The following is a 56,590-nucleotide window of genomic DNA, read 5'->3' as shown; positions in this document are numbered from 1 at the left end:
TTTGACAGCATGACGCCATGGCCGGAATAGCCGCCGATCGTCGTGATGCCGGGCATGACCTCGCGCACATAGGGCTTGCGCGGCATGGTGATGCCGACCGAGCCGCCCCAGGCATGGGTGATCTCGATGCCCTTCAGTTCCGGATAGACTTCCTCGATCTGCCGGCGGATCGGCGGGGTGATGTCATCAGGATTGTCGGATGTGTAGGCTTCGCGCCCGCCGAAGAGCAGCCGCCCGTCGCGGGTCTTGCGGAAGTAGCGCACGACGAAGCGTGTGTCGGCGATCGCCTCGCCGCCGGGAATGACCGACGGAAACTTGTCGAGCGGCGGTGTTGCGCCGATGAAGGAGCGGATCGGCATGACGTGCGCCGCCGTCTTCGGCTCCAGATTGCCGATATAGGCGTTGCAGGCGATCAGCGCCTTGTCCGCGCGGATGGTGCCTCTCGCAGTGGTGATGACGGCCTTGCCGCCCGCCCGCTCGATCTTGAGGGCAGGGGTCTTTTCATGCAGGCTGGCACCCGCCGCTTGTGCTGCCCGGGCGATGCCGACCAAAAGCTTCATCGGATGAATATGACCGGTGCCGGTGTCGCGCAGGCCGAAGAAGAAGCGCTTGGAGCCGACGCGTTCTTCCGTCTCCGCCCGATCCATGTAGCTCATATGCTTGTAGCCGAATCGGGTTGCGGCGATCTCGATGTGATCGCGAAACTCCTTCTCGTAGCTCGCCTTGTGGCTCACATTGAGCTGGCCCGGCATATATTCGATGTCGAGGTTCTGGGCGCTCGCAAAATCGTGGATATGCTGCTTGGCGTTTTCAGCAAGGTCGAACAGCGCCTTGGCGCGCTCGAAGCCGAGTTCCGCCTCAAGGCTTTCCGCCTCGGCGCGCTGGCCGGTGCCGAGCTGGCCGCCGTTGCGGCCGGAGGCGCCGTCGCCGAAGCGGTGTGCTTCGATAAGCACGACGCGAACGCCTTTTTGAGCAAGATTGTAGGCGGCCTGAAGGCCGGTGAAGCCGCCGCCGACAATGGCGACGTCGGCATCGACGGAGCCGTCGAGGGGGGCATATTCGGGGCGGTCTCCAACGGTCGCCTCATACCAGGAGATGCCGGGAGAAATCGGGCTTTGCCAGGGCATTGCACACACTCATAGGTCAAGAGGGTGCGGCGGCGCTCCGGGGCGCCGGCCGCTCTGGTTTGACCCGAAGGGGTCTGATCTGTTAAGGCGGCCCGGACCGCCGGGCCACTCAGACGTTGAGCAGCAGGAACTCGCGTTCCCAGGGGCTGATCACCTGCATGAAGGTCTCGAACTCGCCGCGCTTGACGCCGGCATAGAGCCCGATGAACTCCGCGCTCAACACCTCGGCAAGGGCGGGATCCGATTCAAGCAGCGATACTGCTTCGAGAAGCCCGCGCGGCAGGTCGATCGACCCTTCGTTGGCGGTGTCTTCCGTCGGCGCACTCGGCTCGACCTGGTTCCTTATGCCGAGCAGGCCGCAGCCGAGCGAGGCCGCGAGCGCCAGATACGGATTGGCGTCCGAGCCGGGCAGGCGGTTTTCGATACGCCGCGCATTGGCGTCCGACACCGGTACGCGGAAGGCCGTCGTGCGGTTGTCGTAGCCCCAGGCATTGTTCACCGGCGCCGACATTTCTGGCATCAGGCGGCGATAGGAATTCACATAGGGCGCCATCATAACCAGCGTCTTCGGCACATAGGTCTGCATGCCGCCGATGAAGTGGAAGAACTCCTTCGACGCCGATCCATCGGGATTGGAGAAGACGTTCCTGCCGGTGTCGATCTCCACGACTGACTGGTGGATATGCATGGCCGATCCCGCCTGGCCCTGCATGGGCTTTGCCATGAAGGTGGCATAGATGCCGTGTTTCAGCGCTGCCTCGCGGATCGTGCGCTTGAACATGAACACCTGGTCGGCAAGCTCGACCGGATCGCCATGGCGCAGGTTGATTTCGAGCTGCGCCGGACCATCCTCGTGGATCAGGGTGTCGATCTCGAGACCCTGCTTTTCGGAGAAGTGGTAGATATCGTCGATCAGTTCGTCGAACTCGTTGATGCCGGCGATGGAGTAGCCCTGGCCACCCTGGATGGAGCGACCGGAACGGCCCTTCGGCGGATGCAGCGGATAGTCCGGATCTTCGTTCATCGCAACGAGATAGAATTCGATTTCCGGTGCGACGACCGGTTTCCAGCCGCGCTCGTTATACATCCTGACGACGTTCTTGAGAACGTTGCGCGGCGTATAGGGCACGTTCTCGCCGGTCGAGCCGACGATGTCGCAGATGACCTGCGCGGTCGGGTCGGTTTCCCAAGGCACGACGGAGAGTGTGGAGAGGTCCGGAACCAGCTTCAGGTCGCTGTCGCGCGGCTCATAGCGGAAGTTGCCGGTTTCCTCCGGGTATTCACCGGAAATCGTGTGGCGGTAGAGGGCGGAGGGCAACGCCAGCGAGGTGTTCGAGGTGAACTTCGACGACGGCATCATCTTTCCGCGCGGCACGCCTGCGAGGTCCGGCGTGATGCATTCGATATCCTCGATACCGCGGGCCCGAAGCCAGTCTGCGGCGTCCTTCCAGGTCTTTACCCCACGTGGCACGCTGATGGAGGGAGGTACTTTTCCAGAGCGTACGGCTTTCTCGATTGTAGGGGTAACGACTTTCTTTTTGGACGGCATGACACACCGGGGTTGTTGACGATGGCGCCATCATAGCCGGAGTTAAACCCTTTACTAGCTCCCCCCCGGGGGTAGAAATGCCGAATTCTTCGGGAAAATCTGTTTTTCTTGCCCGATTGACTTTCCGCCCCGATGGCCGAAAGGAGAACGCGAACAAGGATCGAAGACGTGGCAGAGCGGCGGGACGTCGTTATCATCGGGGCAGGCGCAGCGGGCATGATGTGCGCCATCGAGGCGGGCAAGCGTGGACGCCGTGTGCTCCTGCTTGACCATGCGCGAGCGCCCGGCGAAAAAATCCGCATCTCCGGCGGCGGCCGCTGCAACTTCACCAATATCCATGCCGGGCCGAAGAACTTCCTCTCCGCCAATCCGCATTTCGCAAAGTCGGCGCTTGCGCGCTACACGCCGCGCGATTTTCTCGACCTTGTCGAACGCCATCGTATTGCCTGGCACGAGAAGACGCTCGGCCAGCTGTTTTGCGACAACTCGGCGAAAGACATCATCGCCATGCTGCTCGCGGAAATGAAGGCGGTCAGTGCCGAGCTTCGCCTGTCCACGGCGATCAGTGCCGTCGAACATGATGGTCATTCCTTCCGCGTCGTGACGGAGAACGGTGTGGTGGAAGCGGCGTCGCTGGTGATTGCCACCGGCGGCAAGTCGATCCCGAAGATGGGCGCGACCGGCTTCGCCTACCGCATCGCTGAACAGTTCGGCTTGCCGCTCGTCGAAACCCGCGCCGGCCTCGTACCGTTGACGCTCGACCCGACGACGCTTGCTGCGCATGACGGCCTCCCGGGCGTTGCCGTGGATGTCATCGCCCGGCACGGCAAGACCGAGTTCCGCGAAGCCGCGCTCTTCACGCACCGAGGCCTGAGCGGTCCCGCCATCCTGCAAATCTCCTCCTACTGGCGCGAGGGAGAAGAGATCGCCTTGCATATCTGCCCCGACGTGGATTTTGCCTCGGTGATTGCCACCGCCCGGCGCCAGAACGGTCGTCAGGCGGTGCAGACCGTGCTTGCGGAGCACATGCCGAAAAAGCTCGCCCAGCTTCTCGTCACCGATCTCGGCATCGATGGCTCGTTGGCGGAACAGTCGGGCCGCAACATAGAGGCGCTTGTCCAGAAGCTGCGCGACTGGCGCATGCGCCCACCGGGCTCCGAGGGCTACCGCACGGCGGAAGTCACGCTCGGCGGCGTCGATACCGCGGCGCTCGATTCCCGCAATATGGCGGTGAAGGCGGTGCCGGGTCTTTATTTCATCGGCGAGGCGGTGGACGTGACCGGCTGGCTCGGCGGCTATAACTTCCAGTGGGCCTGGGCCTCCGGCCATGCGGCAGGCCAGGACGCCTGATCGCGAAGTCTGCGCGCCGCTCTTTACCGTCCGTTAAGACCTCGGGGCGGATGCTCTCGAAATGTCGGCATGCCCCCATTCTGCCGCGTGGCAAGCGTGTGGGGACAACATGATGTGGGCCGGCTGGCCGGATCATCCGGGTTGTCTGTATCTCGTAACGGAGTATCGCCGCATGCCTGCAAAAGACCGCCCGGCCCGCGCCATCGCCATCGCTGCTGCCGAAGAAAGCCGTCGTCGCCTCATCGCTATCGGCATTAATTGCGCGCTCGCCGCCCTGCTCGTCGCCGGCCTTGCCATTGTCGCCCTTTGAGGCTTTTTGAACCGTCATAAATCGGTTTAAAAAGTGATGGAATTTTAAAGATTGCCACCGATGATCGCCGGATAGGGTTCCGGAAGTCGCGTCCTGTGACGGATGCATGCGGCTGGCAATGACTGCTCCCCCGGATGCGCGGCATTGCTGCCGCATGAAGGTCGGTAATCCGGCGTCCGAATCCTGGGGAGGCTCTTAAAAAAGGGCAGGGGTGGAGCACGCCGACAACGGATGTTCCGCTATGTTCATTGACAAGATTCTTGCCCGCTTCAAGATCCAGACGAAGGTTCTGGTCTTCATTTTACCCTTCGTGCTCTCGATCTGCGCCGTGGGCTTTACCGGGCTGTACGCCTCCGGCCTGTTGCAGGGCCGCATGGAGATTTCCAACAGCGTTCTCCAGTCGCTGAGCGGCTTCAAGGATGTCTATGCCGGCATGAACCGCTTCCTCCAGAACACCAGCGAGGAAAGCCGCAACGCCGTGCAGGAACGCCTGACGGCACAGGGTGCCGTCCTTCAGGACACGATGGATGGCCTGGCTCCAGACGCCGACAAGTCCAAGCTCCTGGATGCGCAGGCCCAGACCAAGGACATCGAGACGCGCATGGAGGGGCTCTGGTCGCTCTACGTGAACGAGCTTGCTTTGCACGACACGATGTCCAAAAACCTCAACACGCTGTCCAGCGAGCAGATGAAGATCCTCGACGAGGCGACAAAGCTCCAGCGCGAGGTGCGGCAGAACGAGAATGCGGCCAAGAGCATGCTGCGCGAGGCCGAGCGCCTGACCGCGGCCAGCAAGTTTTTTGGCGACCTGCTCTCCGAATTCAGCCGCGGTGCGACGCCTGACGATCAGCTGAAGCTCGTCAAGGAACGCTATCCGTTCATTTCCAAGACCGAACGCTCGATCGCGATGATCCTGCCGAAGAACCAGAAGGTCGTCTCGATCACCATTCGCAACACGATCGACGAACTCGGCGGTTTCCTCTCCTCGACGGATTCGGCGAGCGTCACGGTGCCGGAGATCGGGCGCCGGGTAAACCGCTTCCGCCAGGTCACCATCCAGCTGCAGGGCGCTGCATCCGAAAAGATGCGCGAGGCGACCCGAATCTTCAGCGAACTCGACGCGCCGATCATCAAGTCCGAGGCAGTGCTCGGCTCGACGCGCAAGCTGGTGTCGTCGATCGACGATATCGAAGTCGCCGCCGCGCGCTTCCTCGGCCAGACGTCGCAGGAAAACCGTGTCAAATTGCTCGGCAACATGTCCATCCTGCGCATCGACATGAACAGCCTGCGCGGCAGTGCAAGTGGCCTGCCTTTCTTCGACAAGGTGGATGAAACGCTTAAGCCGGTTCTCGAGCGGATCGAGGCGGACAGCGCCGCGCTCGTCAAGATCAGCACCGAACGCGCCGCTGATTTCGAGGCCGCTGGCCAGTCGATCGATACGATCTGGAACCTCTTGAGCCAGTTCGCCGAAGAACAGAAGGTCAGCGCCGGAACGGAACGCGAAAAGGCCAACCAGGTCTCGGTGCTCGCGACCGTCGGCGGTGCCGCCATCGCCATCCTCGCCGGCATCGCGCTGGTGCTGACGCTGAAGGGCCCGATCGGCCAGATCACCGGCGCCATGCGCCGCCTGGCGGATGGTTTCCTCGACACTGGCATTTCCGGTGAAGGCCGTCGCGACGAGATTGGCGACATGGCCCGTGCACTCGGCGTCTTCAAGGAAAATGCCCTGTCGAAGATCCGCGTGGAAGCCGAAAGCGAACAGCAGCGCGCCGCGGCGGAAGCCGACCGCGCCCGCAACGATGCGGAAAAGCAGGCCTTCGACCGGCAGATCGACTTTGCCGTCAACGCGCTCGCCGCCGGCCTCGGCCGTCTGGCGCAGGGCGACCTGTCGCGCCAGATCGACACGCCCTTCACCGGCCGCCTCGAACAGCTTCGCCAGGACTTCAATGTCTCGCTCGAACGTCTTCAGGACACGCTTGGCCAGATCCGCAGCAACGCGCTGTCGATCCAGCGCAGTGGCGCGGAAATGCTGGATTCCGGCGATGCTTTGGCCAAGCGCACGGAATCCCAGGCCTCGTCGCTGGAGGAAACCGCTGCCGCCGTCGAGCAGATCACCGCGACCGTCCGCTCCTCCGCCGAGCGGGCACATGAAGCGAACCTCGTCGTCGGTGCCACGAAGCGCAGCGCCGATAGTTCTGCCGCGGTCGTCAGCAACGCAATAGCCGCGATGGGCCGCATCGAGGGCGCTTCGCGCCAGATCGAGCAGATCATCGAGGTTATCGATGACATCGCCTTCCAGACCAACCTGTTGGCGCTGAACGCCGGCATCGAGGCCGCCCGCGCCGGCGACGCCGGCAAGGGCTTTGCCGTCGTGGCGCAGGAAGTTCGCGAACTTGCCCAGCGTTCGGCCAGTGCCGCCCGCGAAATCAAGGGCCTCATCGAGAAGTCGACGAGCGAGGTCAGTGCCGGTTCGCATCTCGTGCAGGAGACCGGTTCGGTGCTCGCCTCGATCAGCCAGCAGATCGTCACCGTCAGCCAGCATGTCGACATGATGGCGACGGCGAGCCGCGACCAGGCGGCAGCACTCGCCGAGGTCAACGGCTCCGTCAACCAGATGGACCAGATGACCCAGCAGAACGCCTCGATGGTCGACCTGACGACGGCCGCCAGCCGCAAGCTTGCGGGCGATGCCGACACGCTGATGATGCTGGTCGAGCAGTTCCGCCTGGAGACGGACGAGCCGGCGATCTATCGCGCAGCCTGATAGACGGTATCGCATTTCGGGCGCGGCAGCTCTGGCAGCCGCGGCCGAAATGCGTAATCTGACCTGCCGCGACTTTGATGTTGCGACAGGTCAAGACAGCCGGGAGGAGTGCAGGTGCTAAAGCGTGGTACATATGTCGCCTTTCCAGAGGCTCATCCGACCGCGATCGAAACGATCGAGAGGATCGAGATTCCGCTGGGGCAGCCGGTAGAGGTAACGGGCCGGATCAAGGCCGCGGACACCGTGAACTACCTCTTCCAGGCGCAATCCTATGATATATTGGCCGTTTCGCTCTCGGCCAGCAGCAAATGCTGCGCCTTTAATGTCTATAGCCCGAATGAGAGCGATCCCATCTATGATGGCTGGGCGGACGGGCCGGATTGGGGTGATACCCTTCATCGCGACGGCGAATTTCGCATTGAGCTCTATATGGGATTCAAGGCTGAGCGCGGAGAAGAAGCAACTTTCACCTTGCGGATCGAACGGCCGATTGATTGAGCGGATGCCGGGTTTGGTCATGCAAAACCGCGCTATGCCGGCCCGGTGGTTGAAATGACGCACAACACGATATTGGCCACGCTGCGACACTGTGCGAGCCGGCACAGCCGCGTCGATCACGAAGCCGACGATCTGGTGCAGGACGTGCTGTTACAGGCGGTCGCAGGCGGGCGGAGGATCACGGATCCGGGTTTCGTGGCCTGGGCGAAGGGTGCCATCTGTAACCATGCGCGTTTCGTCGCGCGAACTGCGGCACGGCGACGGGCGCGTGAAACCGCCTGGGACACCCCGAACGTGGTGCCGAATGCGCCGCCCCGATTCTCTCAGGCATTCACGTCGTCGCTTCCGCCTGCGCAGCGTGTCGTGGCGCTTCTGGTCAACCTTGGTCTCGACCGGGCGGAAATCACGCACCTGCTCGGCCTAAGCGATGTGGCGTTCCGCCAGCGTCTCAGCGGGTTGCGCAAGGCCTTCGATGTCTTTGGTGGGGAGGGCGCTCTTTTTGAGGAGTTTCTGCCGGCGGCGGGAGATGGTCCCGCGCGCCGTTCCCTGAGATCGGTGCTTCATTCCCACGCGTCGCGTGCCTTTGCCATTCGCGACCCGGACGGCATTCCGATTTTCTTTTCAAGGCGCGATCACGTTTTGCCCGGCGACGGCAACTAGCCTGTGCAACAGAAGGAGAATTCCATGAACCTGAACTTCAACGGCGTAACGATCATCTTCAACGTCGCCGATATCGAGCGCACACGCGCATTCTACCGCGACCATCTCGGCATCCAGTTCGAACGCTACGATGAGGAGGACGGCAGCGCCTATCTCATGACCAAGATCGGCCAGGAGGTCGACCTGATGGTCTTCAAGGGCGACCCGAAACCCGGCAACACGCCCAACGTGGTCTTTGGCCTGGCCGATGGCGGCATCGACACGCTGATCGAGCGGCTGGCTTCCGCCGGCGTCGAAATCGTCACGCCAGTCTCGGAGGCGCCGGGCGGCTGGTTCGCCGACTTTCGCGATCCCGACGGCCAGATCGTCTCATTCTACCAGGCCGGGGAAATGCCGAGAGCGCTGAAATAGGCTGCCGGCGATCCTGAATGCTTACCAAGGGCCCGGTCACTCCGGGCCCTTGGCTGTTTTCGATATGCGAAAAGCCCGCAGGAGCCGGAAGAAACGTGTCCGCAGCGACGGCGTTTCGCGCAGATGATCGAATTCGTGTTTGTTACGGCCGTCCTTTTGAGAAAGCTCGAAAAGGATAGCAAGGCCGTACATGTCCTGCATCTCTGTCTCCTTTGATCAGGCAACAGCAAACCGTGGCGCCGGGAGGGCGCGTCATGGCTGCGGTCTGGTTGGACGGCATCGTTTGCGCCGTGGTTGACGCCGTGAAGTTACCCTTCAAATTCGCATTCACGAACAGCAAAAACCGGGCTATGTTTTTCATTGATGAAAGACATGTCCTGGGATTCCTATCGCATCTTCCTGGAGGTTGCCCGCCACGGCGGGCTGACCGGTGCCGCGCAGGTTTCGGGCCTCAGCCCCGCGACGGTGGGCCGGCGTGTGCTGCAATTGGAAGAGGCGATGGGGCGGCCGCTCCTTTTGCGCAGCCAGACCGGCTACCGGCTGACAGGCGAAGGGCAGACGTTGTTCGAGCAATTGCAAGCCATGGAGTCCATCGCCCGTGGCGTGGAGAGCTGGCGGCAGGAGGGGCAGGGCGCGAGCACCGTGCGGCTGATGGCCGGCACCTGGGTGACCTGGCTTATCTGCGAGAACATCTCGGCGATCTGCACCGAGCGCGATCCCTTCCGTCTCGACCTGTCGGTTTCCGAGCGCCGTGCCACGCTCGCGCACCGCGAGGTGGATGTCGGCATCCGGGCCGTCGAACCGACGGAGCCGACGCTGATCAGCCGGCCTGCCGGCGATGTCGCCTATGCGGCTTACCAGCGGAAGAATTCAGGCGAAACCCTTGCCGGCCGCTGGCTTGCTGTGTCGGAAGACGATGCGGTCTCCGCCTATCTGCGCTGGCCGCATGAACGCATGGGCGGCGCGATCGCCGTGCTCGTCAGCCGCCCGCGCTCGCTGCTCGATCTCGTGCGTGCCGGGGCAGGGCAGGTGGTTCTGCCGTGTTTCGTCGGTGATCTGGATCCGGGTCTCGAAAGGGCCGGCGAGGAAATCCGGGAACTGCGCCACCAGCAATGGATCGTCGCCAACAGCGAGGACCGGCACCGGCGCGATATCCGTACGGTCTCCGACCGGCTGTTCCGGCTGCTGAAGAGCCACGCCGATCTTTTCGCCGGCAAGCGGCCGAGCCGCACATAAAGGAAATCTCCAGTATCGAAGAAGGTTTTTTGTTGGTCGGATTTGTCTTTGCCAACCGCGATCGAGCCTATTCCAAGTCACGAATATGACATTTGCTAACCCCTCCGCCGAGTGCAATAAAATTGGCTTGGGATGGTGCGACGATCACTCGGTGGAATGCCGCGCGTCTCGGAGAAAAATGCAATCGAGACAGCAATTCAGGAGGTCTCAGCAATGAGTGCTAAACCAACGGTCGTTCTCGTTCATGGATTCTGGGGCGGGGCAGCGCATTGGAGCAAGGTGATCATCGAGCTTTCACGCAAGGGATATGACAAGGTTCGTGCAGTCGAGATGCCGCTGACCTCGCTCAAGGACGATGCCGAGCGCACGCGCAAGATGGTCAAACAGCAGGAGGGGCCTGTTCTTCTGGTTGGTCATTCCTACGGTGGCGCCGTCATCACCGAGGCCGGTGATGTGCCGAATGTCGTCGGTCTCGTCTATATTGCGGCTTTCGCACCCGATGCAGGCGAAAGCCCCGGCGCGATCAGCCAGGTGTTTCCACCGGCCGCGATTGCCAACCTCGCGCCGGACAGCGACGGTTATCTCTGGATCAAATACGACAAATTTCACGAGAGCTTCTGCCAGGATTTGACGGCAGATGAGAGCCTGGTGATGGCGGCGTCCCAAAAGGCGCCGATCGCCAACACTTTCGGTGACACCGTGACGGATCCTGCCTGGAAAAAGAAGCCGGTCTGGTACCAGCTTTCCAGCGAGGACCGCATGATCAATCCCGAGAACCAGAAGCGCATGGCCGATCGGATGAACCCGCGCAAGATTCTCACATTGCAGGCCAGCCACGCCTCGCTGGCTTCGCATCCGGCCGAAGTCGCAGCCCTGATCGACGAAGCGGCGGGGGCTGCCGTATAACGTCGAAAGACACGCCTCCTTGCGGCTCACGGCACGGAAGCATGACATGAAAAATCCCCGGCGCAGGGAACGCCGGGGATTTTCTTTGACTGGATATGCCTTGTCAGCCGCGACCCTGCGTCACGATGACCGGGATCAGCAGGTCGCCCCAGTTGCCTTCGCCACCATGGTGGCGGGCCGAGCGGACGAGCTCCACCGAAACACCGGCCTCGACCGCCTTCATGACGGACTGGTTGAGGCGGTGCAGGTCGTTGGCGACCATGCGGATCATGGCCTGCTGGTCTGAGGTCATGGCGGAAGCCTGCTCTTCGGCTCGTTCCTTGACGCGGGTCTGGACTGTCATGGCATTTCTCCTCTTTTAATCGGGGTTCTTGAAGGTTGACGGGTCGGGTTACTCGGCGGCCGGGCGGAACTGTTCGTGCTCGGTCGATTCATGCATGGCGGTGGTCGAGGACTGGCCGCCGGTGATGGCCATGGAGACGGCATCGAAATAGCCGGTGCCGACTTCGCGCTGGTGCTTGGTCGCGGTGTAGCCGTTGATCTCGGCGGCGAATTCCGCCTCCTGCAGCTCCGAATAGGCCGCCATCTGGCGATCTTTGTAGCCGCGGGCCAGTTCGAACATGCCGAAGTTCAGCTGGTGGAAGCCGGCGAGCGTGATGAACTGGAACTTGTAGCCCATCGCGCCCAGCTCGCGCTGGAACTTGGCGATCGTCGCGTCGTCCAGGTTCTTCTTCCAGTTGAACGAGGGCGAGCAATTGTAGGCAAGCAGCTTGCCGGGATGGACCTTGTGCACCGCTTCGGCGAACTTGCGGGCCTGTTCGAGGTCGGGCTTGCCGGTTTCCATCCAGATCAGGTCGCAATGCGGTGCATAGGCGATGGCGCGGGCAATGCACGGCTCGATGCCGTTCTTGACCTGATAAAAGCCTTCGACCGTGCGGCCCTTGTCCCTGTCGACGAAGGGCTGGTCACGCTCGTCGATGTCGGAGGTCAAGAGCTTGGCAGCCTCGGCGTCGGTGCGGGCGACGACCAGCGTCGAGGTGCCCATGACGTCGGCGGCAAGGCGCGCGGCATCGAGGTTGCGGATATGCGCCGCGGTCGGGATCAGAACCTTGCCGCCGAGATGGCCGCACTTCTTTTCCGATGCCAGCTGGTCTTCGAAGTGAACACCGGCAACGCCCGCCTCGATGAAGGCCTTCATGATCTCGAACGCGTTGAGCGGGCCACCGAAGCCGGCTTCCGCATCGGCAACGATCGGTGCGAACCAGGTGTCGACCGAAAGGCCATTGCCTTCCGCCGTCTCGATCTGGTCGGCGCGCTGGAGCGTGCGGTTGATACGCTTGGCAAGCTCCGGTGCGGCATTGGCCGGATAGAGCGACTGGTCGGGATACATGGCGGACGCCGTGTTGGCATCGGCGGCGACCTGCCAGCCGGAGAGGTAGATCGCCTTCAGGCCGGCGCGGACCATCTGCATGGCTTGGTTGCCGGAGAGCGCGCCAAGCGCGTTGACGAAGTCTTCCTCGTGAATGAGCTTCCACAGCCGGTTCGCGCCGTTTTCGGCCAGCGTGTGCCGGATCTGGACAGAGCCGCGCAGCTTTTCGACCGTCTCGGCCGTATAGGGGCGCTCGATGCCATCGAACCGGCCTTTTGGCGCGCTCGGAACGAGATTGTAAAAATCAGTCATAATGTCCTCCGGTACTGTGTCTCAGGATCGGGTGTCCGTTTCTTTCCGCCCGATTTCATGTGACAGTATTTACATCGCACCGCACAATTCGGCGATAGAAAACCGGAAAATCAAGGCGATAATCGAGTAACGATGTCTTGTCTTTGACAAGGAGGATCTGTAAAAAAGTAAATCTTGTAAATTCTCTCGGTGGTTCGCCGGTGTAAAGGATTTGACATATGGCGGAGAACAAGATTTTTGCCGGCCCGAAAGTCCGGCGCATCCGCAACACGCTCGGCCTGACCCAGACGGCCATGGCCGAGGGCTTGTCGATCTCGCCGTCCTATCTCAACCTCATCGAACGCAACCAGCGACCGCTGACGGTGCAGCTGCTGCTGCGGCTTGCCTCCGTCTACAGGGTGGACCTCGACGAGCTTCAAGGCGAAAGCGCCGGGAATGCCCGCCAGCTGCGCGAGGTCTTTGCCGATCCGCTGCTCGCCGGCGAGCTGCCGGGCGATCATGAGCTGGTGGAAATCGCCGACGCTGCGCCGAATGTTGCGAGCGGCATTTTAAAACTCTACCGCGCCTATCGCGAGCAGGCCGCGCGCCTCACCGATCTCGCCGACCTGCTTGCCCGCGAAGGCCATGCGACGACGCTGTCCGGCACTCTGCTGCCGATGGACGAGGTGCGTGACAAGCTGGAGGGGCGCCCCAACTATTTCGGCGCGATCGACGAGGCGGCCGAGCGGTTTCATGCTGCCCTTGCGCCGGGCGACGATCTGGCATCGGCGTTGAAGGGGTGGCTGCGCAAGGAGCACGGCGTCGTGGTGCGCCTGCTGCCGGTCCACACCATGCCGAACCTGCGCCGCCGCTTCGACCGGCACTCCATGCGCCTCTTCCTGTCGGAGCGCCTGTCGCCCTTCGACCAGATGCGCGAGATCGCCATGGAGACCGTGCAGCTCGCCCTGCAGGACGAGATTTTCGCCGAACTCAATCTTCTCGCCTTCTCGACAGCGGAGGCCAAGCGCATCGCCCGCTTCGAGCTGGCGCGCTACGCCGCGCATGCGCTGATGATGCCCTACGAGGCCTTTCATACGGCGGCGCAGCGTGCCCGTTATGATGTCGACGTGCTGCGGTCGCGTTTCGGCGTCTCCTATGAGCAGGCGGCGAACCGGTTCACCATGCTGCAAAGGCCCGGCAAGGCGGGTGTGCCCTTCTTCATGCTGGAGATCGACAATGCCGGCCATCGGTTTCGCCGCGCCGGCGCGCAAGGGTTTCCGCAGGCCCGCTTCGGCGGTGGCTGTCCGAAGCTCGGCGTGCATTCCGCCTTTTCCCAGCCGGGCCAGATCCTCGTCGATCGCGTCGAGATGCCGGACGGCGGCGCCTTCCTGACGGTGTCGCGGACGCTGGAAGGACCGCAGGGCGCCTTTGCTGAGCGGGTGCGCCGTACCGCACTTCTTCTCGGCTGCGACGCGGCCCATGCGGAGGAGACGGTCTATGCCGAAGCGGTGCGGCGGGACGGTGCCGTCGCGGTCGGTACGGCCTGTCGGCTATGCGAGCGTCAGGGCTGTCTCGCCCGTGCCGAACCGCCAGTCACACGGCCGGTGGGGCTTGATGAAATGGTCGCGGGCCTTAGCCTTTTCGACTTCCAGTAAATTTCTACTTGCTTTCCTTCGCCGATAGGGCTTCAAATATGATAGGAATGGGAACAATGTGATATCAAAATTCAGCCTTTGTTTGAGTAGAATGCAGCTTGTCGCCTCTCGAAAAACATCCATAATCGGTGACTGTTCTTCATACGAACTTATAGGCCCGCGAAAAAACTGGGAGATAAATCAATGATAAGGCGTACTCTTTTAGCGACTGCCGCCGTTGTCGCGCTGTTTGGTGCCGGCGGTGCGCTGGCGCAGGAAAAAGTCGTTAACGTCTACAACTGGTCGGATTATATCGACTCCTCGATTATTGACGATTTCACCAAGGAAACCGGCATCAAGGTCGTCTACGACGTCTATGATTCGAACGAGATTCTTGAAACGAAGCTTCTCGCCGGCGGCACAGGCTACGACGTCGTGGTGCCGACCAACACCTTCCTGCAGCGCCAGATTTCGGCCGGCGTCTACCAGAAGCTCGACAAGTCGAAGCTGCCGAACCTCAAGAACATGTGGGACATGGTTGCAACCCGCATGCAGCCGTTCGACCCCGGCAACGAATATTCGATCAACTACATGTGGGGCACGATCGGCATCGGCTACAACAAGGCCAAGATCAAGGAAGCCCTCGGCACGGACACGATCGACAGCTGGAACGTCATCTTCGATCCGGCAAACGCCGAAAAGCTCAAGGATTGCGGCATCAACCTGCTTGATTCGCCGACCGATATCATCCCGGTCACGCTCGCCTATCTGGGCCTGAACCCGGACAGCCATGACCCGGCCGATCTCGCCAAGGCCGAGGAAGCGCTCCAGAAGATCCGCCCCTTCGTGCGCAAGTTCCACTCCTCCGAGTTCATCAACGGCCTCGCGAACGGCGACATCTGCATCGCCGTCGGCTGGTCTGGTGATATCTTCCAGGGCCGCGACCGTGCCGAAGAAGCCAAGAACGGCGTCGAGGTCGGCTACGTGATTCCGAAGGAAGGCACGCAGATGTGGTTCGACCAGATGGCGATCCCTGCTGATGCACCGCATGTCGACGAGGCCCACGCCTTCCTCGACTACATCATGCGCCCGGAAGTCATCGCCAAGGCATCGACCTACATCCACTACGCCAACGGCAACAAGGCTGCTCAGGCCGTCATGCCGGAAGAGATCATCAAGGACACGACGATCTATCCGGATGAGGCGACGCTGGCGAAGCTCTTCACCAACACCACGCTGGATGCCAAAACGCAGCGCCTGTTCACACGGGCGTGGACCAAAATCGTGACCGGCCAATAACCGGTCTAGGATGAATTGCCCGGAAGATGCTTCCGGGCAATTTCATTTTGACTGCCAATAAAAGAGATGGGGACAGGCAATGAAATCTCTCGGCAATATCCGTCGTTCCTTCGCGCCGTGGACGGATCCGGACGCAAAACCATACATCACGTTCCGCAATGTCACGAAGAGGTTCGGCGATTTCACTGCCGTCGATGATCTCACCCTCAACATCTATCACCGCGAGTTCTTTGCGCTCCTCGGTGCCTCCGGCTGCGGCAAGTCCACGCTTCTGCGCATGCTCGCCGGCTTCGAGCGGCCGACGTCGGGCGAAATCATCCTCGACGGCCAGGACATTGCCGGCATTCCGCCCTACAAGCGGCCGGTCAACATGATGTTCCAATCCTACGCGCTCTTCCCGCACATGACGGTGGAAAGCAATATCGGCTTCGGCCTGCGCCAGGACGGCATGCCGAAGAACGAGATTGCCGAACGCGTCACGCAGATGCTGAAGCTCGTGAAACTCGAGCAGTTCGCCAAGCGCAAGCCGCATCAGCTTTCCGGCGGCCAGCGCCAGCGCGTGGCGCTCGCCCGCTCGCTTGCCAAGCGCCCCAAGGTGCTGCTGCTCGACGAGCCGCTTGGCGCGCTCGACAAGAAGCTGCGTGAGGAAACCCAGTTCGAGCTGATGGATTTGCAGCAGGAACTCGGCCTCACCTTCGTCGTCGTGACACACGACCAGGAGGAGGCGATGACCATGGCCGACCGTATCGCGGTGATGAGCCACGGCAAGGTCGTTCAGGTGGCGACGCCGGCGGAAATCTACGAGGCGCCGAATTCCCGCTTCGTCGCGGACTTCATCGGCGACGTCAACATCCTCGACGGCAAGGTCTCTGCCAACGGCAACGGCAAGGTCGAGCTTGCCGTCAACGAGGGCTTCACCATCCGCACCGCAACGGCGAACGGTCCGACGACGGGCAGTGCCGCAGGCTTTGCCATCCGGCCGGAAAAGATGAAGGTCACGCGGACAGCCCCGGCCGACGCTTCCGTGAATGCGGCCCAGGGCGAGATCTGGGACATCGGCTATCTCGGCGACATGACGGTCTTCTATGTCAAGCTCGGCAGCGGCAAGGTGGTGAAGGCCTCCATGCTGAATGCTCAGCGCGAGGTTGAGGATCCGATCGCCTATGACGAGAAGGTCTGGGTCTCCTTCGGCGAAACCGCCGGCGTCGTCTTGAAGGATTGACCGATGAACAAGCTCGGCTCCGCCATCTTCAGCCGCCTTGTCATTATCCTTCCCTATGCGTGGCTGCTGTTCTTCTTCCTCATTCCATTCTTCATCGTCTTCCGCATCTCGCTCTCGACCACCGCGATCGCCCAGCCACCGTATGAGCCGGTCTTCGCGCTGGCGGACGGTCTTTCCGGCTTCTTCGGCAAGATCGGGCAGTTCAGTTTCGCAAACTACGTCTGGCTGACCGAAGATGCGCTCTATATGAACGCCTATCTGTCGAGCCTGTGGATCGCGGGTGTCTCGACCCTCATCACGCTGCTCATCGGCTACCCCATCGCCTACGGCATGGCACAGGCGCCGCGCACCTTGCGCCCGACGCTGTTGATGCTCGTCATCCTGCCGTTCTGGACGAGCTTCCTGATCCGCGTCTATGCTTGGATTGCGATCCTGAAACCGGAAGGCCTGCTCAACCAGTTCCTGCTGAGCATCGGCGTCATCGACCAGCCGCTGATCATTCTCGGCACCAACTGGGCGATCTATATCGGTATCGTCTATTCCTACCTGCCCTTCATGGTGTTGCCGCTCTATTCCGCCCTGGAAAAGATGGACAACACGCTGATCGAGGCCGCGCAGGATCTCGGCTGCCCGCAGATCTCGGCGTTCTGGAAGATAACCTTCCCGCTCTCCATTCCCGGTGTCGTTGCGGGCTGCATGCTCGTCTTCATCCCGGCCGTCGGCGAGTTCGTCATCCCCGACCTGCTCGGCGGGTCACAGACGCTGATGATCGGCAAGACGCTGTGGAACGAATTCAACGCAAACCGTGACTGGCCGGTCTCGGCCGCCGTTGCCACCATCCTGCTCCTCATTCTGGTCGTGCCCATCGTGTTCTTCCAGAATGCGCAGGCCAAGGCCGAAGAGCAGGGGAGGTAGAACCATGAACAGCTGGTCCCGTTTCAACATCGTTTCCGTCGTTCTGGGCTTTGCCTTCCTCTACCTGCCGATCGTGCTGCTGGTCGTCTTCTCGTTCAACGAATCGAAGCTCGTGACGGTCTGGGGTGGTTTCTCGACAAAGTGGTATGTCGCGCTCTTCCATAACCAGGGCCTCATGGATGCGGCCTGGGTGACCATCCGCGTGGCGTTGCTCTCCGCCACCATCGCGACGGCCCTTGGCACCATGGCGGCGCTGGCGCTCACCCGCTACACGCGCTTTCGTGGTCGTCTGCTGTTCTCCGGCATGGTCTATGCGCCACTCGTCATGCCGGAAGTGATCACCGGCCTGTCGCTGCTGCTGCTCTTCGTCGCCATCGGCTTCGACCGCGGCTTCGTGACGGTGACGCTCGCGCATATCACCTTCTCGATGTGTTTCGTGACGGTCGTGGTGCAGTCGCGCCTGCTCTCCTTCGATCGCTCGGTCGAGGAGGCGGCGATGGATCTCGGTGCTACGCCGGTGAAGACCTTCCTCGAGGTGACGCTGCCGATTATCGCGCCGGCCGTGCTGTCGGGCTGGATGCTGGCGCTGACGCTGTCGCTCGACGACCTCGTCATCTCGAGCTTCACGTCCGGCCCCGGTGCCACGACGCTGCCCATGAAGATCTACAGCCAGGTGCGCCTCGGTGTGACGCCGGAGATCAACGCGGCCTGCACGCTGCTCATCGGCTTCGTCGCCATCGGCGTCATCATCGCTTCGATCATGACGAAGCGGCGCGAAGTGCAGCGCGTCAGGGACGAGCAGGCGGCCTTCGCCGGCCGCTGATATCTGTCAAAGAATTACTGGCGGGGCTGCTGCCCCGTCAGGATGGAAATCGGCGAGATCACCGGTTCCGGCCAGGAGCCGCCGACGAAGAAGCTGATCGTCGGATTGACGACGGCGGTCGCATCCGCCTGCGGCCGGTCGGCGAGCGAGCCGGCCAGCGCCACGCTGCCGCTGCGATAGGGGATCATGCCCGAGAGCGCCAGGATCTTCTCATTGCCCTCGATCTCCGCTTTCGTCAGTTCCGCAAGACCGCGATCGAGCTTGGCCTCGACATCAGCCCGCACAAAATCGAACGATCCGTCCGCCGCTTCGGAGAAGTTGAAGAAGGCATTTTGCCCCGCGCGTTCCTCGAAGGCCTGCCGGTTGAAATGGTTGAGCGTGCCAGCGCCCATGCGCAGGCGGAACTGGCCGGACACATCCGAGAGCGTCGTCGCCCAGAGCGGCCGTTCCGTCGAAAGCTCGAAATCCGCAGAACCACGCCCTGACGGCAACGGTCCCGGCAAGGCGAGCGTACTGACGATCGCGCCGATATCCACATCGCCGAGCGACATCTGCAAGCGGCCACCGCCACGGATGCCCTGTTCGGAAAGCGAGATCCGCCCTGTCGCACGCCCGCCCATCAATGTGCTGTCGCCGACATCGAAGGAGGCGCGGCCGTTTTCGATGCGCATGCCGGCCGCAAGGTCCTGCAGGGAGAAGGGCGCAAAATCCGCCGTCTTGGCCGATAGCCTGAGGTCCATGCCGAACTGGTGAACGAAGGCGGTGTCGATGCTTGCGGTATTCTGCTCGGCACCCGGTGCGAAGGCGGTCAGGACGGCGCGCAGGTCGATGTGATCGAAGGCGAGGGTGCCGCCCAGCTGCGGCACGCCATCGGGCGGCATGTTGATGTCGAGCACGCCGGTTGCCTGCGCGTTGGCAAGTGTCAGCTTGAGCTGTTCGAGCTTTGCCGAATACCCAGCCGTCGCCACTTTCGCCTCTACCGTCACCTGGCCCATGCTGCCGACCGAGGGGATCTCCTTGCCCTGCCAGGCCAGCAGGTGGCCGAGCGATGGCGTGGAGAGCAACAGGTTGCCGGAGACGAAGGCGTTCCTGGAAAGGTTGGCGAGGCCTTCGAAATTCACGGTGGTCGGATCGGCGGACAGATTGGTACGCACCGTGGCATTGCGCCCGGCAAGGAGCGCCAGCGGCTGGTCGCAATAGAAGGTCCAGCGCGTCATTTCGCCATTGATGATGCCGGACAGCGTGAGGTCGAGCGGCCGCCGGAGGGCTGCCCAGTCGATATCGCCATTGATGTCGGAAATCCGGAACGGCGCGCTGCCGTTTTCGTGCTGCACCTCGATCGTGCCGTCGGTCACGTTGATCGTGCCGATGCGTTCTGCGGGCAGTTCGGGTGTCGCCTGCCCCTCGGCCACCGCGGCGGTAGCATCGATCGCCTGCATCAGCCAGCCGCTGTGGCGCCAGTTGAACGTGCCGTCGGCTTTCCAGCCGACGTGGATCGTCGGGCGCACGAGATCGAAATCGCCGAAGACCGGCTTGCCGCGCACCGCGCCGAAGAGGTCGAAGCTTGCCGAAAGGCTCTCGATGGAGGCGAGCTCCCGGTTGCCGGCTTGCGCCTGCGGATCGATGACGCGCACGTTGCCGATCGTCACCTGCGGATAGGGCCAGAAGGAAAACTCCGCCTCGCGCCCGATCTCGACATCGGCACCCGTCCAGGCTTCCAGCGTCTCCCCGATTTCCCGGCGCACCGTATCCGTCTGGACGAGGAAGGGAAAACCGACGCGCACCGCCGCGACGAGGACGACGATCGCAAGGAAGCCCAGCACCAGATGCCGTGATTGGAAAAAACGGGAAAGGATCATTCGGATGCAGGTCCTTGGCCGGCAGCGTTCACATTTCGACAGGCGAACGGGGATAGGCGCTTGGGACCAAGAAATCAAATGGTGCCATGGCGGAATTGCGGTCGGCAACGGCGCGAACCGGCGTTCGCCGCTTTATACTGCGGCGCAACATGCTATACGAAGTGCGATGGAGTGGAGGACAGCATGACGTCAGAAAAGCCCCTGTGGGAACCTTCGGCCGAAATCCTGACAAAAAGCCCGATGGCCCAATTCATGAAGACCGCCGGCCAGGCCGCCGGACGCGACTTCAGAACCTTTGACGATCTTCACGCCTGGTCGGTGGAAGATCGCGCTGCCTTCTGGACTGCGGTCTGGGACGAGTGTGGCGTCATCGGCGCAAAGGGGAATGTGGCGCTCGAAAACGGCGACCGCATGCTGGAAGCGCGCTTCTTCCCCGACGGCCAGCTGAATTTTGCCGAGAACCTCCTGAAAGCGACCGGCCCTGGCGATGCGATCGTTTTCCGCGGCGAAGACAAGGTCTCCTATCGCTGGTCCTGGGACGAGCTCCGCGGCCGCGTCTCGAAGCTGCAGCAGGCCTTTGCAGCACTCGGCATAGGCGAGGGCGACCGCGTTGCCGCGATGATGCCGAACATGCCGGAGACCATCGCCTGCATGCTCGCCACCGCCTCGCTGGGGGCTATCTGGTCCTCCTGTTCGCCCGATTTCGGCGAGCAGGGCGTGCTTGACCGCTTCGGCCAGATCGAGCCCAAGCTCTTTATCACCTGCGATGCCTACTGGTATGCCGGCAAGCTCCAGGACGTGTCCGCCAAGGTGCAGGCGGTGGCCGGCAAGCTCGGTGTGCCGGTTCTTGTGGTGCATTATGCCGGCGATGCCGAAGCGCTTGCCGCGTCGCTTGCCGATGGCCGCTCGCTCGAAGCGCTGACGGCGCCGTACGAGGCGAAGCCACTGACCTTCGCGCAGCTCCCCTTCCGTCATCCGCTCTATATCCTGTTCTCCTCCGGCACGACCGGCGTGCCGAAATGCATCGTGCATTCGGCCGGCGGCACACTGCTGCAGCACCTGAAGGAACACCGCCTGCATTGCGGGCTCGTCGAGGGTGATCGGCTGTTCTATTTCACCACCTGCGGCTGGATGATGTGGAACTGGCTGGTCTCCGGTCTTGCGGTCGGCGCCACGCTCTGCCTGTTCGATGGGTCTCCGTTCCATCCCGACGGCAATGTGCTGTTCGACTACGCGCAGGCCGAAAAATTCGCGGTCTTCGGCACGTCGGCCAAATATATCGACGCCGTGCGCAAGGGCGGCTTCACGCCGCACACGACGCACGACCTCTCCAGCCTGCGCCTGCTTACCTCGACAGGCTCGCCGCTCTCGCCCGAGGGCTTCACCTTCGTCTATGAGGGCATCAAGCCGGACGTGCAGCTCGCTTCCATCTCCGGTGGCACGGACATCGTCTCCTGCTTCGTGCTTGGCATTCCGCTCCGGCCGGTCTGGCGTGGCGAAATCCAGGGGCCGGGCCTTGGCCTTGCGATGGACGTCTGGGATGAGGACGGCCACACCGTGCGTGGTGAAAAGGGGGAACTCGTCTGCACCAGGGCCTTCCCTTCCATGCCGGTCATGTTCTGGAACGACCCGGACGGCGAAAAATATCGCGCCGCCTATTTCGAGCGCTTCGACAATATCTGGTGCCATGGCGATTTTGCCGAATGGACGAGCCATGACGGCATCATCATTCACGGCCGCTCGGATGCAACCCTGAATCCCGGCGGCGTGCGCATCGGCACGGCGGAAATCTACAACCAGGTCGAACAGCTGGACGAGGTCCTTGAGGCCCTCTGCATCGGCCAGGATTGGGACGACGATGTGCGTGTCGTGCTCTTCGTGCGCCTTGCGCCCGGCACGGTGCTGGACGCGGCGCTGGAAAAGGCGATCAAGACCAAAATCCGCACCGGCGCCTCGCCGCGCCATGTGCCGGCCAAGATCATCCAGGTCGCGGATATACCCCGTACCAAATCCGGCAAGATCGTCGAGCTTGCGGTGCGTGAGGTCGTGCACGGCCGACCGGTAAAGAATAAGGAGGCGCTCGCCAATCCCGAGGCGCTGGACCTCTTCGCCGATCTGGAGGCGCTGAAATCGTGAACGCCACCGGCGTTAACGTCTCTCTAACCGACTGCATTAACCAAGCTCGCGAAGTTGTGAACAAAAGGTTTGTGCCGAAACCGGTCGGGTAAGGTTTTGTTAAGTCGGAACGGGGCAAAGTCGTATCAACTTGAGCACGCCCGATGGAGGGCTTCCGGTCGCACCCGACCCGATGGCATGAAGCCGTTCACCTTCGCTTTTGTTGGACAGCATTCACCTATCGGGGCGGCTTTTGCCGCCCTCTTTTTTTAATCGTTCTTCCGCTCGAGGGAGCGCGAGACGAGGAAGACGGGAATAAGCCCGACCGCCACGATGATGATGGCGGGCACACCCGCATCCTCCACCTTCGCCCGGGAAGCGTCCTCGTAGACGAGGGTGGCGAGCGTGTTGAAATTGAACGGCCGCAGCATGATCGTCGCCGACAGCTCCTTCATCGTCTCGATGAAGACGAGGAGAGCGGCCGTCAGCGTCGCCGGCCGCATCATCGGCAGCAGCACGCTCCAGAGCGTTTGTCCGCTGGTGCGCCCCAGGGTGCGGGCAGCCATGTCGAGATGCGGCGAGAGCTTGTGGAAGCCCGCATCGATCGTGCCCTCCGCCATCGTCAGGAAACGGACCGTGCAGGCATAGATGATGGCGAAGCCGGTGCCGGAAAGCAGCAGGCCAGTCGAGATGCCGACATGTGCGCGCAAAAAGCCATCGAACGCATTGTCGAACGTGGCGAGGGGAATGAGCACCCCCATGGCCAGCACCGTGCCCGGAACGCCGTAGCCGAAGGATGCGAAGCGCCCGGCGGCAGCGATCAGCCGGGAGCGCGTCGAGCGGGCAGCATAGGCAAGCAGGAAGGCGAGCAGCACCGCGGCAAGGGCCGTCGAGCCCGAGACGAGCAGGCTTTGCCAGAGCGCGGAAAGCAGCCGCGTCGAGGCGAACTGATCCAGCCGGCGCACGGCATAGCCGCCGAGCACGAAAACGGGAACGGCAAAGCCGATGACGGGCGGCAGCAGGCAGGCGACACTTGCGGCCCATTTCTTCCAGCCGCCAAGCTTGAGGCGTATGGAATCGTGCACCGCCGCTGTCGTCTTCTGGCTGGTGAAACGCTGCCGGTGGCGCGCGGCGCGCTCGATCACCATCAGGCAGATGACGAAAAGCAGCATGACGCAGGCGATCTGTGCTGCACCGGCCAGGCTGCCGCGGTTGAGCCAGGTATCGAAAATCGAGAAGGTCAGCGTCTGCACGCCGAGATATTCGACCGCGCCGATATCGTTCAGCGTTTCCATGGCGACGAGCGTCAATCCCACCATGATCGCCGGCCGCGCCATGGGGATCTGGATTCTTGCGAAGACCTTCAGCGGTCCGGCACCCAGCGTGCGCGCCACATCCGCCGCCGCCCGGCCCTGCATCAGGAACATCGAGCGGGCGGCGAGGTAGATATAGGGATAGAGCACGCTGGACAGGACCAGCATGGCGCCGCCGGTGGTGCGCACCTCCGGAAACCAGTAGTCACGGCTCGTCTGGAAACCGAAAAGCGCGCGGTAGGCCGTCTGCACCGGCCCGGTGAAGGAAAAGAATTCCGCAAAGGCATAGGCGCCGAGATAGGCGGGAATGGCGAGCGGCAGCACGAGCAGGCCGGAGAGCAGTCGGCGGCCGGGAAAGTCGCAGCTCGCCACCAGCCAGGCCGTCACGACGCCGACGATCGCCGTGATCGTGCCGACGCCGGCCAGCAGAATGAGTGTGCGCAGCGTGGCGCGCGGTATGACGTTGCTGAGGAGATGCGGCCAGGTATCGGTGCCGCCCGTTGCCGCGATCACGACGATGGCGATGGCCGGCATCAGCACGATGACAGCCGCCAGCACGGCGGCGGCAGACAGCAGCGGGTGGCGGGCTGCACCAAAACGGCGCTGGACGCGCACCGGTGCGCTTTCGGACGAGACCTGCAAGGCATTACCTCGGCGATGCGGCAACCCCGCGCAAGGTCAGGGCACCGTAGGGCGTTTCAGCCGGTCTAGAACAATCGGCTCAGTCTGCCAACACACGGGGCGAAGGAAAGATCACTTCCACAAGCGTGCCCTCGTTCGGCGTGGAGCTGATTGAGAAATTCGCCCGATTGGCATCGACCATCGCCTTGGTGAGCGGCAGGCCAAGGCCGGTTCCGTCGCCGCGCTTGCGCGACCCTGTCGTCACCTGCCGGAAAGGCTTCATCGCCTGCTCCAACTCGCTGCGCGTCATGCCGACGCCGGTATCGCGGATGCGCAGCACGACGCTGCCGTTCGCCTCGTAGGCGGTGGAAACCACGATCTGTCCGCCGGCCGGCGTGAAGCGAATGGCATTGGACAGGATGTTGAGGGCGATCTGCTTGATCGAGCGCAGGTCGGCCACGATCTGCGGCACGTTGTTCGACAGCGAGGTGCGGATGATGACGCGCTGCCCGTTTGCCTGTGGCTGGACCAGCGAGACGGCTTCCGCGATCGTCTCGTTGAGGCCGACGGCGGTGAACTCCAGATCCATCTCGCCCGCCTCGATCTTGGAAATGTCGAGCAGGTCATTGACGATATCGAGAACATGGCGGCCGGAACGGCCGATATCATTGGCATATTCGATGTAGCGCGGATGGCCGATCGGCCCGAAGCGCTCCGTCGCCATCATGTCGGAAAAACCGATGATGGCATTGAGCGGCGTGCGGATTTCGTGGCTGACGCGCGCAAGAAAGTCGCTCTTATGGGCGTTTGCCGTCTCGGCCGCCCGCTTGGCGTTGCGCAGTTCCTCTTCGGTGCGCTTCCACTGGGTGATGTCTCGGATGACCGCGCAATAGCCGGAGGACGAGGAGAGGCTGCCCATGGTCATGAACAGCGGGATGAAGCCGCCGCCGGCCTCACGGCCGATGACCTCGCGCCCATCATTCAGCACGCTTGCAACGCCATGGCCGGCGAGGCCAGCGAGATAATCGAGCACCGCCTTCTGGCTTTCATGGGCGAACAGCATGGCAAACGGCCGGCCGCGCGTCTCATCTTCGTCATAGTTGAAGAGGGCGCTCGCCGAGCGATTCATCGAACGAATGTCGCCGTCATGGCCGACGACCACGACGCCGTCCGTCGCGGTTTCGAGGATGGAACGCAGCTCACTGACCTCGACGCGAAGGGCGGAGGCTGCCGCCTGATCGGCCGAGCGCTCGTCGCTTTGAGCCGGCACCGGTGCCGTCTCGACCAGCGAAAGGGCAGGTTTTTCCTGCGCCGGTGTCAGCGCCAGCATCAGCGCCGTGCCATCTTCCCAGCGGATCGACTGGAGGCGGGCGCGCACTGCGCTCGTGCTTTCGCCGTCGGCATGGCGCAACGCCATCATGCCATCGCCGTCTTCCGCGTCCGGGCCGGCCAGGAGGATATCGAGGCCACCTGAGGCTTCGAGGTCTTCGAGGTTGCTGTAGCCGGTCAGGCGGAAGAATTCCGGATTGGCATGGATAAGCCGTTCGCCGACATGCACGAGCAGCGCAACCGGCAACGCGTCGACCACTGCGGCGGTGAGGCCGTAGTCCATCTGCCGGCGCGATGGGGCAAATCCGGTGCGCTCGACGGCATGGTCGTTCGGCAGGAGGTCGTCGGCATGCGGGCCGACTTCGAGGCCCGGCATTTCCGTCTCGGAAACGCCAGTCACGGGTGCCGCGATCGGCTCTTCCGCGTTTCGGGCTTGCTCTTCGGTGACGCTGGTTCTGGTTGCAGCGTCTGTCTGTTCGTCTGCACGTGTCTCCGGCACATCGCCGGACGGGAGGTCTTCCGCCTTGCGTTTGCCAAAGGTCTCGCCGAGTTGGCGGGCGATTTCACGGAATGCCGCTTGTTCTCCGGTCGACAGGCCATCGAAAAGACCGCCGCGATTGCGCCGGGTTTCGAGCTGCACGACCTTGTCCGACTGGCGGCGGGTCGGGGTTTCGACAAGGCGCAGCGCCGGGCGTTCGCCGCGGAAGGCGTCCTGTTCGTCGCTCGCCGAAGTTGTCGTATCGTCCGCCTCTACGGCCGGAGCGGTGTCTTCCGTCTCCGTGGCCCCTTCCGACGGGCGTGCTTCGTCGGCTTCGACAACCGGTTCACCCGGCAGTGCGGAAACATCGTCTGCGGTGATTACCGCATCTTCATCCAGTTCGTCCGCAGCGCTTTCCAGCAGAGTACCGGTTTCCTCGGCGAGGGTTTCTTCGACCTCTGCCTCGGCTGCGGCGACGGACTGGTCCAGCGTCAGCCCCCGCGCGTGAGTATCCTCAACCGCGTCGGCGATGCGCACGATGCCGAAGCCGCGGAAACCGTCGAATTCCCGGTTGCGCGAATAGGTCGGCAGGGCGGCGAGATCCACCGGCACGACAAGGCTGGTGCCTTCGACAGGCCAGCGGATCGTCTTGCCCGACCAGGTGTCGCGGCGGCGCAGGAGGTCGCCGATCTTGCCTTCCGGATCGAGATCGAAGCGGGCGGCGACATCGGTGAAGCGTTCACCGGAAATCGTTGCGGCCTTTGGGCCGACGGCGGCGGCGAATTCTTCCGAAATCTCGCTGAACCGGCCCTCGGCATCGATCTTCCAGACAAAACGGATGGGCCGGCCTTGCGGATTGAAGGTAAAACCGGATTTTGCCTCGACAGCCTCGACAGCCTCGACAGCCTCGACAGCCTCGACAGCCTCGACAGCCTCGACAGCCTCGACAGCCTCGACAGCCTCGACAGCCTCGACAGCCTCGCTGGCGTCAGTGGCAGCTTCTTCCACTGCGGCGGCGTTCGCATCTTCCACAGATTCTGCGATGGGGTCTTCCTGCGCCGCTTGTGACGTCTCGGCGGTCGGCCGTTCGCTTTTCGGCTGCATGTCCAGGACCGGCTCCGCGACCTCCTCCGGCAGAGGTTCCGTATCTTCGGCTGCGGTCTCCTCGGCAACGGATTCGTCTGCCGCAGGTTCTTCGGCCGAATCCATTACTGGCTCGTCGGAAACAGGGTCGACCGGATCAGCCCGTTCTTCTTCAACCAGCGGCTCGCTCTCCGGGGAGGGGACGATGGCATCGATCGGCTCGGCCTCTGCCGCAATCTCGATGGCGGCGGTAGGCTGTGCCTCGTCCTCATCCGGATCGAGGTGGCCGAGAATGGTTTCGACGGCAAAGAGCAAGTGAAGTGCTGGTTCGCTGGAAATGCGGCCGATGGCGGCAGGCAGGTGGCCGCGGCCGGTGGCGATGGGGCGCTTGACCAGATGCTCGGCGCTGCGTCCGGCGGCATCGACGAGGGCGCGGCGCGTCTCCGGGCTGACGGCAATCCGGTCAAAGCCCTCCGATGCCGCGATGACAGTGCCCTCGCCGTCGAGCACAGCCATATGCGTGTCCGGGTCGTCGAAGCCGGTAAGCATGGCGGCCGCGGCGTCCTCTTGGCTCTGGCGGCCGAGGGCGACGGGTGCGCTGAACAGGATCGCCTCTTCGCCGGGGCGGATGGTGACACCCTCGACGACCGCATTTACCGGTACGCTGCGAAAGCCGCTGCCGATGCGCATGACGAAGCCGCGTCGCTCGCCCGGTGCCTGCACCTGCCGGGCCGTCGCCGCGAGCTGGCGGTAGGCGACATCCGCGCGGTCCGGGCCGATATCGAGAAAATCGTAGATATTGTCCTGCCCGAACAGGGTCGCACCCCGGCCGTTCGACCAGAGCACCCGGGCCATATCCCTGGAAAACAGCACGACGGCCTCGCCGCGGGAAAACGGCAGGCGCACCCGCTCGTGGACGGCGACGTCGATGAAGGGATACTGCTTTGCGGACATATTCAGGCCTGTATCTGACTCCGGCGTCCCGGTTTTCGATTAACGCTTTATTAATAGCCGTGCATAGGCGGAGGGTCCAGCGGCGAGGCCGGGGAGCCCCGGGCTTTCAGGCGAAAGGGTTAACGGTGCCACGATTTATTGTGCAGCGCACAATTTTGTTGCAATGCGAAATGAGATCGGCTATATAAAGCTCATCCAAAAACATGGCGCCTCTAGAGAGGGCCAAACCAAGGAGCGCAGACAATGGCTACCAAGAAGATCGACGACGTATTCTCCATCGCTTCCATCGACCCGAGCAAGCTTTCCGAAAGCTTCCGCGATTTCGCCGAAAAGGGGGCCGCGCAGTCCAAGGAAGCCTATGCCAAGATGAAGGAAGCCGCCGAAGACGCGACCAAGACCGTCGAAGCGACGCTTGAGAGCGCGCAGGCCGGCTCCGTCGAACTCGGCCTCAAGGCCATCGACGCGCTTCGCACCAATGCTGAAAATTCGCTTTCGCACCTGGAAGCCCTGCTCGGCGTAAAGTCGGTTTCCGAACTTTTCGAACTGCAGACCGCCTTCCTGCGCAAGCAGGCCGAAGTTGCCGTCGAGCAGGCCAAGACCCTGCAGGAAACCTCCAAGAAGGTTGCCGAAAAGGTTTCGGCTCCGGGCAAGTCGGCTGCTGAAAAGGCCATGAAGTCCTTCAAGGCCGTCTGAAGCGCCACATAGCGCGGGTTTACGCGCCATGTTACAATGGCCGGGCAATCGTCCGGCCATTTTCGTTTACGGGCTCTTGCAAAAAACGCTTGAAAAATAGTGCGGCTGCCCGTATGTGACGCACCAAGCGCGCCAGACGCGCCCGTGTGCGGTTGTAGCTCAGTTGGTTAGAGCGCAGGTTTGTGGCACCTGAGGTCGGTGGTTCGACCCCACTCAACCGTACCATTCCTCTCTCCTGATAAGTCTAAATGCTACAGAGACTTATCGGGAGAGAGGAGTACTCTCCTCCCGTCGCCTGCATCGATAAGACCTGAGCCGACTCACGTCGCGGTTGCGATATCGCGGACGGCCTGTCGTATCTCCCCAAGTCTCATCACGCTTCCGCTTCAGGCGTGTGCCCGCACCGCTGGACGCGCCTCCCTTGACAATGCAAAGAATTAGGTAGATCTGTCTACATAGTGAATTGAGGTGCGTGATGGGTGAACGAGTGCCGGCGCGGGAACGATTGCTGAAATCGGCTGCGGAACTGTTTTATCGCGATGGGGTCGGGGCGACGGGGATCGACACGATCACGGCCCATGCGGGCGTCGCGAAAATGAGCCTCTACAACAACTTCGCCTCCAAGTCGGATCTGGTGAAGGCCTATCTCGATGCGCGCCTTGAGGAGTGGCACGTGCTCTACCGCGAGCGCCTCGCGAACGCCGAAACGCCGCGGGATCGGCTTCTGGCCGTCTTCGATTCTTATGTCGACCATGCGGAGCTCGCCTATGGCTGGGGTTTTCGCGGCTGCGGGCTTCTCAACGCGGCGGCCGAGCTTCCCGTCGGGGATGCCGGCCGTGCGACGGTTGCGGTGCAGAAGGATGAGGTCGAGCAACTCTTCAGGCAATATCTGAGCGAAATGAATCCGGGCGGTGGGGCTGCGATCGACGAGACGGCGGAGCATCTTTCCTTCGTACTCGAAGGGGCGATGGCGCGTGCAGGTCTCGATGGCCATGATGGACGGCTGAAGGCGGCGCGCAAGCTCGCGATCGCGATCGTGGACCGGCTATGACAACCACCGATCTTGCGGTGCTGCCCGCTCGCCGGCCCAGTCGACTTTGGGCGCTTGTCATCCTCGTGCTTCTCGAAGCGGCGCTGGTGGTGACCTGGAGCGCCGGATTCATCGGCGTCCGATTTGCGAATGATCACGCGCCGATCTTTCTCATCCTTCTCTGGCGCAGCCTCATCTCGGGACTGGTTCTGTTGCCCTTTGCGCTCATGATGGGGCCGAAGATCCGGCGATCGGATATCGCCTTGCAGATGCTGCTCGGCGCGCTCGCCATGGCCGGTTACCTCTCGGGTTTTGCGCTGGCGATCTCCTACGGCGTGCCGACCGGTCTCGTGGCGTTGATCACGGACATGCTGCCGCTCGCCGTCGCGTTCCTGTCCTGGCCCATTCTGGGGCAGGCCTTGACTGCGCGGCAGTGGGTCGGCTCCTTCATCGGCCTTGCCGGCGTGCTCATCGCCTCCGGCTGGTCGGTGCAACTGGGCGACGTGCCGCTGTGGGCCTATGGTCTTCCCGTGCTCGGGACGCTCGCGCTTGCGCTGGCGACGCTGCTGCAAAAGCGCAGTAGGGTCAATGCGATGCCGGTCTATCAGAGCCTGTGCATCCAGTGCCTCTCGGCTGCTGCGATCTTTTCCGTGCTGGCCTGGCACGAAGGCACCGTGCTGCCCGTGCTCGACGCCGGCTTCATCGGCGGTATTCTCTGGCTGGTCTTCATCGCAACCTTCGCGGCCTGGAGCCTCTATTACCTCGCACTCAGAAAATCCTCGCCCGCACGGGTGACCGCGATCCTGTATCTCAGCCCGCCAGTGACGATGATCTGGGCCTGGCTGATGTTCGGCGAGCCGCTATCCTGGGCGATGGCGGTGGGGCTGGTCGTTTCGCTTTTCGGCATTCTCATCGTCGCGAAGGCGCAGGCGCCGGTTCATCCCTAAAGCGTTGTAAACCCTTCCTTTACCACGCCAGCGGTGGCAGTCCCGATTTGGCACTGCATTAGCAATCCGTTGACCAATGAATCCCTAGGGTCTCACCTGTTCCTGTGTGGGACCGGTCCGCATGACGCGCTGCCGCGATGCAAATGGGGTTCTTCAAATGCACATGACGTGCGTCAAATGGCTGGCGATTCCCGCCGGCATGTTCGGGCTGTTCCTTCTCTGGCTGCCGCTCAGCCTCCAAGCCCAGCTTGTTCTCAGTTTCGCCGTGCTCGGCGTGATGTTCCTGGCGATGACGCGCCCGAAGAACACCACCCTCCGGCTCGTCACCTTCACCTTTGCCGGCATCCTCGCCATGCGCTACGCGTCCTGGCGTACGACGGAAACGCTGCCAAGCATCCACGAACCGCTGAACTTCATCCCCGGCCTGATCCTGTATCTCGCCGAGATGTACTGCCTCGCCATGCTGGCAATCAGCTTCTTCATGCTGGCCGATCCGTTGAAGCGCAAGGCGCCGGACCTCGGCGATGCGGCGGACCTGCCGACGGTCGACGTCTTCATTCCGTCCTACAACGAGGAGCCGGAGCTGCTTGCCGGCACACTCGCGGCCGCCAAGTCGCTGCACTATCCGAAGGACAAGCTGAACGTCTATCTGCTGGACGACGGCGGTACCGAGGCGAAGCGCAACCACAAGGACCCGCGCATCTCGATCGCCGCGATCCGCCGCCACGAGCAGCTGAAGGCGCTCTGCGCCTCGCTCGGCGTGCACTATCACGCCCGCAAGCAGAACGACCACGCCAAGGCCGGCAATCTCAACGAGGGCCTGAAGGTTTCGAGCGGTGAACTCGTCGTCGTCTTCGATGCCGACCATGCGCCGGTGCGCGAATTCCTGCGCGAGACCGTGGGCTTCTTCGCCAAGGACAAAAAACTCTTCCTCGTCCAGACGCCGCACTATTTCCTGAACCCGGATCCGCTGGAAAAGAACCTCCAGACCTTCGCGCGCATGCCGTCGGAAAACGAGATGTTCTATTCGATCCTGCAGCGCGGGCTCGATAAATGGAACGCGTCGTTCTTCTGCGGTTCGGCGGCTGTACTGCGCCGTGCGGCACTCTCGGCGGCCAACGGCTTCTCCGGCCAGTCGATCACCGAGGATTGCGAGACGGCCTTGGCGCTGCATTCAAAGGGCTGGCACAGCCTTTATGTCGACAAGCCGCTGATCGCCGGCCTCCAGCCGGAGACCTTCGTCTCCTTCATCGGCCAGCGCGCGCGCTGGTGCCAGGGCATGCTGCAGATACTCATCCTGAACCGGCCATTCCTGGCCAAGGGCCTGACGCTGGCGCAACGCATCTGCTATGCCGGCATCAACCTGTTCTGGCTGTTTCCGCTCTCGCGGCTCGCCTTCGTCTTCTCGCCGCTGCTCTACATTTTCTTCTCGCTGGAAATCTACCAGGCGAATATCCTCGAATTCGCTTCCTATGCGGTGACCTACCTCATCGGCTCCTTCGCCATGCAGAGCTACCTCTACGGTCGCGTGCGCTGGCCCTGGGTCTCCGAGCTTTATGAATATGTCCAGTCGGTGCTGCTGTTCGGCTCGATCGTCAGCGTCATCCGCAACCCGCGAAAGCCCACCTTCAACGTCACGGCCAAGGGCCAGACGCTGGATCGCAGCATGCTGTCGCCGCTCGCCCGGCCGTATTTCATCATCTTCTTCGTGCTGCTGGCCGCCGCTCTCTATTCCGGTTACCGCTTCCTGACGGAGCCGGTCGCCACCGAACTCCTGACCATTGTCGCCGGCTGGAACCTCATCAATCTCGGCCTCGCCGGCGCCGCGCTCGGGGTCGTCGCCGAGCGGCGGGAACTGCGCCGCAACCAGCGCCTTCCCGTCAAGCGCCACGCGCTGATGAAGGTGGATGGCAAGCTCAAGAACATCATCATCCAGGATGCCTCTTCCGGCGGCATCTCGGTGGAGTTCGTCGAGCAGGCACCGGAGATCGACCTCGACACCCCGCTCGAAGCGACGATCCAGTTGCGCCGCGCTGGCCAGATCATTTCCTTCGACGTGATCTGCCGCTCCAGCCGCGGTGTAGGCGTAGGCACCGTCTACGGCTTTGCCTACAAGGAGCGCACGCCCGAAACCTTTATGGCGATCGCCGAGCTCATGTATTCGGACCAGGCGGTCCTGCAGGAGCGGCTGGTGCGCCGCCAGGTGCGCCACAGCTTCTTCTGGGGCACCTCGCGCTTCGCTCTCTGGAGCATCCGCGAGACGCTCCGCGCGCTCCGCTATTCGGCCGGCCTCATGCGCGAAAACGCCGTCAAATCCTTCGCCGACGCCCCCATCGTGGTGAAGGAAAACAATGCGCAGATCCCCGGCCGCGCCACGGAGCTGCCGCCGGTCCTCACAGGAGCCCAGGCCTATGGCTAAGCCCACCTTTTTTACACCGCTGGCGCTCGCTCTCCTCATCGCTTCGGCCGGCAGCGGCCGGGCGGAGGGGCTTGTGGCAGATGCCGTCAAGCCGCTGCTTGAGGGCACCACACTCAGCGGCGGCCTGCTGCCGCAACCCGTGGCCACAAAAAAGAACGAGCCGGCCGAAGGCGTAGCCGGCATGCTCGTGCCCTTCGAGCAGGCGTCGGATGCCTTCACGCTGTCCGGCGAGGATGACGTCGCCACCTTCACCTTCGCGCTCGATGGCCCGCAGGTCTCCGCCGGCGGCACGCTGAACCTTGCCTATATCAATGCCGTCTCCGTACTGCCGGATACCGCGATGATGGATGTGGAAATAAACGGCCGCGACCTCGGCGGTTTTACCATCGCCTCGCCGAACCGGACGCTGACGGAAAAGATCGCCGTTGCATCCGAGTTTCTCAAGGCCGGCCGCAATGTCGTGCGCGTCCGCGCCCGGCAGCACCATCGCGTCGATTGCTCGCTGGATGCCACTTACGAACTCTGGACGAAGCTCGATCCGGCACTGAGCGGCTTCGCATCGGGCGCGTCGTCGGCCTTCGCTGATTTTGACAGCCTGCTCGCCGTACGACGCAACGCAGAACACCGCACGGATATCCGCGTCGTCGTTCCCGGTGCGCTGAGTGCCGAAGCGCTGAACGAGGTCGCTCCGGTGCTGCAATCTCTCATCCTCTTTCTCAATCGCGATGACGTGACGGTCTCCGTCGCCGACAAGCCGGGCACGGGTCCAGGCATAGACCTCATCATGGCGATGGACCGGAACGGTGGCGCGACGCTCGCCAAGCTTGGCTTCGCACCGGTCGCACGCGGACTTTCCGTTCAGGCCGGCGCATCCGCCGACCGGGCAGCCGTCATCCTGCGCGCGGCCAATCTCGGTGACGTCAACGCGGCCGTTCTCACGGCCGTGAAGGGGGCGATGGCCGATGGATTGAAGACCGGCATCTTCGAGAAGGGCAGGGGCGTGCTGTCCGTCGATGCCGGCGAGCGGCGCACGCTGAGGGAGGCGGGCTATGAGACCCGTGTCTTCTCCGGTCGCCTGTCGCGCACGGATTTTGCCGTGGAAATGCCGGCGGACTTCTATCCCGCCGAATATGCGACGCTCGACCTTCGCCTCCACGCTGCAACCTCGCCGGGGCTGGAGCAGACCGCGCAGCTCCTCGTGCGCGTCAACGACAAGGTCGTCAAAAGCTATCCCTTCCGCAACCGCGAGGGCGAGCAGTTCGATGGCAAGCGCATCGAGTTGCCGCTGCGCGCCTTCCGGCCAGGCGTCAACCGTGTTGAGCTTCTGGCGGAGCTGCCGATGGCGGCGGATGCGAGCTGCCGGCCGGAAGAGCGCGACGACGGCAAGCCGCGCTTCATCCTGCTCGATACGACCGCGATCGAGGTTCCGGCGCTCGCCCGCCTCGGCCGCCTGCCGGATCTGGCGGCGCTTGCGAGCAAGGCCTATCCCTATAGCGGCGGAAAACCGTTCGACCTCGTCATTGACCGGGCGGACGAGCAATCCGTCGGCGCAGGCCTAACCCTTCTCTCGCGCCTTGCGCTATCCGCCCGTGCGCCGCTGAATGCGAAGATCGCCATCGGCACGCCTGCGGAAGGCACGGGCCGGGACGCGCTTGTCGTGTCGTCGCAGAACGACTTTGCCGACCTTGGTTCTGCCGACAAGGCGGCCTTCCCGAGTGCCGCGGATATCAATGCCTCCGTCGCCGACCTCCTCAGACCAGACCCGGTCGTCACCGCCTCGGTGTCCGATGGCGCGCGCGGCACGGGCGACGACACGGCAGACCTTCTCCAGGCCTTCCACAATTCCACCGCGCAACAGGAGGACGACCTGTCTTTCAGCGCACGTACGCAGCGCTGGCTTTCCGCCGCGTCGACGAATTTTGGCCGCTGGCTGAACTATCAGGGGGACGAAGGCCCCCGCGTCGCGCCCCACGGCGAGGGGTCCCTGGTGACGCTGTCGCAGATGCACGCACCCGGCGGCAATGCGACCTGGACGGTGATCAAGGCAAATTCTCCGCGCGACCTCGATGCCGGCGTGCAGCGTCTCGTCGACCCCACGGTCTGGCGCGACCTGGAGGGCGGCACGGCAACGATAGAGACGGCGGGCCTGTCGCTTGTCAGCCTGCCGGCCGCGGAGCGTTACGTCGCCGGCCTGACCGACCGCAGTCCCGGCAACCTGCGCCGGATCGCGGCCGCCTGGTTCTCCGATAATTTCCAGATTTACGTGCTGCTCGTGCTCGCCAGCCTCGGCGCCTTCGCCGTCTGGCTGGGGCTCGTCGTGCCGCGCAAGGGCGTGAGGTCCGATAAATGAGAACGCTGTTTCTTTCCACCCTGCTTGCCGGCTCCACGGCGCTCGCCCCGCTGGTCCTGGCCGCCGATACCAAGGCCGGTCCCGGCGACGTCGAACTGGCGGCGCTCTACTATTATGCCGAACAGCAGCAGCAGGACCGGCTCGAAGCCGAGACGAACCGGCTGCGCCAGAAATATCCGGATTTCGTCGTGCCGGCCGATGTCTATTCGCCAGCAGCACGGCAGATAGACGAAAGCGCACTCTGGGCGCTCTATGAGAAGAACGACTTTATCGGCGTCGAAGCGGAGATCGGCCGCCGCCGCTCTGAAAACCCCGAGTGGCTGCCGAGCGAGGATTTTTCCGGCAAGCTCGCCCGCCGAAAGCAACGCGTCGAGATGATGGCCGCCACCGCCCGCAAGGATTGGATGGGTGTCATCGAGGCCGCCAAGGCACTTGATCCGGCGAGCGAGCAGGAAATCGATCTCGTCTGGATGCTGCTCGACGCCTACGCCGAGACCGGTGCGAAGGATGCACTTACCAAGGTCTATCGTGGCCTGCTCTTCCGGGAGGGTGACAAACGCCTGCCGGACCAGCAGATCCTGACCACATTGCAAAAATCCACTCGGGATTTTTCTTCCGAGGACGTGCGCAAGGCGATGGGCGTACTGGCCGTGTCGCCAATGCTGCAAGCCGGTCTCGAGCCGGTCGAACTCGACCTGACGCGCAAGGACGTCGCGGACTTCAATGCAGATGAAAAGCGCCAGACGCCGGTCGCCGCAGACGAGGTCGGCAAGCTGCGCGCGGTGGCGGACAAGGGCGAGCGCCTCGAAGACCTGTCGCTGCTCGGCTGGTACGACCTGAAGCTGAAGGCCCCGCAAAACTCCGAGCGCTGGTTCAAGGCAGCACTTGCAAATCGTCGCGACGAAGAGAATGCCAAGGGCCTCTATCTCTCGCTGGCCGCCCAGAACAAGCAGGACGAGGCCTATGCGATCGCGGAGGACTATATCTCGGAGTTTGCCGACGATCCCGAATTCCTGATGACCGCGCTGTCGCTGCGCTTCTCGAAGTCCGACCAGCCGGATGCGGATGTGAAAACCGTGACGGCCTACAGCAATGCCATCCTTGCGACATCGAATGCCGACCACGCGGAAATCCTCGCCTGGTACGCCTATAATTCACGGCAGTACGAGGCATCGAAGGCCTGGTTCCTGAAGTCGCTGGATTGGGAAAGCGCGCCGGTTCGCGTCAAGGGCCTCGCCCTCAGCCTCATGCGCCTTGGTGAGAAAACCGATTACGCGGCGCTGGAGGCGGAGTATCGCGACATCTATCCGGATATCTGGGCAGAGATCAAAATCGCGACACCGCCGAAGGCCCGTCGCAGCGTAGCCGTCGAGACGCCGGTTGCCGTGTCGACATCGGCAAAAGGCAGCGCTGGCAGCGGCAACGGCTATTTTGCGCATTTCAAGGCGAAGCGCTTCAGCGCCTGCATCAAGGATATCGCCAACCTGGAAGCGCGCGGGGCTGTCTCGGCCGACGCCATGCTCATCAAGGGTTGGTGTCATCTCGAGCTGAACCGCATCGCGGACGCCCGCAACGCCTTCGAGGCCGCGCTCGGCAACAGTCGCACTCAGCAGGATGCTGCCTACGGTGCAGCCCTCACTCTGCTCCGCGGCCGCCTGACGGACGATGCGGAGGCGATGATCGCGATGTATCCGCTGTCGGAAAAGCGCGAGCGGGAAGTGCGTGCCGAAATCTACTGGCAGCGGGCGCGCTCGGCTTTCGATCACAAGCAATACCAGCGTGTGCTCGATGCCCTGAACGCGCGCGCCAGCCTCGTCGCCGAGCCGGCCGATCTCAGCCAGTTGCGCGGCTGGGCCTACTATCATCTCGGCAACCGCAGCCAGGCACAGGCCGTTTTCACCCGGCTGAACATGCATCTCTACGATCCCGCGGCCGCGCGCGGTCTTGCCGTCTCCTCCGCCGTTTCGACCCGATAGGACCCCCATGCGCTGGCTGCTTGTCGCCACAATCCCGTTTCTCATCGCCGGCTGCACCGCCGTGCCCGACCCGTTCCTCGAAACCGGTGCTATCCGGCCGGATGCGCCGCCGCTCTCCACGGAGGTCTCCCCGGACTTTGCGGCGGCCTATCTGCCGTCGATTGCGGGCCGCATCGAAAGCGTGCGCCAGACGTCGCGCGCCGATTTCTTCGAGCAGAAGATCGTCTACACCAACGCCACGGCATCCGCCGGCGAAAACCTGCTGACCGTGCGCGTCGGTACGCCCTCGGAGGGCATGGTCTTCCTGCGGGCGCCGACACGCAGCGCAATTCTTGCCGAGATGCGGCAGGCGCTGCCGGGCGTCGCGATGGCGATCAATGCGGCGCCCGGGCAGAACCTGCACGGCGTCTACGGATATGCCACCGGCCCGCTCGGCAAGGCTGGGAGCTGTGTCTACGCCTGGCAGTTCGCCAAGCGTGTCTCGCCAATGGGTCGGCTCGGCACCGGCAACTATTCTGCGCAGGTGCGTCTGCGCTTCTGCCATCCGACCCTTCCGCAGGAGCGCCTCGCCATGCTGATGGATGGCATGCGGCTGAAACCGGTGACGCGCGAAACGTTCGACTTGCTGAGCTATGCCGGCGGCAGCGGCTCTATGCGAAGCCAGCCGATGCTGGCGCGTGCCGAGCCAGCCGTGATCCTTGACGACAGCGTCGAGGTGGAGCCGCGCCGCACGCCCAAGCGTCGCGTCGTGGAGGAAAAGCGCAGGGAGGAACCGGCCGTCATCCGCAATGCCGTGCGTGTCCCGTTACCGGGCGAGACTGTGGAGGAGAAGGTAAAGGTCGCGGTGACCAAGAAGCCAGAGAAAAAGTCCGGGGACAAGGCGGCGATGCGCGTGAAAAGCGCGCTGGTGCCGATGCCCGAAACGGCGTCGCTGACCGAAGCCGACTGAGGCTCAAAGAAAGATGTCGTGCTCCTGCCGCACGATTTCCTGCACGAATTCCGCCACGGTGCGCACGCGGGCGAGGTCGCGTGCGCTTTCATGCCAGGTCGTCCAGTAGGCGCGGCGGATCGAAGTGGCCGGCAGAAGCCGCACCAGTTCGCCATATTGCCGGGCGATGTAGTCATGCAGGATGCCGATGCCGGCGCCGGAGCGCACGGCCTCCGTCTGGCCCGTGGCGCTTGAGATTTCGAAACCGGCATCCCAACTGCGCATGATCTCGCCGGTGAAATTGAGCGAGGCGGTGAAGATCAGGTCTTCCACGTAGCCTACGCGTCGATGGCCCTTGAGGTCCTCGACGCTTTCCGGCGTGCCGTTTTCCTTGAGATAATCGTGCGAGGCGTAGAGGCCGAGCGTGTAGTCCGTCAACTTTGACGAGACGAGGCGGCCCTGTTCCGGCCGTTCCAAGGTGATAGCAATATCCGCCTCGCGCTGCGACAGCGAGAAGGACCGCGGCACCGGCACGAGCTGGATCTTCAGCTCCGGATGCCGCGCCGTCAGCCGTCCGAGGCGGGGGGCAAGGAAGGACACGCCGAAACCGTCCGGTGCGCCGACGCGCACGGTGCCGGCGACGGCCGTGTCGATGCGGCCGATGCTCGCCTGGGCCGCCAGCATCTCCGTCTCCATGCGTTCGGCGGCACGCAGAAACACCTCGCCCTCGGCGGTGAGGTCGCAGCCATTGGTGCGGCGGATGAGAAGCCGCGTCTTCAAGGCTTCTTCCAAAGCGCTTACGCGGCGGCTCAGCGTCGCATGGTTGACACCGAGGCGGCGGGAGGCGGCGAGGATCTGGCCGGTGCGGGCAACGGCCAGGAACATGCGTGCGTCATCCCAGTTCATTTCCGCCTCCGACTTTAATTTTTGCACAACGGTTCCTTATCCGAGGTGATTGAGTTGTGCAAATTGAAGTGCGATGATCCTCTCATAACAACGGAGGACTCCCTATGTACGAGATCGGCCATTTCATCCACGGCAAGAAGGTCGCCGGCATCAGCGGCCGCACCGCGAACGTCTTCAACCCGGCGACGGGCGAAGTTCAGGCGACGGTCGCGCTTGCCAACGACGCCGACCTGCAGGCCGCGATCGACAGCGCGCTTTCCGCGCAGCCGAAGTGGGCCGCCACCAACCCGCAGCGCCGCGCCCGCGTCTTCATGAAGTTCGTCGAGCTTCTGAACCAGAACATGGACGAACTGGCCGTCCTGGTGTCCCGCGAGCATGGCAAGACGGTCGAAGACTCCAAGGGTGACGTCATCCGCGGCCTCGAAGTCTGCGAATTCGTCATCGGCATCCCGCATCTCATGAAGAGCGAGTTCACCGAAGGCGCCGGCCCGAACATCGACATGTATTCGATCCGCCAGCCGGTCGGCATCGGCGCGGGTATCACGCCGTTCAACTTCCCGGGCATGATCCCGATGTGGATGTTTGCGCCGGCCATTGCCTGCGGCAACGCCTTCATCCTGAAGCCCTCCGAGCGCGACCCGTCCCTGCCGATCCGTCTTGCCGAACTGATGATCGAAGCAGGCCTGCCTGCCGGTATCCTCAACGTCGTCAACGGCGACAAGGGTGCGGTCGACGGTATCCTGGCGCATCCGGATATCGCTGCCGTGTCCTTCGTCGGCTCCACGCCGATCGCCCGCTACGTCTATGGCACGGCTGCTTCCAACGGCAAGCGCGCCCAGTGCTTCGGTGGCGCGAAGAACCACATGATCATCATGCCCGACGCCGACCTCGACCAGGCCGCAAACGCCCTGATGGGCGCCGGCTACGGCTCGGCCGGCGAACGCTGCATGGCGATCTCGGTTGCCGTTCCGGTCGGCGAGGAAACCGCCAACCGTCTGATCGAAAAGCTGACGCCGATGATCGAAAGCCTGCGCATCGGTCCGTATACCGATGACAAGGCCGACATGGGCCCGGTTGTCACCAAGGAAGCGCAGGCCCGCATCCTCAGCCTCATCGACAAGGGCGTGGAAGAAGGCGCCAACCTCGTCGTCGACGGTCGTGGCTTCAAGCTCCAGGGTTATGAAGACGGCTATTTCGTCGGTGGCTGCCTGTTCGACAACGTCACGCCGGACATGGAAATCTACAAGACGGAAATCTTCGGCCCGGTTCTGTCCGTCGTTCGTGCCAAGAACTACGAAGAAGCCCTCGACCTGCCGATGAAGCATGAATACGGCAACGGCGTCGCGATCTACACCCGTGACGGCGACGCTGCGCGTGACTTCGCCAGCCGCATCAACATCGGCATGGTCGGCGTCAACGTGCCGATCCCGGTTCCGTTGGCCTACCACTCCTTCGGCGGCTGGAAGTCCTCGTCCTTCGGCGACCTCAACCAGCATGGCACGGACTCGATCAAGTTCTGGACCCGCACCAAGACGATCACCAGCCGCTGGCCGTCCGGTATCAAGGACGGTGCCGAGTTCGTCATGCCGACGATGAAGTGATCCTTCTGGATTGAATATCGAAAAGGGCTCCCACCGGGAGCCCTTTTTGCATTGCCCCTTTTTTGTGCTTTGCGAAGAATAGGGGCGAAGCCCGGCCCGTTTACCCCTCGTGTTCTATGCATTTGGAAGGGGCAAACTATGTCATTTGCAGAATCGGCGCGGCCCGCAGGACAGGCGGGCGGCTTCCACCGGATTGTGTTTACCGGCAAGGCATCCGAATATTTCGGCATCTGGATCGTCAATGTGCTTTTGACGATCATCACGCTCGGCATTTATTCCGCCTGGGCAAAAGTCCGCCGCAACCGTTACTTCTACGGCAATACCGTGCTGCTCGGCCGGTCCTTTGAATACCATGCGAAGGGGCTGCAGATCCTCATCGGCCGCTTGATCGTGCTTGGCGGCTTCATCGTGCTCAACGTGATCGCCGCACTCGTTCCGATCCTCGTGCTGCTGCCGACCCTCGTCGTGCTGATCGCGCTGCCGTGGCTGGTCGCCAAGGGCCTGCGCTTCAGCGCCCGCGTCACCAGTTACCGCAATGTGCGCTTCGATTTCGTCGGCGGTGCGGGCGGTGCGTTCAAGGCCTTCATCCTGGGTGGCCTGCTCGCCGTCATCACCATCGGCATCCTGACGCCGCTCGCCAGCCGCTGGGTCGCCCGTTATGTCGGCTCGAACCTGCGCTATGGCGGCAAGGCCTTCGACACCGACCCCAAGCTCGGGCCGCTCTACAAGTCCTGGCTTCTGTCGTTCCTGATCGCGCTCGTCGGCCTCGGCATCATCGCGCTCCTCGTCCTGATGAACCTTTCGCTCATCCTGCCGATGATCGAAACGCCCGGCTTGCTGACACCCGAACAGCAGATCCCGCTCATTTTCAGCGCGGTCATTGGCTATATCGTGCTTTTTGCCACCTTCGGCATTGCCGGCCTGTTCTACAAGGCGGGCGTGCGCAACATCACCTGGTCGACCACGACCTTCGATGGCCAGCATCAGCTGATGAGCGACGTATCGCGCACCCGCTATACCTGGATCGCCACTTCCAACGTGATCGTGACGATCCTCACCCTCGGCCTTATGCGCCCCTGGGCTGCGGTACGCATGGCGCGCTATACCTGGGAACATACCGGTGTCACCTTCACGGGCGATGTCGGCGAACTGTTCAACCGGATCGAGGCACAGGGTTCGGCCGTCGGCTCGGAGTTCATGGACTTTGAAGGGTTTGATTTTGGCTTCTGACAATGCCGCAATCGCCGGTGGGGAATGGCACCCCGCCGGCTCGAGCCGCTCGGTCGAGGCTCGCCTCGTCGAGCGAGCCGGGGAAATCGCGGCCGTGCCGGTGGGAGGCGAAAAGCCACTCGCCGGTGCGGGCCTCTCCTGGGTGGAGATTTCCGGCCGCGTCGGCTCCATCCCCCGCCGGGTGACGTTCCCCGACGGCTCGATCTTCGAGACCTGGGACAATGACGGCATCGATCGCTACCTCGCGGCGCGGGGCAAGGGCGGTGCCGGCATCGTGCACTGGCTGGAACAGTTCCGCCTGCGCCTTGTCGTGATCGTCCTGCTGGCTTTCGTGCTGGGCGGAGCGGTCTATCGCTGGGGCGTGCCGGCGCTCGTCGAAGTGGCGATCGCCACGACTCCGCCGATCGTGCCGCAGCTCATGGCGAAGGGCACGCTCGAAGCGCTCGACCAGACGACCTTCTCTCCGACCAAGCTGCCCGATGGCCGTCGCAAGGAAATCGCCGACGGTTTCGCGCGTATCGCCGGGCAGTCACCGCGTGGTGCTGGCGCCTATAGTCTCAATTTCCGCGACGGCGGGCTGATCGGCCCGAATGCCTTTGCTTTGCCGGATGGCACGCTCGTCATCACCGACCAGCTTGTCACCTTGGCGGGGGGAGACACGGAAATGGTTATCGGCGTGCTGGCGCACGAGATCGGCCATGTCGAGCTGGAGCACAGTCTCCGGCAATTCTATCGCGCCGCCGGCATGACCGGCCTGATCATGCTGATCGCCGGCGACGTCGGCTCGGCCGTCGAGGACGTTCTGGTGCAGGGCGGCGGCCTGTTGGCACTCTCCTATTCCCGCAGTGCCGAAGCCGAAGCCGACCGCCGCTCCGTCGAACTGATGGCGAAAGCCGGCTACGACCCGACGGCAATCGCCCGCTTCTTCACGCTGCTGGAGGAAAAGCTCGGCGACAAGTCGGACACCAATATCCTCTCCACCCATCCGGGCACGCCACAGCGCAAGAAGGAAATCACCGACTATGCCCGGATCATCTCCGGCCAGTCGGACCCGGATTTGCAATAGGATGCGGTGGCTGACGGCCGCCGCGCCGGTAACCCGCACACTCTGTGGCCATCCTCGGCCTTGAGCCGAGGATCCACGGTCGCGCCCGAAGCGCGGATGGTCGGGTCAGGCCCGACCATGACGAAGCAGGTATGAAACGAAAACGGCGGCCCGAGAGCCGCCGTTTCCTGTGTTAGCCTTGGGAGGCTGGGTAATTACTGCGACGGGCCGTCGTTGTAGCCGACCTTATCGACCAGTTCGGAGGCCTTCTTGCGGTTTGCCGCGATGTCGACGAGCGGCAGGGCATCCGCCTTCAGCGTGCCGAAGGACTTGACGATCTCCGAAGGCTCCGCGCCCGGCAGGACCGGATATTCGTAGACCTGCTCGGCATAGATCTTCTGTGCGTTGCCGGCCGACAGGAATTCCATGAGTTTCACGGCATTGTCCTTGTTCGGCGCGTTCTTGGCGAGGGCCATGCCGGATACGTTGACGTGGCTGCCACGGTCGCCGGCATTCGGGAAGAGCACCTTGATGGCGGCCGCCCAGTCCTTCTGCTCCGGCTCCTTCTCATTGGTCAGCATGAGGCCGACATAATAGGAATTGCCGAGTGCCAGGTCGCATTCGCCGGCGAGGATCGCCTTGGCCTGATCACGGTCGCCGCCATCCGGCTTCTTGGCGAGGTTGTTCTTGAGGCCGGTCAGCCACTTTTCCGCTTCGGCTTCGCCGTGATGGGCGATCATCGATGCAGTGAGGCCGATATTGTAGGAGTGCTGGCCGTCACGGGTGCAGATCTTGCCCTTCCACTTCGGGTCGGCAAGCTCCTCATAGGTGATCTCGTTCTGCGCAACGCGGTCCTTCGAGGCGTAGACGACGCGCGAACGCGTGGTGAGGCCGAACCAGCTGCCATCCGGATCGCGGTACTGCGCCGGGATGTCCTTGTTGATGGTGTCGTTCTGGACCGGCTGCGTGACGCCGCCGTCCTTGGCTTCGGTGAGGCGCGCGATATCGACCGTCAGGATAACGTCGGCAGGGGAGTTCGCGCCTTCTGCCTGGATGCGCTCCACGAGACCCTTGTCGAGGAAGAGCACATTGGTGGTGATGCCGGTTTCCTTGGTGAATTCGTCGAGCAGCGGCTTGATCAGGTCCGGCTGGCGATAGGAGTAGATGTTGACTTCACCGTCTGCGTGAGCCGGTACGGCAAGGGCCAAACCAGCGGTCGAGAGAGCAAGGGCGGCGAGGGACGTCTTGAGCAGTTTCATATGGTCCTCCTAGTGTGTTTATTCCTGACTGCTAAAGTCGTGTTTAACGGCTTGCCCCCCGCAGTCAACCGTGCGACCACTGTCATAACATGAATGTGATTTTCCGCTTTTTGGAATTGTTCTAAACGGCGATCCGTCCTATATGTGTTCGGACTTAAACCGGATTCGGAGTTCCCGATGCGCCTGACGAAACAAACCAACTATGCCGTGCGCATGTTGATGTACTGCGCGGCGAACGGTGACAAGCTCAGCCGCATTCCGGAGATTGCCCGGGCCTACGGCGTCTCGGAGCTGTTTCTGTTCAAGATCCTCCAGCCTCTCACCAAGGCCGGCATCATTCAGACGGTGCGCGGCCGCAACGGTGGCGTGCGCCTGCCGAAGCCCGCCAGCGAGATCACGCTGTTCGATGTGGTGCGGGTGACAGAAGATTCCTTCGCCATGGCGGAATGTTTCGAGGCGGGTGAGGTCGAATGCCCGCTGGTCGACAGCTGCGGCCTCAACGCGGCGCTGCGCAAGGCGTTGAACGCCTTCTTCGACGTGCTCCAGCAATATACGATCGATGATCTCGTCAAGGCGCGCCCGCAGATCGGCTTCCTGCTCGGCCTGGAAATCGCGCCGATCGCCCAGCAGCCGGCGGCCTGAGAAAGCACAGCGCCGGTTACTGCCCGGCGCTGACGTCCCGCTTCACATATTCCTGCAGAATGAATTCGACAGCCGTCGGATCGAGTTCGGCCTTGTCGATGCGGAAATCGACGCCGTAGTCGTCGATCTTCTGGAAGTAGGCGTCGCTGATCGACGACGAGATCACGCCGACCGGGCCGATATAGCCGTTGCGCCGCAGCTCGGGCACGGTTTCGCGGAAATCCGCCTGCGGCTGAAGCCGGTTGTCCATCAGCACCATGTCGAGCCCCGCGCCGGACGAACGGATGAAGCCGAGCGCGTCCTCTACCGTCTCCACATAATGCAGCGTGATCGCATAGCTCGTCACCTTGCGCATGAGTGCGCTGAGGATGAGGTTTTCCGCAGGATCGTCATCGACGAGCAGGATATGCACTTGTGCTGGCATGGTGGTAGCTGAACCTGATTGCGTCGAAACGGCGTCCGGAGCCCGGACAAGCGGCGGTTACTGTCTTCCAGGCCGCGTTCATTAACAAGTCCCTAACTTTGCTATGGCGAGGAATTGTTCCATAGCGCCGCTATGCCCTTTGGCGGTCCCGAGCGCGCTATTGGATGATCTGCTCGCGGATCGCCTTGGCGACCATCTGCGTGCGGTTGACCACGTCGAGCTTCTTGAGAATGGTCGCGGTATGCGAGTTCACGGTGTGCTCGGAGACCGAGACGATGAGGGCGATTTCGCTCGCCGTCTTGCCGTAGGAAATCCAGCGCAGGATTTCCGTTTCGCGCGGCGTCAGGCCCATGCCCGCCTTGTTGGCGAGGACCTGCCGGTGGAAATAGTCGAACGCGCAGTTCGCCTCGTAGCAGATCTCGAAATGCTCGGTGCGGCCGATGTCGTCCCCGTCGCCGAGGAACAGCACGATGTAGCGCGTGCCGGCGACCGAGTGCACCGGAATGGAAAGCGCCATGTCGAAGCCGATCTGGTCGATGAAGTCGGCGCCCTCGGCGGATGAGCCGTTATGCGCATGGTCGGAGGCCTGCCAAACCGTCGAGATCGTGGATTTGTAGAAGCTGCGGAACAGAGCGGAGTCGTTGAGCCGGTGGCGTTTGTCATAGGTTTCGGCGAGGCCAGCCGGCAGATCGTGCAACACGAGGCGAGCGGCAAGCGTGCTGGTCTCATGCTCATTTGCCAGCTGGAGCACACCGAAATGCTCGAAGCCGTAGCGCAGTGCCATCGTATGGAAAATGCGAAAGAAATCGACGCGATTGAGCGCCTTCTCCAGATCGCCTTCAAAATCGTATCTTCTAAAATGTTGGTTCAGTACGGCCACGTGGCCTCCCACCCCCCAAGATTCCACGTAATGCAATCTAGCGCCGCAATCTCTGGCGGCAAAGGGTTTTGCGGGACAATTTCGCGACGGCTCGCCGTTTTCGGGCCGATTGAGCGATAACTCGCTGATAGGAAAGGGGAAATAAAAAAGAGGGGCTGTCCTCCTTTTTGCCGTCTCGCTCCGCCGCCACGGTGCGAGACGGCGAAGGACAGCCCCTCTTACCTCGTTGCCCGCCTTATGACACGGCGGCCTGAACGTCGCTATCAGGGCAGGTGGGGATTGACAGGGGCTCCAGCGAGCGATTCGCACCGCTTTTTCGCGGTTCCTAATGCTGTGGAGAATGCTGTTCTAGAGTTTTTTCCGAATGGACAAATTTGTTCGCAGACTTATTGCAATCCTGCGGCAAATGTCGTTCCATCCGCGCAAGCCGGGGCTGGAAATGCACCCGAGCCCGTAACAAGAGAACAAAAAAGCAAATCTGGGAAGCTCACTATGAAAAAGCTGACTACTCTTATCGCTGCGACGGCGCTTGCCTCGCTGATGGCGTCTGCCGCCTGGTCGAAGACCTTCGTATATTGCTCGGAAGCGTCACCGGAAGGTTTTGACCCCGGTCTCTACACGGGCGGCCAGACCTTCGATGCGGCCGCGCACACTGTTTATAACCGGCTCGTGGAATTCAAGCGCGGCACGACGGAACTCGAGCCTGCGCTGGCCGAGAGCTGGGAAATTTCTGCCGATGGCAAGGAATACACCTTCAAGCTCCGCAAGGGAGTGAAGTTCCAGACGACCGAGTATTTTACGCCGACGCGTGAGCTGAACGCCGACGACGTGATCTTCTCGTTCGAGCGCCAGTACAAGGCTGACAATCCGTGGAACAAGTACGTACCGGGCGCGTCCTGGGAATACTTCTCCGGCATGGGTCTTCCGGATGTTCTCGACAAGGTCGAGAAGGTCGATGACCTGACGGTCAAGATCACGCTGAAGCGCCCGGAAGCACCCCTGCTCGCCAACCTCGGCATGCCCTTCATCTCGATCGTATCGAAGGAATATGCCGACAAGCTGCAGGCTGCCGGCAAGATGGAGCTGATGAACCAGCAGCCGCTCGGCACCGGTCCGTTCACCTTCGTCGCCTACCAGCCGGATGCCGCCATCCGCTACAAGGCAAACCCGGATTACTGGGGTGGCAAGCAGAAGATCGACGATCTCGTCTTCGCGATCACCACGGACGCTGCCGTTCGCGCGCAGAAGCTGAAGGCTGGTGAATGCCACCTGATGTCCTATCCGAACGCCGCTGACGTCGCCGAGCTGAAGGCCGATCCGAACCTGCACATCTCCGAGCAGGCCGGCCTCAACGTCGCCTACCTCGCCTACAACACGCTCGTTCCGCCGTTCGACAAGGTCGAGGTCCGCAAGGCTCTCAACATGGCGATCAACCGCCAGGCCATCGTCGACGCGGTCTTCCAGGGTGCGGCAACCGTTGCCAAGAACCCGATCCCGCCGACCATGTGGTCGTATAACGACGCTGTCGAAGACGACAAGTTCGACCCGGAAGCTGCCAAGAAGATGCTTGAGGACGCCGGTGTTTCGGGCCTCAAGATGAAGATCTGGGCCATGCCGGTTGCTCGTCCGTACATGCTGAACGCCCGCCGTGCAGCAGAACTGATGCAGGCTGACCTTGCCAAGGTCGGCGTCGAAGTCGAAATCGTCTCCTACGAATGGGCCGAATACCTGAAGCTCTCGTCTGCCAAGGACCGCGACGGCGCGGCCATCCTCGGCTGGACCGGTGACAACGGCGATCCGGACAACTTCCTTGACACCCTGCTCGGCTGCGACGCTGTCGGCGGCAACAACCGTGCGCAGTGGTGCAACAAGGAATTCGACGACCTGATGACGAAGGCGAAGGAAACCGCCGACGTTGCACAGCGCACCAAGCTTTATGAAGAGGCGCAGGTCATCTTCAAGCGCGAAGCGCCGTGGAACACCCTCGACCATTCGCTTGCCGTCGTTCCGATGAGCAAGAAGGTCTCGGGCTTCGTTCAGTCTCCGCTTGGTGACTTCGTCTTCGAAGGCGTGGACATCGCCGAGTAATATCGGCTACGAAAAAAGGCACGCCGCAAAGAGCGTGTAATGGCCGGCGGCTCGAAGACATTCGAGCCGCCGGTTTTTCTAAAGAAAGAAGGGATTGGCTCCCATGTTGCGCTTCATCTTCGGACGGCTTGCCGTTCTGATACCCACGTTCCTCGGGGTATCGCTGATCGCGTTCTCCTTCATTCGACTTTTGCCGGGCGATCCGGTGATGCTGATGTCGGGCGAACGCGTCATGGCTCCGGAACGGCACACCGAGCTCATGCACCAGCTCGGCCTCGACCGACCGATATACGTCCAGTATTTCGACTATCTCGGCGGTCTTCTGACCGGCGACTTCGGCTCGTCGATCGTCACCAAGCGGCCGGTTCTTGATGATTTCATGAACCTGTTCCCGGCGACGCTGGAACTCTCGCTCTGCGCCATCATCGTCGCGGTTCTCCTCGGTATTCCGGCCGGCGTCTTCGCCGCGGTGAAACGGGGGACCTGGCTCGACCAGTCTCTGATGGGCGTCGCGCTCATCGGCTATTCGATGCCGATCTTCTGGTGGGGCCTGCTGCTCATCATCGTGTTTTCCGGCTATCTCGGCTGGACGCCGGTTTCGGGACGCATCTCGCTGATGTACTTCTTCCCGCAGGTCACCGGTTTCATGCTGATCGACAGCCTGATCTCGGGACAGGCCGGCGCCTTCAAATCGGCGGTGAGTTACCTGATCCTGCCGACCGTCGTGCTCGCGACGATCCCGCTCGCGGTCATCGCGCGCCAGACCCGTTCGGCCATGCTCGAAGTGCTCGGTGAGGACTATGTCCGCACCGCCCGCGCCAAGGGTCTTTCGCCGTTCCGGGTCGTCGGCGTGCATGCGCTGCGCAATGCGATGATCCCCGTCATCACCACGATCGGCCTGCAGGTCGGCGTGCTTCTGGCGGGCGCCATCCTTACCGAGACGATCTTCTCCTGGCCGGGTATCGGCAAGTGGATGGTCGATAGCGTCTTCAAGCGCGACTATGCCGTGGTGCAGGGTGGCCTGATGTTGATCGCTGCCGTCATCATGATCGTCAACCTCGTGGTGGACCTGCTTTACGGCTGGGCCAATCCGCGTATCCGGCACTAGGAGGCGATCTCATGAGTGCAGTTCAAAATACGACCGAGGTCAAGACGGGCGGCACGCCGCCTTCCGGCCTCTCCGAATTCTGGTTCTACTTCTCGCGCAACAAGGGTGCCGTCATCGGCCTCGCGTTCTTCGTGGTGATCCTGTTCGTGGCGATCTTCGCACCGATCGTGGCGCCGCACAGCCCGAGCGTCCAGAACCGCGAACTCCTTCTCCTGCCGCCGGTGTTTTCAGAAGGCGGCAGCTGGGGACACCTTCTCGGGACCGACGCCGTCGGCCGCGACATCCTCTCGCGCCTCATCTACGGCGCGCGTTTCTCGCTGTTCATCGGTCTCGTCGTCGTGACGCTGTCGGTGGTGTCGGGTGTGTTGATCGGCCTCGTCGCCGGTTACTTCCGCGGCAAGGTCGATACGGTCATCATGCGCGTCATGGATATCATCCTGGCGTTTCCCTCGCTGCTGCTCGCCCTCGTGCTGGTGGCGGTTCTGGGGCCGGGCCTGCTCAACGCCATGATCGCCATCTCGCTCGTCAACCAGCCGCATTTCGTGCGCCTGACGCGTGCGGCCGTCATGACGGAAAAGACCAAGGACTATGTCGTCGGTTCGAAGGTCGCCGGTGCGGGCACGCTGCGCCTGATGTTCCTGACGATCCTGCCGAATTGCCTGGCGCCGCTCATCGTGCAGGCGACGCTCGCCTTCTCGGCGGCGATCCTCGACGCGGCAGCCCTCGGCTTCCTCGGCATGGGTGCTCAGCCGCCGACGCCGGAATGGGGCACGATGCTCGCCGAAGCGCGCGAATTCATCCAGCGCGCCTGGTGGGTCGTGACGTTCCCGGGCCTTGCCATCCTCATCACCGTGCTGGCCATCAACCTGATGGGTGACGGCCTGCGCGACGCCCTCGATCCCAAGCTGAAGAGGTCGTGATGTCGCTTCTCGAAATCAAAAACCTCACCGTCGAATTCCAGACGGCCACCGGTCCCTTCCGCGCCGTGGATGGCGTTTCGCTCAAGGTCGACGAGGGCGACGTGCTCGCCATCGTCGGTGAATCCGGTTCGGGCAAGTCGGTCTCCATGCTCGCCGCCATGGGGCTGCTGCCCTGGACGGCGAAGGTGACGGCCGACGTGCTCACCTTCAACGGTCGCGACATGCAGGCCATGTCGGACAGCGAACGGCGCAAGATCATCGGCAAGGACATTGCCATGATCTTCCAGGAGCCGGTCGCCAGCCTCAATCCGTGCTTCACGGTCGGCTTCCAGATCGAGGAAGTGCTGCGCATCCATACGGATCTGAACCGCAAGGCGCGTCGCGACCGGGCAATCGAGCTGTTCCAGTCGGTCGGTATTCCGAACCCGGAAGAGCGGTTGGGCCATTTTCCGCATCAGATGTCGGGCGGCCAGTGCCAGCGTGTGATGATCGCGACGGCGCTTGCCTGCAATCCGAAGCTTCTCATCGCCGACGAGCCGACCACCGCGCTCGACGTGACGATCCAGAAGCAGATTCTCGACCTGTTGATGAAGCTCCAAGCCGAATACGGCATGGGCCTCATCATCATCACCCATGACATGGGCGTCGTGGCCGAAACCGCGGACCGCGTGATCGTGCAGTACAAGGGTCGCCAGATCGAATCGGCCGATGTGCTGTCGCTCTTCGAAAACCCGAAGAGCGTCTACACCAAGGCCTTGCTGTCGGCGCTTCCGGAAAATGCGGTGGGCGGACGCCTGCCGACGATCACGGAAAAGCTGACCGACGCCGAGATTTTTGCGGGAGCCATGCGATGACCCCAGTTCTCGAAGCGCGCAATCTCAAGCGCGACTATCATATCCCCGGCAGCATGTTCAAACCGGGCAAGACCGTTCACGCCGTCAAGGGTGTGAGCTTCAAGGTCGAGGAAGGCAAGACACTCGCCATCGTCGGCGAAAGTGGCTGCGGCAAGTCTACGCTTGCCCGCATGGTCACGATGATCGATCCGATCACCGAAGGCGACATGCTGATCGATGGCCGCAAGGTCGATATCGCCAGCGAGCCGCTGACGTCGGAAATGCGCAGCAAGGTGCAGATCGTCTTCCAGAACCCCTATGGTTCGCTCAATCCGCGCAAGAAGATCGGCGATATCCTGACGGAGCCGCTGATCATCAACACCAAGATCCCGGCGGACGAGCGGCGCGATCGCGCCATGGCCATCCTGAAGAAAGTCGGGCTGGAGGAGAAACACTACGGGCGCTACCCGCACATGTTCTCCGGCGGCCAGCGCCAGCGCGTGGCGATCGCCCGCGCGCTGATGCTCAACCCGCGGCTTCTGGTTCTCGACGAGCCGGTTTCGGCCCTCGACCTCTCGGTTCAGGCCCAGGTGCTGAACCTGCTCGCCGACCTGCAGGACGAGTTCCACCTGACCTACGTCTTCATCAGCCACGACCTCTCGGTCGTGCGCCACATCGCGAACGACGTGATGGTGATGTATTACGGTGAAGCGGTGGAATATGGCAGCCGCGACCAGGTCTTCGACGACCCGCAGCACGCCTACACAAAAACCCTCTTCGCCGCGACGCCCCGCGTCGACGTGGACGCCATCCGCGCCCGCATCGAACGGCGCAAGCGCGTCGCCTGAGGACGTGACGCGATGACGAACGCCCAAGCGATCGTCGTCATGGGCGTTTCCGGTTGCGGCAAGACCTCGGTCGCCGAGGGCCTTGCCGCAGCCCTTTCCGCCGCCTTCATCGAAGGCGACAGCCTGCATCCCGCCGCCAATGTCGAAAAGATGTCCAAGGGCATCCCGCTCACGGATGACGATCGCTGGCCGTGGCTCGACATGATCGGCCGCGCGATGGCGGACACACTGCAAGACGGCAAGAGCGTCGTCGTTTCCTGCTCCGCGTTGAAGACGGTCTACCGCAATCGCCTGCGGCAAGCCGCCGGCGGTTCACTCGCCTTCGTCTTCCTCAAGGGCAGCCGCGAACTGCTGATGGCCCGCATGGCGTCGCGCCGCGGTCACTTCATGCCCGCCAGCCTGCTCGACAGCCAGCTCGCGACGCTGGAAAATCCATCGCAAGAACCGGGCGTCGTGACCGTCGATATCGACGCGTCGATCGAACAGATCATCGCGGCAGCACTCGTCGGGCTGAAAGCGCTCCGCTAGCCTCGAATTTGCCGCGGGCACTGGCATCTTTGCGCTGACAGCCCTATAGACGGCGGGCCTGCTGGCCAACGCGCGCCTGCGGCTTCCGAAAAATTTCGAGACGTGACAGGAACGAGACATGGACATCAAACGCTTTGAAACCGGCCCGCGCATGAGCCAGGCTGTCGTGCACAACGGAACCGTCTATCTGGCCGGCCAGGTCGGCGAAGCCGGTTCTGATGTCACCGAGCAGACCAAGCAGGCCCTGGCCGAAGTCGACCGCCTGCTGGCGCTCGCCGGCACGGACAAGACCCGCATCCTGTCCGCTCAGATTTGGCTTGCCGACATGGTCGATTTTCCGAAGATGAACGCTGTCTGGGACACCTGGGCGCCGCAGGGCCACACGCCCGCCCGCGCGACCGGCGAATCCAAGCTCGCCACGCCGGACTATCTGGTTGAAGTCATCGTCGTCGCCGCACTCTAAGCGCAGGCCGACGGCAGAAATGAAAAGGCCCGCTTTCGCGGGCCTTTTTGTTATGCGGATTTTGCGAGCCGCGCCTGCTCGTCGAAGAACAGCGCCTGGCTGATCAGCGCCTTCACCATGTCCGGATTGAACGGCTTGGTGACGAGGAAGGCCGGTTCCGGCTTCTCGCCGGTCAGGAGCCGCTCCGGGAAGGCGGTGATGAAGATCACCGGGATCGTGCTGTTCTTCAGGATGTCGTTGACGGCATCGATGCCCGACGAGCCGTCGGCCAGCTGGATATCCGCCAGCACCATGCGCGGCGAGGTGCGGTGATAGAGCTCGACCGCTTCCGAATGCGTGCGTGCGATGCCGGTCACATTGTGGCCGAGACCTCTCACCATGTCCTCGATGTCCATGGCGATCAACGGCTCGTCCTCGATGATCATGATGTCGGTCGCGACCTGGCTGGAAATGTCGCGCGACGCCTCGTCGAGCAATTCGGCGAAGTGTTCTTCCGAAACGTCGAGAATGTCGGCGGCTTCGCTAATGTCGAAGCCTTCGACAGCGACCAGCAGGAATGCCTTGCGTTCGGCCGGTGGCAGGTTGGCGAGGTTGGCGGCGGCCTGCCGCTCCCAGCCGAAGGGCGAGGTGTTATCCGGCAGCGTCACATCGAGGTTCTCGAAGAGCGTGCAATAGAGCCGGTAAAGCGCAATCCGGTCGTTGCGACCCTCGGGGTAAAGCGAGATATCGGTGACGAGCGCCTCCAGCATGGCAGCGACATAGGCGTCACCGGATGTCTGGGAACCCGTGACGGCACGGGAAAACCGCCGCAGATAGGCGAGATGCGGTGCAATACGGGTGGAAAGTGACATTTAGTTCTCCCTGAATATGTTCCGCATCGGAACCGTTTCCGCTAGAGTTCATTATGCGGAAACCTATTGGTAGCATGCTAAGTCTGACTTGCTATTTGGAATCTTGGGCAAAAGGAAGATAGCGGGCGGCAGGCGATGGAAACAAGACCATGATCGAGCCCAGTAAAGATAAGAGACGCGGCAGCGGCAACGCCCCTGCCAAGGCTGCCTTTGACCCCAACGGTCCGATTGGCCGCAAGCTGAAATCCTTCTACGACGTCATAGAGACCGAGCCGGTGCCGAGCCGTCTGCTCGATCTTCTGGAAAAGCTTGACGAGGCCGAAACCCGGGCCAAGGGCGGTTCCTGAAAACATCCGTTCTTCCTGGTTCTAGACGTCAAGAAACGGGCCTGTTGGCCCGTTTCTGGTTTCGGACAGGTGCTCGTTTAGCGGCAACGGGCCTCGTAGCGACGGCCGTAACGGTCGCGGTAGACGCAGTAGCCGCTCCGATCGGAGCGAGCGATCAGATAGCCCGCTGCGCCACCGATGGCAGCACCCGCAAGCGCACCGCCGGCGCGGCCGGTCACAGCCCCGCCGATAATGGCGCCAGACGCCGCGCCGATCGCCGTACCGCGTTCGGTCTGGCTGCACGCGGTAAGCGTGACGGTGGAGGCGATGAGCGCAAACGCAATAATGGTCTTCTTCATGGTTCCGGCTCCTGGAAGAGGTTTCGGGATCAGATGCGTCCCGTGAGGACGAGAATGAGAAGGATGACAACGATCAGACCCAGGCCTCCCGAGGGGCCGTAACCCCAGCCGCGGCTATATCCCCAGTTCGGCAGGGCGCCGATGAGAAGCAGGATCAAAATAACAAGGAGAATGGTGCTCATCTACGCTTCCTTTCACGTCCACTTCGCTATCGAGCGATGCGCCAACAACGGGTCCCGGTGGATTTTGTTCCCGACAATGTGACAGCCGAGTCATCCGGGCATTCCGGAACTTTTTTCATGCCATCCCGTTTCCTGCCCAACCCGACACGGGGATGGAGAGTGAAATGGAACACATAGCCGCTATCATGCTTCTGGTCGGCTGCAGCCATGGCAGCCTCGCCTGTGAAGAATTGCCGGCGCCCCAGGTGGCGTTTGAATCCATGGAAGAATGCCAGGGCGCGCTTCCCGCTGCACTCGGTGGCGCTGGCGTCAGCAAGCGCATCGTGCATGGCCGTTGCGCGGCGGTCGATCCGGCGTGGATCGAGGAAGATGTCGAGATCACCTGGCGCATGACGCGGGAGAAGGGGCTGCAGGTCGATGTCCGTCAGGTTAGCCCGCCGGCGGATGGCATGGTCGTTGCCGAAAACACCTACCCCGCAGAGAGCCCGGCAAGGCTGCACTGAACATCGCCAGGAACTTTTCCTGCGTTGATCGCTTCTCCTTTGGTCAACGCCATCGCGTTCAACGGAACAGAAAGGACAGCGACATGAACTGGGATATTATCGAAGGTAAGTGGACCGAGTACAAGGGCAAGGCCCAGGCGCAGTGGGGCAAGCTGACGGATGACGATCTCGATGTCATCCAGGGCCGCCGCGTCGAGCTTTCGGGCAAGATCCAGCAGCACTACGGCCTCGCCAAGGAGGAGGCGGAGCGGCAGATCGATGATTGGGCGCGCCGTCACTAAGCATAGCGCTTCCTGAATCTGAATTGATTCAAGAAAGACTTATGTGCCAGGAAGTGATGGTCGCTGACCATTTCGATCATCGCTCATGCCGCCGCAGCCGAAAGGCCGCGGCGACATCGTTTTGTTCCGGAAGGGCCTGTCATAAAAGTGCTTTGTTCTTCCAGGCCTCGGGAACCTTTCCCACAGCCCGCCGTTTCTCTTTCGATACAAAGAAGGAGTTCGAAAATGCTCTATTATGCTGTTGTCTTTCTCGTGATCGCGCTTGTCGCCGGCCTGCTCGGCTTCGGTGGTATCGCCGGTGCATCCGCCGGCATCGCGCAGATTCTCTTCTTCGTCTTTCTCGCCCTTCTGGTCCTGTCACTGATCGCAGGGCTGTTCCGCAGGGCATGAAGACGGAGCATTCCGGAAGGGGCGGCGTTCGCGAACGTCGCCCTTTTTGCATGCGCAGGCTGGTCTTGCGGGGTTTAAGGGTATTGGTTAATCAGCGTTCACCAATCGAATCCTTGGAGTCTGATCGATGAAATCCCTCGAACTGCTGGTCGAACGCATCATTCTGTCGAGCCGCTGGATCCTGGTGGTCTTCTATCTCGGCCTGGTCGCGGCCCTTGCGGTCTATGCGGTGTCGTTTCTCTACAAGTTCGGCAAGGTGGCGATGAACGTCTTCGTCTTTGACGATGCGGAGATGATCCTCGCCATGCTCGGCCTGATCGATGCGGCCCTCGTCGCCAGCCTGATCCTGATGGTGATGATCGCCGGCTACGAGAATTTCGTCAGCCGCTTCGACGAGGCGGAGGCCGATGTATCCTTCCTCGGTAAACTTGATTCCGGCAGCCTGAAGATCAAGGTCGCCTCGT

52 protein-coding genes and 1 tRNA gene (2 of these 53 running past the window's edge) are annotated in these 56,590 nt (G+C 62.5%); 38 read left to right on the top strand and 15 right to left on the bottom strand.

The window, feature by feature from the left end; all coding sequences use genetic code 11:
- Positions 1-1,127, bottom strand: the 5' portion of a protein-coding gene (locus BSY16_RS12260; protein ID WP_069059919.1) for an NAD(P)/FAD-dependent oxidoreductase. It extends 160 nt beyond the left edge of the window; 1,127 of the gene's 1,287 nt are visible here — the first part of the coding sequence; it begins with the start codon at positions 1,125-1,127; the stop codon falls past the left edge of the window.
- A gap of 109 nt (positions 1,128-1,236) precedes the next feature.
- Positions 1,237-2,676, bottom strand: coding sequence for a glutamine synthetase family protein (locus BSY16_RS12255; RefSeq protein WP_083242899.1), 1,440 nt, complete (start codon positions 2,674-2,676; stop codon positions 1,237-1,239).
- Positions 2,677-2,844: 168 nt separating this feature from the next.
- Here BSY16_RS12255 and BSY16_RS12250 point away from each other — a divergent pair, with 168 nt between their 5' ends.
- From BSY16_RS12250 to BSY16_RS12225, 6 genes are all read left to right on the top strand, one after another.
- On the top strand, positions 2,845-4,026 hold the full coding sequence (locus BSY16_RS12250) for a BaiN/RdsA family NAD(P)/FAD-dependent oxidoreductase (RefSeq protein ID WP_069061513.1): 1,182 nt from the start codon (positions 2,845-2,847) through the stop codon (positions 4,024-4,026).
- Positions 4,027-4,198: 172 nt separating this feature from the next.
- Positions 4,199-4,336 (top strand): hypothetical protein, encoded by a 138-nt coding sequence (locus BSY16_RS32430; protein ID WP_171902413.1) that lies wholly within the window; start codon positions 4,199-4,201, stop codon positions 4,334-4,336.
- Positions 4,337-4,577: 241 nt separating this feature from the next.
- Positions 4,578-7,100: a methyl-accepting chemotaxis protein gene (locus BSY16_RS12240; protein WP_069059917.1), complete on the top strand. Its 2,523-nt coding sequence runs from the start codon at positions 4,578-4,580 to the stop codon at positions 7,098-7,100.
- Between the two features lie 114 nt (positions 7,101-7,214).
- Positions 7,215-7,598 (top strand): hypothetical protein, encoded by a 384-nt coding sequence (locus BSY16_RS12235; protein WP_069059916.1) that lies wholly within the window; start codon positions 7,215-7,217, stop codon positions 7,596-7,598.
- A 54-nt stretch (positions 7,599-7,652) separates the two neighbouring features.
- The gene (locus BSY16_RS12230) at positions 7,653-8,258 is read left to right on the top strand and encodes a sigma-70 RNA polymerase sigma factor region 4 domain-containing protein (RefSeq protein WP_069059915.1); all 606 of its coding nucleotides are present in this window, start codon (positions 7,653-7,655) and stop codon (positions 8,256-8,258) included.
- A 24-nt stretch (positions 8,259-8,282) separates the two neighbouring features.
- Positions 8,283-8,669, top strand: coding sequence for a VOC family protein (locus BSY16_RS12225; RefSeq protein ID WP_069059914.1), 387 nt, complete (start codon positions 8,283-8,285; stop codon positions 8,667-8,669).
- Positions 8,670-8,705: 36 nt separating this feature from the next.
- On the opposite strand, the gene BSY16_RS32425 is transcribed toward BSY16_RS12225, so the two are convergent.
- Entirely contained in the window at positions 8,706-8,870 is a 165-nt protein-coding gene (locus tag BSY16_RS32425) for a hypothetical protein (protein WP_171902412.1), read from the bottom strand.
- Between the two features lie 162 nt (positions 8,871-9,032).
- On the opposite strand from BSY16_RS32425, the gene BSY16_RS12220 reads away from it, so the two are divergent.
- Both BSY16_RS12220 and BSY16_RS12215 read left to right on the top strand, forming a co-directional pair.
- Complete coding sequence (locus tag BSY16_RS12220) at positions 9,033-9,905, top strand: LysR family transcriptional regulator (RefSeq protein ID WP_069059913.1); 873 nt, start codon at positions 9,033-9,035, stop codon at positions 9,903-9,905.
- A 213-nt stretch (positions 9,906-10,118) separates the two neighbouring features.
- Positions 10,119-10,811: an alpha/beta hydrolase gene (locus BSY16_RS12215; protein WP_069059912.1), complete on the top strand. Its 693-nt coding sequence runs from the start codon at positions 10,119-10,121 to the stop codon at positions 10,809-10,811.
- A gap of 103 nt (positions 10,812-10,914) precedes the next feature.
- On the opposite strand, the gene BSY16_RS12210 is transcribed toward BSY16_RS12215, so the two are convergent.
- Positions 10,915-11,154 carry an SMc00767 family acetate metabolism repressor gene (locus BSY16_RS12210; protein WP_069059911.1) on the bottom strand — a complete coding sequence of 80 codons (240 nt, stop codon included), beginning with the start codon at positions 11,152-11,154 and terminating at the stop codon, positions 10,915-10,917.
- A 48-nt stretch (positions 11,155-11,202) separates the two neighbouring features.
- Entirely contained in the window at positions 11,203-12,492 is a 1,290-nt protein-coding gene (gene aceA, locus BSY16_RS12205) for an isocitrate lyase (protein WP_069059910.1), read from the bottom strand.
- A gap of 218 nt (positions 12,493-12,710) precedes the next feature.
- On the opposite strand from aceA, the gene BSY16_RS12200 reads away from it, so the two are divergent.
- From BSY16_RS12200 to BSY16_RS12180, 5 genes are all read left to right on the top strand, one after another.
- Positions 12,711-14,126, top strand: a complete 1,416-nt coding sequence (locus BSY16_RS12200; protein ID WP_069059909.1) for a helix-turn-helix domain-containing protein — start codon at positions 12,711-12,713, stop codon at positions 14,124-14,126.
- A 168-nt stretch (positions 14,127-14,294) separates the two neighbouring features.
- A complete protein-coding gene (locus BSY16_RS12195; RefSeq protein ID WP_171902449.1) occupies positions 14,295-15,404 on the top strand; it encodes a polyamine ABC transporter substrate-binding protein in 1,110 nt (369 codons plus the stop codon).
- Between the two features lie 79 nt (positions 15,405-15,483).
- A complete protein-coding gene (locus BSY16_RS12190) occupies positions 15,484-16,626 on the top strand; it encodes an ABC transporter ATP-binding protein (RefSeq protein ID WP_069059907.1) in 1,143 nt (380 codons plus the stop codon).
- A 3-nt stretch (positions 16,627-16,629) separates the two neighbouring features.
- The gene (locus BSY16_RS12185; RefSeq protein WP_069059906.1) at positions 16,630-17,541 is read left to right on the top strand and encodes an ABC transporter permease subunit; all 912 of its coding nucleotides are present in this window, start codon (positions 16,630-16,632) and stop codon (positions 17,539-17,541) included.
- Positions 17,542-17,545: 4 nt separating this feature from the next.
- Positions 17,546-18,364 carry an ABC transporter permease gene (locus BSY16_RS12180; RefSeq protein WP_069059905.1) on the top strand — a complete coding sequence of 273 codons (819 nt, stop codon included), beginning with the start codon at positions 17,546-17,548 and terminating at the stop codon, positions 18,362-18,364.
- Between the two features lie 14 nt (positions 18,365-18,378).
- Here BSY16_RS12180 and BSY16_RS12175 read toward each other — a convergent pair whose 3' ends face one another.
- On the bottom strand, positions 18,379-20,223 hold the full coding sequence (locus BSY16_RS12175; protein WP_069059904.1) for an AsmA family protein: 1,845 nt from the start codon (positions 20,221-20,223) through the stop codon (positions 18,379-18,381).
- A 183-nt stretch (positions 20,224-20,406) separates the two neighbouring features.
- On the opposite strand from BSY16_RS12175, the gene BSY16_RS12170 reads away from it, so the two are divergent.
- Complete coding sequence (locus BSY16_RS12170) at positions 20,407-22,359, top strand: acetoacetate--CoA ligase (RefSeq protein WP_069059903.1); 1,953 nt, start codon at positions 20,407-20,409, stop codon at positions 22,357-22,359.
- A gap of 248 nt (positions 22,360-22,607) precedes the next feature.
- On the opposite strand, the gene BSY16_RS12165 is transcribed toward BSY16_RS12170, so the two are convergent.
- Positions 22,608-24,185, bottom strand: coding sequence for an ABC transporter permease (locus BSY16_RS12165; protein WP_083242996.1), 1,578 nt, complete (start codon positions 24,183-24,185; stop codon positions 22,608-22,610).
- A gap of 187 nt (positions 24,186-24,372) precedes the next feature.
- Positions 24,373-28,116, bottom strand: a complete 3,744-nt coding sequence (locus BSY16_RS12160; protein ID WP_069059901.1) for an ATP-binding protein — start codon at positions 28,114-28,116, stop codon at positions 24,373-24,375.
- 243 nt (positions 28,117-28,359) lie between these two features.
- Here BSY16_RS12160 and BSY16_RS12155 point away from each other — a divergent pair, with 243 nt between their 5' ends.
- The 8 genes from BSY16_RS12155 (at position 28,360) to bcsN (ending at position 38,480) form a co-directional block, all read left to right on the top strand.
- Entirely contained in the window at positions 28,360-28,809 is a 450-nt protein-coding gene (locus BSY16_RS12155; protein ID WP_069059900.1) for a phasin, read from the top strand.
- Between the two features lie 148 nt (positions 28,810-28,957).
- Positions 28,958-29,034, top strand: a tRNA-His gene (locus BSY16_RS12150).
- A 250-nt stretch (positions 29,035-29,284) separates the two neighbouring features.
- Entirely contained in the window at positions 29,285-29,860 is a 576-nt protein-coding gene (locus BSY16_RS12145) for a TetR/AcrR family transcriptional regulator (RefSeq protein WP_069059899.1), read from the top strand.
- The gene (locus tag BSY16_RS12140; protein ID WP_069059898.1) at positions 29,857-30,786 is read left to right on the top strand and encodes a DMT family transporter; all 930 of its coding nucleotides are present in this window, start codon (positions 29,857-29,859) and stop codon (positions 30,784-30,786) included. Before BSY16_RS12145 ends, BSY16_RS12140 begins: the two co-directional genes overlap by 4 nt.
- Before the next feature lie 157 nt (positions 30,787-30,943).
- A complete protein-coding gene (bcsA, locus tag BSY16_RS12135; RefSeq protein ID WP_286157131.1) occupies positions 30,944-33,205 on the top strand; it encodes a UDP-forming cellulose synthase catalytic subunit in 2,262 nt (753 codons plus the stop codon).
- Positions 33,198-35,555, top strand: a complete 2,358-nt coding sequence (locus tag BSY16_RS12130; protein ID WP_069059897.1) for a cellulose biosynthesis cyclic di-GMP-binding regulatory protein BcsB — start codon at positions 33,198-33,200, stop codon at positions 35,553-35,555. Before bcsA ends, BSY16_RS12130 begins: the two co-directional genes overlap by 8 nt.
- Positions 35,552-37,531, top strand: coding sequence for a hypothetical protein (locus BSY16_RS12125; RefSeq protein ID WP_069059896.1), 1,980 nt, complete (start codon positions 35,552-35,554; stop codon positions 37,529-37,531). The genes BSY16_RS12130 and BSY16_RS12125 overlap by 4 nt, the downstream gene beginning before the upstream one ends.
- Before the next feature lie 7 nt (positions 37,532-37,538).
- Complete coding sequence (bcsN, locus tag BSY16_RS12120; protein ID WP_069059895.1) at positions 37,539-38,480, top strand: cellulose biosynthesis protein BcsN; 942 nt, start codon at positions 37,539-37,541, stop codon at positions 38,478-38,480.
- 3 nt (positions 38,481-38,483) lie between these two features.
- On the opposite strand, the gene BSY16_RS12115 is transcribed toward bcsN, so the two are convergent.
- A complete protein-coding gene (locus BSY16_RS12115; RefSeq protein WP_069059894.1) occupies positions 38,484-39,365 on the bottom strand; it encodes a LysR family transcriptional regulator in 882 nt (293 codons plus the stop codon).
- Positions 39,366-39,469: 104 nt separating this feature from the next.
- Here BSY16_RS12115 and BSY16_RS12110 point away from each other — a divergent pair, with 104 nt between their 5' ends.
- The 3 genes from BSY16_RS12110 to BSY16_RS12100 all read left to right on the top strand — a co-directional run bounded on the left by BSY16_RS12110 (position 39,470) and on the right by BSY16_RS12100 (position 43,262).
- On the top strand, positions 39,470-40,966 hold the full coding sequence (locus tag BSY16_RS12110) for a CoA-acylating methylmalonate-semialdehyde dehydrogenase (protein ID WP_069059893.1): 1,497 nt from the start codon (positions 39,470-39,472) through the stop codon (positions 40,964-40,966).
- A gap of 138 nt (positions 40,967-41,104) precedes the next feature.
- Positions 41,105-42,196, top strand: coding sequence for a YjgN family protein (locus BSY16_RS12105; protein ID WP_069059892.1), 1,092 nt, complete (start codon positions 41,105-41,107; stop codon positions 42,194-42,196).
- Positions 42,186-43,262 (top strand): M48 family metallopeptidase, encoded by a 1,077-nt coding sequence (locus BSY16_RS12100; RefSeq protein WP_069059891.1) that lies wholly within the window; start codon positions 42,186-42,188, stop codon positions 43,260-43,262. Before BSY16_RS12105 ends, BSY16_RS12100 begins: the two co-directional genes overlap by 11 nt.
- Before the next feature lie 194 nt (positions 43,263-43,456).
- Here BSY16_RS12100 and BSY16_RS12095 read toward each other — a convergent pair whose 3' ends face one another.
- Positions 43,457-44,500, bottom strand: coding sequence for a Fe(3+) ABC transporter substrate-binding protein (locus BSY16_RS12095; RefSeq protein WP_069059890.1), 1,044 nt, complete (start codon positions 44,498-44,500; stop codon positions 43,457-43,459).
- Between the two features lie 177 nt (positions 44,501-44,677).
- Here BSY16_RS12095 and rirA point away from each other — a divergent pair, with 177 nt between their 5' ends.
- On the top strand, positions 44,678-45,142 hold the full coding sequence (gene rirA, locus BSY16_RS12090) for an iron-responsive transcriptional regulator RirA (protein ID WP_069059889.1): 465 nt from the start codon (positions 44,678-44,680) through the stop codon (positions 45,140-45,142).
- 16 nt (positions 45,143-45,158) lie between these two features.
- On the opposite strand, the gene BSY16_RS12085 is transcribed toward rirA, so the two are convergent.
- Together BSY16_RS12085 and BSY16_RS12080 are read right to left on the bottom strand one after the other, a co-directional pair.
- Entirely contained in the window at positions 45,159-45,566 is a 408-nt protein-coding gene (locus BSY16_RS12085; RefSeq protein WP_069059888.1) for a response regulator, read from the bottom strand.
- A 157-nt stretch (positions 45,567-45,723) separates the two neighbouring features.
- Positions 45,724-46,446, bottom strand: a complete 723-nt coding sequence (locus BSY16_RS12080) for a helix-turn-helix transcriptional regulator (RefSeq protein WP_069059887.1) — start codon at positions 46,444-46,446, stop codon at positions 45,724-45,726.
- Between the two features lie 492 nt (positions 46,447-46,938).
- On the opposite strand from BSY16_RS12080, the gene BSY16_RS12075 reads away from it, so the two are divergent.
- From BSY16_RS12075 to BSY16_RS12045, 7 genes are all read left to right on the top strand, one after another.
- Positions 46,939-48,534 (top strand): ABC transporter substrate-binding protein, encoded by a 1,596-nt coding sequence (locus BSY16_RS12075; protein ID WP_069059886.1) that lies wholly within the window; start codon positions 46,939-46,941, stop codon positions 48,532-48,534.
- 103 nt (positions 48,535-48,637) lie between these two features.
- The gene (locus BSY16_RS12070; RefSeq protein WP_069059885.1) at positions 48,638-49,642 is read left to right on the top strand and encodes an ABC transporter permease subunit; all 1,005 of its coding nucleotides are present in this window, start codon (positions 48,638-48,640) and stop codon (positions 49,640-49,642) included.
- A gap of 11 nt (positions 49,643-49,653) precedes the next feature.
- Positions 49,654-50,562: an ABC transporter permease subunit gene (locus tag BSY16_RS12065; RefSeq protein ID WP_069059884.1), complete on the top strand. Its 909-nt coding sequence runs from the start codon at positions 49,654-49,656 to the stop codon at positions 50,560-50,562.
- The gene (locus tag BSY16_RS12060) at positions 50,562-51,416 is read left to right on the top strand and encodes an ABC transporter ATP-binding protein (protein WP_083242897.1); all 855 of its coding nucleotides are present in this window, start codon (positions 50,562-50,564) and stop codon (positions 51,414-51,416) included. The genes BSY16_RS12065 and BSY16_RS12060 overlap by 1 nt, the downstream gene beginning before the upstream one ends.
- Complete coding sequence (locus tag BSY16_RS12055; protein WP_069059883.1) at positions 51,413-52,243, top strand: dipeptide ABC transporter ATP-binding protein; 831 nt, start codon at positions 51,413-51,415, stop codon at positions 52,241-52,243. Before BSY16_RS12060 ends, BSY16_RS12055 begins: the two co-directional genes overlap by 4 nt.
- 12 nt (positions 52,244-52,255) lie before the next feature.
- A complete protein-coding gene (locus BSY16_RS12050) occupies positions 52,256-52,771 on the top strand; it encodes a gluconokinase (protein WP_069059882.1) in 516 nt (171 codons plus the stop codon).
- A gap of 118 nt (positions 52,772-52,889) precedes the next feature.
- A complete protein-coding gene (locus tag BSY16_RS12045; protein ID WP_069059881.1) occupies positions 52,890-53,234 on the top strand; it encodes a RidA family protein in 345 nt (114 codons plus the stop codon).
- Positions 53,235-53,284: 50 nt separating this feature from the next.
- Here the strand turns inward: BSY16_RS12045 and BSY16_RS12040 are convergent, their stop codons facing one another.
- Complete coding sequence (locus BSY16_RS12040) at positions 53,285-54,085, bottom strand: response regulator (protein ID WP_069059880.1); 801 nt, start codon at positions 54,083-54,085, stop codon at positions 53,285-53,287.
- Positions 54,086-54,234: 149 nt separating this feature from the next.
- Between BSY16_RS12040 and BSY16_RS12035 the strand changes: the two genes are divergently transcribed.
- Positions 54,235-54,432, top strand: a complete 198-nt coding sequence (locus tag BSY16_RS12035; RefSeq protein ID WP_069059879.1) for a NepR family anti-sigma factor — start codon at positions 54,235-54,237, stop codon at positions 54,430-54,432.
- 77 nt (positions 54,433-54,509) lie between these two features.
- Here BSY16_RS12035 and BSY16_RS12030 read toward each other — a convergent pair whose 3' ends face one another.
- Positions 54,510-54,770 (bottom strand): YMGG-like glycine zipper-containing protein, encoded by a 261-nt coding sequence (locus BSY16_RS12030; protein WP_069059878.1) that lies wholly within the window; start codon positions 54,768-54,770, stop codon positions 54,510-54,512.
- Between the two features lie 29 nt (positions 54,771-54,799).
- The gene (locus BSY16_RS12025) at positions 54,800-54,952 is read right to left on the bottom strand and encodes a DUF3309 family protein (RefSeq protein ID WP_069059877.1); all 153 of its coding nucleotides are present in this window, start codon (positions 54,950-54,952) and stop codon (positions 54,800-54,802) included.
- Between the two features lie 164 nt (positions 54,953-55,116).
- Here BSY16_RS12025 and BSY16_RS12020 point away from each other — a divergent pair, with 164 nt between their 5' ends.
- The 4 genes from BSY16_RS12020 to BSY16_RS12005 all read left to right on the top strand — a co-directional run.
- Positions 55,117-55,455, top strand: a complete 339-nt coding sequence (locus BSY16_RS12020) for a hypothetical protein (protein ID WP_069059876.1) — start codon at positions 55,117-55,119, stop codon at positions 55,453-55,455.
- An 83-nt stretch (positions 55,456-55,538) separates the two neighbouring features.
- Positions 55,539-55,736 carry a CsbD family protein gene (locus BSY16_RS12015; RefSeq protein ID WP_069059875.1) on the top strand — a complete coding sequence of 66 codons (198 nt, stop codon included), beginning with the start codon at positions 55,539-55,541 and terminating at the stop codon, positions 55,734-55,736.
- A gap of 225 nt (positions 55,737-55,961) precedes the next feature.
- Positions 55,962-56,126 carry a DUF1328 domain-containing protein gene (locus BSY16_RS12010; protein ID WP_023514833.1) on the top strand — a complete coding sequence of 55 codons (165 nt, stop codon included), beginning with the start codon at positions 55,962-55,964 and terminating at the stop codon, positions 56,124-56,126.
- Positions 56,127-56,253: 127 nt separating this feature from the next.
- Positions 56,254-56,590: the 5' portion of a TIGR00645 family protein gene (locus BSY16_RS12005; protein ID WP_069059874.1), read on the top strand. It continues 164 nt past the right edge of the window; 337 of the gene's 501 nt are visible here — the first part of the coding sequence; its start codon is at positions 56,254-56,256; the stop codon falls past the right edge of the window.

The organism is Sinorhizobium sp. RAC02, from assembly GCF_001713395.1.
In the GTDB taxonomy this organism is placed as follows: Bacteria; Pseudomonadota; Alphaproteobacteria; order Rhizobiales; family Rhizobiaceae; genus Shinella.
The sequence above is the reverse complement of the archived record's forward strand: the minus strand, read 5'-3'. Positions and strand labels throughout refer to the sequence as shown.

Excerpts from the sequence above, each read along its gene's own strand:
- BSY16_RS12255 (WP_083242899.1), bottom strand. The coding sequence starts at position 2,676 with ATGCCGTCCAAAAAGAAAGTCGTTACCCCTACAATCGAGAAAGCCGTA.
- BSY16_RS32430 (WP_171902413.1), top strand. The coding sequence starts at position 4,199 with ATGCCTGCAAAAGACCGCCCGGCCCGCGCCATCGCCATCGCTGCTGCC.
- BSY16_RS12240 (WP_069059917.1), top strand. The coding sequence starts at position 4,578 with ATGTTCATTGACAAGATTCTTGCCCGCTTCAAGATCCAGACGAAGGTT.
- BSY16_RS12230 (WP_069059915.1), top strand. The coding sequence starts at position 7,653 with ATGACGCACAACACGATATTGGCCACGCTGCGACACTGTGCGAGCCGG.
- BSY16_RS12225 (WP_069059914.1), top strand. The coding sequence starts at position 8,283 with ATGAACCTGAACTTCAACGGCGTAACGATCATCTTCAACGTCGCCGAT.
- BSY16_RS32425 (WP_171902412.1), bottom strand. The coding sequence starts at position 8,870 with ATGCAGGACATGTACGGCCTTGCTATCCTTTTCGAGCTTTCTCAAAAG.
- BSY16_RS12220 (WP_069059913.1), top strand. The coding sequence starts at position 9,033 with ATGAAAGACATGTCCTGGGATTCCTATCGCATCTTCCTGGAGGTTGCC.
- BSY16_RS12215 (WP_069059912.1), top strand. The coding sequence starts at position 10,119 with ATGAGTGCTAAACCAACGGTCGTTCTCGTTCATGGATTCTGGGGCGGG.
- BSY16_RS12210 (WP_069059911.1), bottom strand. The coding sequence starts at position 11,154 with ATGACAGTCCAGACCCGCGTCAAGGAACGAGCCGAAGAGCAGGCTTCC.
- aceA (WP_069059910.1), bottom strand. The coding sequence starts at position 12,492 with ATGACTGATTTTTACAATCTCGTTCCGAGCGCGCCAAAAGGCCGGTTC.
- BSY16_RS12200 (WP_069059909.1), top strand. The coding sequence starts at position 12,711 with ATGGCGGAGAACAAGATTTTTGCCGGCCCGAAAGTCCGGCGCATCCGC.
- BSY16_RS12190 (WP_069059907.1), top strand. The coding sequence starts at position 15,484 with ATGAAATCTCTCGGCAATATCCGTCGTTCCTTCGCGCCGTGGACGGAT.
- BSY16_RS12185 (WP_069059906.1), top strand. The coding sequence starts at position 16,630 with ATGAACAAGCTCGGCTCCGCCATCTTCAGCCGCCTTGTCATTATCCTT.
- BSY16_RS12180 (WP_069059905.1), top strand. The coding sequence starts at position 17,546 with ATGAACAGCTGGTCCCGTTTCAACATCGTTTCCGTCGTTCTGGGCTTT.
- BSY16_RS12175 (WP_069059904.1), bottom strand. The coding sequence starts at position 20,223 with ATGATCCTTTCCCGTTTTTTCCAATCACGGCATCTGGTGCTGGGCTTC.
- BSY16_RS12170 (WP_069059903.1), top strand. The coding sequence starts at position 20,407 with ATGACGTCAGAAAAGCCCCTGTGGGAACCTTCGGCCGAAATCCTGACA.
- BSY16_RS12165 (WP_083242996.1), bottom strand. The coding sequence starts at position 24,185 with ATGCCGGCCATCGCCATCGTCGTGATCGCGGCAACGGGCGGCACCGAT.
- BSY16_RS12160 (WP_069059901.1), bottom strand. The coding sequence starts at position 28,116 with ATGTCCGCAAAGCAGTATCCCTTCATCGACGTCGCCGTCCACGAGCGG.
- BSY16_RS12155 (WP_069059900.1), top strand. The coding sequence starts at position 28,360 with ATGGCTACCAAGAAGATCGACGACGTATTCTCCATCGCTTCCATCGAC.
- BSY16_RS12145 (WP_069059899.1), top strand. The coding sequence starts at position 29,285 with ATGGGTGAACGAGTGCCGGCGCGGGAACGATTGCTGAAATCGGCTGCG.
- BSY16_RS12140 (WP_069059898.1), top strand. The coding sequence starts at position 29,857 with ATGACAACCACCGATCTTGCGGTGCTGCCCGCTCGCCGGCCCAGTCGA.
- bcsA (WP_286157131.1), top strand. The coding sequence starts at position 30,944 with ATGCACATGACGTGCGTCAAATGGCTGGCGATTCCCGCCGGCATGTTC.
- BSY16_RS12130 (WP_069059897.1), top strand. The coding sequence starts at position 33,198 with ATGGCTAAGCCCACCTTTTTTACACCGCTGGCGCTCGCTCTCCTCATC.
- BSY16_RS12125 (WP_069059896.1), top strand. The coding sequence starts at position 35,552 with ATGAGAACGCTGTTTCTTTCCACCCTGCTTGCCGGCTCCACGGCGCTC.
- bcsN (WP_069059895.1), top strand. The coding sequence starts at position 37,539 with ATGCGCTGGCTGCTTGTCGCCACAATCCCGTTTCTCATCGCCGGCTGC.
- BSY16_RS12115 (WP_069059894.1), bottom strand. The coding sequence starts at position 39,365 with ATGAACTGGGATGACGCACGCATGTTCCTGGCCGTTGCCCGCACCGGC.
- BSY16_RS12110 (WP_069059893.1), top strand. The coding sequence starts at position 39,470 with ATGTACGAGATCGGCCATTTCATCCACGGCAAGAAGGTCGCCGGCATC.
- BSY16_RS12105 (WP_069059892.1), top strand. The coding sequence starts at position 41,105 with ATGTCATTTGCAGAATCGGCGCGGCCCGCAGGACAGGCGGGCGGCTTC.
- BSY16_RS12095 (WP_069059890.1), bottom strand. The coding sequence starts at position 44,500 with ATGAAACTGCTCAAGACGTCCCTCGCCGCCCTTGCTCTCTCGACCGCT.
- rirA (WP_069059889.1), top strand. The coding sequence starts at position 44,678 with ATGCGCCTGACGAAACAAACCAACTATGCCGTGCGCATGTTGATGTAC.
- BSY16_RS12085 (WP_069059888.1), bottom strand. The coding sequence starts at position 45,566 with ATGCCAGCACAAGTGCATATCCTGCTCGTCGATGACGATCCTGCGGAA.
- BSY16_RS12075 (WP_069059886.1), top strand. The coding sequence starts at position 46,939 with ATGAAAAAGCTGACTACTCTTATCGCTGCGACGGCGCTTGCCTCGCTG.
- BSY16_RS12070 (WP_069059885.1), top strand. The coding sequence starts at position 48,638 with ATGTTGCGCTTCATCTTCGGACGGCTTGCCGTTCTGATACCCACGTTC.
- BSY16_RS12065 (WP_069059884.1), top strand. The coding sequence starts at position 49,654 with ATGAGTGCAGTTCAAAATACGACCGAGGTCAAGACGGGCGGCACGCCG.
- BSY16_RS12060 (WP_083242897.1), top strand. The coding sequence starts at position 50,562 with ATGTCGCTTCTCGAAATCAAAAACCTCACCGTCGAATTCCAGACGGCC.
- BSY16_RS12055 (WP_069059883.1), top strand. The coding sequence starts at position 51,413 with ATGACCCCAGTTCTCGAAGCGCGCAATCTCAAGCGCGACTATCATATC.
- BSY16_RS12050 (WP_069059882.1), top strand. The coding sequence starts at position 52,256 with ATGACGAACGCCCAAGCGATCGTCGTCATGGGCGTTTCCGGTTGCGGC.
- BSY16_RS12045 (WP_069059881.1), top strand. The coding sequence starts at position 52,890 with ATGGACATCAAACGCTTTGAAACCGGCCCGCGCATGAGCCAGGCTGTC.
- BSY16_RS12040 (WP_069059880.1), bottom strand. The coding sequence starts at position 54,085 with ATGTCACTTTCCACCCGTATTGCACCGCATCTCGCCTATCTGCGGCGG.
- BSY16_RS12035 (WP_069059879.1), top strand. The coding sequence starts at position 54,235 with ATGATCGAGCCCAGTAAAGATAAGAGACGCGGCAGCGGCAACGCCCCT.
- BSY16_RS12030 (WP_069059878.1), bottom strand. The coding sequence starts at position 54,770 with ATGAAGAAGACCATTATTGCGTTTGCGCTCATCGCCTCCACCGTCACG.
- BSY16_RS12025 (WP_069059877.1), bottom strand. The coding sequence starts at position 54,952 with ATGAGCACCATTCTCCTTGTTATTTTGATCCTGCTTCTCATCGGCGCC.
- BSY16_RS12020 (WP_069059876.1), top strand. The coding sequence starts at position 55,117 with ATGGAACACATAGCCGCTATCATGCTTCTGGTCGGCTGCAGCCATGGC.
- BSY16_RS12015 (WP_069059875.1), top strand. The coding sequence starts at position 55,539 with ATGAACTGGGATATTATCGAAGGTAAGTGGACCGAGTACAAGGGCAAG.
- BSY16_RS12010 (WP_023514833.1), top strand. The coding sequence starts at position 55,962 with ATGCTCTATTATGCTGTTGTCTTTCTCGTGATCGCGCTTGTCGCCGGC.